Origin of the sequence: Laspinema sp. D2d, assembly GCF_025370755.1 — a bacterium.
Classification (GTDB): domain Bacteria; phylum Cyanobacteriota; class Cyanobacteriia; order Cyanobacteriales; family Laspinemataceae; genus Laspinema.
The window spans coordinates 173015-230685 of record NZ_JAMXFC010000005.1 but is presented as its reverse complement, the minus strand read 5'-3'; the positions used below and the strand labels follow the sequence as shown (position 1 = coordinate 230685).

Annotated in this window: 50 protein-coding genes (2 of these 50 running past the window's edge); 20 read left to right on the top strand and 30 right to left on the bottom strand. The window is 47.5% G+C overall.

Features of this window, described 5'->3' with window-relative positions; genetic code table 11:
* Both NG796_RS05575 and NG796_RS05570 read right to left on the bottom strand, forming a co-directional pair.
* A protein-coding gene (locus NG796_RS05575) for an AI-2E family transporter (RefSeq protein WP_261204920.1) crosses the window boundary here: on the bottom strand, positions 1-569 show its 5' portion. Its footprint begins 520 nt before the window's first position; only the first 569 of its 1089 coding nucleotides appear in the window; its start codon is at positions 567-569; its stop codon lies off the left edge, out of view.
* Positions 570-752: 183 nt separating this feature from the next.
* Complete coding sequence (locus tag NG796_RS05570; RefSeq protein WP_261204919.1) at positions 753-1577, bottom strand: hypothetical protein; 825 nt, start codon at positions 1575-1577, stop codon at positions 753-755.
* A gap of 1016 nt (positions 1578-2593) precedes the next feature.
* Here NG796_RS05570 and NG796_RS05565 point away from each other — a divergent pair.
* Positions 2594-6763: a PAS domain-containing protein gene (locus NG796_RS05565; RefSeq protein ID WP_261204918.1), complete on the top strand. Its 4170-nt coding sequence runs from the start codon at positions 2594-2596 to the stop codon at positions 6761-6763.
* A 94-nt stretch (positions 6764-6857) separates the two neighbouring features.
* Positions 6858-7082, top strand: coding sequence for a hypothetical protein (locus NG796_RS05560; RefSeq protein WP_261204917.1), 225 nt, complete (start codon positions 6858-6860; stop codon positions 7080-7082).
* Positions 7083-7308: 226 nt separating this feature from the next.
* Here NG796_RS05560 and NG796_RS05555 read toward each other — a convergent pair whose 3' ends face one another.
* Positions 7309-9738 carry a glycoside hydrolase family 31 protein gene (locus NG796_RS05555; protein WP_261204916.1) on the bottom strand — a complete coding sequence of 810 codons (2430 nt, stop codon included), beginning with the start codon at positions 9736-9738 and terminating at the stop codon, positions 7309-7311.
* A 24-nt stretch (positions 9739-9762) separates the two neighbouring features.
* Here NG796_RS05555 and NG796_RS05550 point away from each other — a divergent pair, with 24 nt between their 5' ends.
* On the top strand, positions 9763-9942 hold the full coding sequence (locus tag NG796_RS05550) for a hypothetical protein (protein WP_261204915.1): 180 nt from the start codon (positions 9763-9765) through the stop codon (positions 9940-9942).
* Between the two features lie 196 nt (positions 9943-10138).
* Here NG796_RS05550 and NG796_RS05545 read toward each other — a convergent pair whose 3' ends face one another.
* Positions 10139-10804 carry a L,D-transpeptidase gene (locus NG796_RS05545; RefSeq protein ID WP_261204914.1) on the bottom strand — a complete coding sequence of 222 codons (666 nt, stop codon included), beginning with the start codon at positions 10802-10804 and terminating at the stop codon, positions 10139-10141.
* 120 nt (positions 10805-10924) lie between these two features.
* Here NG796_RS05545 and NG796_RS05540 point away from each other — a divergent pair, with 120 nt between their 5' ends.
* Positions 10925-11080: a hypothetical protein gene (locus tag NG796_RS05540; RefSeq protein ID WP_261204913.1), complete on the top strand. Its 156-nt coding sequence runs from the start codon at positions 10925-10927 to the stop codon at positions 11078-11080.
* Between the two features lie 1009 nt (positions 11081-12089).
* On the opposite strand, the gene NG796_RS05535 is transcribed toward NG796_RS05540, so the two are convergent.
* The gene (locus NG796_RS05535) at positions 12090-12254 is read right to left on the bottom strand and encodes a hypothetical protein (protein ID WP_261204912.1); all 165 of its coding nucleotides are present in this window, start codon (positions 12252-12254) and stop codon (positions 12090-12092) included.
* Positions 12255-12429: 175 nt separating this feature from the next.
* Between NG796_RS05535 and NG796_RS05530 the strand changes: the two genes are divergently transcribed.
* On the top strand, positions 12430-12822 hold the full coding sequence (locus NG796_RS05530; RefSeq protein ID WP_261204911.1) for a metal-sensitive transcriptional regulator: 393 nt from the start codon (positions 12430-12432) through the stop codon (positions 12820-12822).
* Between the two features lie 25 nt (positions 12823-12847).
* On the opposite strand, the gene NG796_RS05525 is transcribed toward NG796_RS05530, so the two are convergent.
* From NG796_RS05525 to NG796_RS05515, 3 genes are all read right to left on the bottom strand, one after another.
* Positions 12848-13207, bottom strand: coding sequence for a phage holin family protein (locus NG796_RS05525; protein WP_261204910.1), 360 nt, complete (start codon positions 13205-13207; stop codon positions 12848-12850).
* 267 nt (positions 13208-13474) lie between these two features.
* A complete protein-coding gene (locus NG796_RS05520; RefSeq protein WP_261204909.1) occupies positions 13475-15784 on the bottom strand; it encodes an amylo-alpha-1,6-glucosidase in 2310 nt (769 codons plus the stop codon).
* Between the two features lie 303 nt (positions 15785-16087).
* Positions 16088-17164 carry a glycosyltransferase family 4 protein gene (locus NG796_RS05515; protein ID WP_261204908.1) on the bottom strand — a complete coding sequence of 359 codons (1077 nt, stop codon included), beginning with the start codon at positions 17162-17164 and terminating at the stop codon, positions 16088-16090.
* A gap of 409 nt (positions 17165-17573) precedes the next feature.
* On the opposite strand from NG796_RS05515, the gene NG796_RS05510 reads away from it, so the two are divergent.
* Positions 17574-17912 (top strand): DUF760 domain-containing protein, encoded by a 339-nt coding sequence (locus tag NG796_RS05510; protein ID WP_261204907.1) that lies wholly within the window; start codon positions 17574-17576, stop codon positions 17910-17912.
* Positions 17913-17948: 36 nt separating this feature from the next.
* On the opposite strand, the gene NG796_RS05505 is transcribed toward NG796_RS05510, so the two are convergent.
* The 4 genes from NG796_RS05505 to NG796_RS05490 all read right to left on the bottom strand — a co-directional run bounded on the left by NG796_RS05505 (position 17949) and on the right by NG796_RS05490 (position 20526).
* Positions 17949-18590 (bottom strand): hypothetical protein, encoded by a 642-nt coding sequence (locus tag NG796_RS05505; protein ID WP_261204906.1) that lies wholly within the window; start codon positions 18588-18590, stop codon positions 17949-17951.
* A gap of 214 nt (positions 18591-18804) precedes the next feature.
* Positions 18805-19125, bottom strand: coding sequence for a transcriptional regulator (locus tag NG796_RS05500; protein ID WP_261204905.1), 321 nt, complete (start codon positions 19123-19125; stop codon positions 18805-18807).
* Positions 19126-19237: 112 nt separating this feature from the next.
* The gene (locus NG796_RS05495) at positions 19238-19435 is read right to left on the bottom strand and encodes a hypothetical protein (protein ID WP_261204904.1); all 198 of its coding nucleotides are present in this window, start codon (positions 19433-19435) and stop codon (positions 19238-19240) included.
* A gap of 185 nt (positions 19436-19620) precedes the next feature.
* Positions 19621-20526, bottom strand: coding sequence for a type IV pilin-like G/H family protein (locus tag NG796_RS05490; protein WP_261204903.1), 906 nt, complete (start codon positions 20524-20526; stop codon positions 19621-19623).
* A 287-nt stretch (positions 20527-20813) separates the two neighbouring features.
* On the opposite strand from NG796_RS05490, the gene glyA reads away from it, so the two are divergent.
* The 7 genes from glyA to NG796_RS05455 all read left to right on the top strand — a co-directional run bounded on the left by glyA (position 20814) and on the right by NG796_RS05455 (position 29525).
* Positions 20814-22097: a serine hydroxymethyltransferase gene (gene glyA, locus NG796_RS05485; RefSeq protein WP_261204902.1), complete on the top strand. Its 1284-nt coding sequence runs from the start codon at positions 20814-20816 to the stop codon at positions 22095-22097.
* 173 nt (positions 22098-22270) lie between these two features.
* Positions 22271-22402 (top strand): hypothetical protein, encoded by a 132-nt coding sequence (locus NG796_RS05480; protein WP_261204901.1) that lies wholly within the window; start codon positions 22271-22273, stop codon positions 22400-22402.
* A gap of 166 nt (positions 22403-22568) precedes the next feature.
* Complete coding sequence (leuC, locus tag NG796_RS05475; RefSeq protein ID WP_261204900.1) at positions 22569-23972, top strand: 3-isopropylmalate dehydratase large subunit; 1404 nt, start codon at positions 22569-22571, stop codon at positions 23970-23972.
* A 145-nt stretch (positions 23973-24117) separates the two neighbouring features.
* Positions 24118-24711, top strand: coding sequence for a 3-isopropylmalate dehydratase small subunit (leuD, locus tag NG796_RS05470; protein WP_261204899.1), 594 nt, complete (start codon positions 24118-24120; stop codon positions 24709-24711).
* A 112-nt stretch (positions 24712-24823) separates the two neighbouring features.
* The gene (locus NG796_RS05465) at positions 24824-27019 is read left to right on the top strand and encodes a Tex family protein (RefSeq protein ID WP_261204951.1); all 2196 of its coding nucleotides are present in this window, start codon (positions 24824-24826) and stop codon (positions 27017-27019) included.
* Between the two features lie 182 nt (positions 27020-27201).
* Complete coding sequence (kaiC, locus tag NG796_RS05460; protein ID WP_261204898.1) at positions 27202-28926, top strand: circadian clock protein KaiC; 1725 nt, start codon at positions 27202-27204, stop codon at positions 28924-28926.
* A 242-nt stretch (positions 28927-29168) separates the two neighbouring features.
* Complete coding sequence (locus tag NG796_RS05455) at positions 29169-29525, top strand: circadian clock KaiB family protein (RefSeq protein WP_261204897.1); 357 nt, start codon at positions 29169-29171, stop codon at positions 29523-29525.
* Between the two features lie 128 nt (positions 29526-29653).
* On the opposite strand, the gene NG796_RS05450 is transcribed toward NG796_RS05455, so the two are convergent.
* The 7 genes from NG796_RS05450 to NG796_RS05420 all read right to left on the bottom strand — a co-directional run bounded on the left by NG796_RS05450 (position 29654) and on the right by NG796_RS05420 (position 34050).
* Complete coding sequence (locus tag NG796_RS05450) at positions 29654-30016, bottom strand: carbon dioxide-concentrating mechanism protein CcmK (protein ID WP_261201092.1); 363 nt, start codon at positions 30014-30016, stop codon at positions 29654-29656.
* 121 nt (positions 30017-30137) lie between these two features.
* The gene (locus NG796_RS05445) at positions 30138-30443 is read right to left on the bottom strand and encodes a BMC domain-containing protein (RefSeq protein WP_261204896.1); all 306 of its coding nucleotides are present in this window, start codon (positions 30441-30443) and stop codon (positions 30138-30140) included.
* 144 nt (positions 30444-30587) lie between these two features.
* A complete protein-coding gene (locus tag NG796_RS05440) occupies positions 30588-30932 on the bottom strand; it encodes a cupin domain-containing protein (RefSeq protein ID WP_261204895.1) in 345 nt (114 codons plus the stop codon).
* A gap of 178 nt (positions 30933-31110) precedes the next feature.
* Positions 31111-31887, bottom strand: a complete 777-nt coding sequence (locus NG796_RS05435) for an SAM-dependent methyltransferase (protein ID WP_261204894.1) — start codon at positions 31885-31887, stop codon at positions 31111-31113.
* A gap of 46 nt (positions 31888-31933) precedes the next feature.
* The gene (locus tag NG796_RS05430) at positions 31934-32236 is read right to left on the bottom strand and encodes a hypothetical protein (RefSeq protein WP_261204893.1); all 303 of its coding nucleotides are present in this window, start codon (positions 32234-32236) and stop codon (positions 31934-31936) included.
* A gap of 116 nt (positions 32237-32352) precedes the next feature.
* Entirely contained in the window at positions 32353-33414 is a 1062-nt protein-coding gene (locus NG796_RS05425) for an ABC transporter permease (protein ID WP_261204892.1), read from the bottom strand.
* A 123-nt stretch (positions 33415-33537) separates the two neighbouring features.
* Entirely contained in the window at positions 33538-34050 is a 513-nt protein-coding gene (locus NG796_RS05420; protein WP_261204891.1) for an adenine phosphoribosyltransferase, read from the bottom strand.
* A 546-nt stretch (positions 34051-34596) separates the two neighbouring features.
* On the opposite strand from NG796_RS05420, the gene NG796_RS05415 reads away from it, so the two are divergent.
* Positions 34597-35205, top strand: coding sequence for a DUF3038 domain-containing protein (locus NG796_RS05415; RefSeq protein ID WP_317619273.1), 609 nt, complete (start codon positions 34597-34599; stop codon positions 35203-35205).
* Complete coding sequence (locus tag NG796_RS05410; RefSeq protein WP_261204889.1) at positions 35202-36665, top strand: DUF4335 domain-containing protein; 1464 nt, start codon at positions 35202-35204, stop codon at positions 36663-36665. The genes NG796_RS05415 and NG796_RS05410 overlap by 4 nt, the downstream gene beginning before the upstream one ends.
* A 154-nt stretch (positions 36666-36819) precedes the next feature.
* Here the strand turns inward: NG796_RS05410 and NG796_RS05405 are convergent, their stop codons facing one another.
* Complete coding sequence (locus NG796_RS05405) at positions 36820-37029, bottom strand: hypothetical protein (RefSeq protein ID WP_261204888.1); 210 nt, start codon at positions 37027-37029, stop codon at positions 36820-36822.
* 80 nt (positions 37030-37109) lie between these two features.
* Between NG796_RS05405 and fmt the strand changes: the two genes are divergently transcribed.
* Positions 37110-38117, top strand: a complete 1008-nt coding sequence (fmt, locus tag NG796_RS05400; RefSeq protein WP_261204887.1) for a methionyl-tRNA formyltransferase — start codon at positions 37110-37112, stop codon at positions 38115-38117.
* 25 nt (positions 38118-38142) lie between these two features.
* Here fmt and NG796_RS05395 read toward each other — a convergent pair whose 3' ends face one another.
* Complete coding sequence (locus tag NG796_RS05395) at positions 38143-38535, bottom strand: DUF6464 family protein (RefSeq protein WP_261204886.1); 393 nt, start codon at positions 38533-38535, stop codon at positions 38143-38145.
* 433 nt (positions 38536-38968) lie between these two features.
* Here NG796_RS05395 and NG796_RS05390 point away from each other — a divergent pair, with 433 nt between their 5' ends.
* Complete coding sequence (locus tag NG796_RS05390; protein WP_261204885.1) at positions 38969-39205, top strand: acetyltransferase; 237 nt, start codon at positions 38969-38971, stop codon at positions 39203-39205.
* A 179-nt stretch (positions 39206-39384) separates the two neighbouring features.
* Here NG796_RS05390 and NG796_RS05385 read toward each other — a convergent pair whose 3' ends face one another.
* A complete protein-coding gene (locus tag NG796_RS05385; RefSeq protein WP_261204884.1) occupies positions 39385-45051 on the bottom strand; it encodes an ATP-binding sensor histidine kinase in 5667 nt (1888 codons plus the stop codon).
* Between the two features lie 297 nt (positions 45052-45348).
* Here NG796_RS05385 and NG796_RS05380 point away from each other — a divergent pair, with 297 nt between their 5' ends.
* Positions 45349-45759 (top strand): peptide chain release factor 1, encoded by a 411-nt coding sequence (locus NG796_RS05380; RefSeq protein ID WP_261204883.1) that lies wholly within the window; start codon positions 45349-45351, stop codon positions 45757-45759.
* A 740-nt stretch (positions 45760-46499) separates the two neighbouring features.
* Here NG796_RS05380 and NG796_RS05375 read toward each other — a convergent pair.
* The 5 genes from NG796_RS05375 to NG796_RS05355 form a co-directional block, all read right to left on the bottom strand.
* A complete protein-coding gene (locus tag NG796_RS05375; protein WP_261204882.1) occupies positions 46500-47009 on the bottom strand; it encodes a hypothetical protein in 510 nt (169 codons plus the stop codon).
* A gap of 64 nt (positions 47010-47073) precedes the next feature.
* Positions 47074-47274 (bottom strand): hypothetical protein, encoded by a 201-nt coding sequence (locus NG796_RS05370; protein ID WP_261204881.1) that lies wholly within the window; start codon positions 47272-47274, stop codon positions 47074-47076.
* Between the two features lie 482 nt (positions 47275-47756).
* Positions 47757-47954 (bottom strand): hypothetical protein, encoded by a 198-nt coding sequence (locus NG796_RS05365; RefSeq protein ID WP_261204880.1) that lies wholly within the window; start codon positions 47952-47954, stop codon positions 47757-47759.
* 101 nt (positions 47955-48055) lie between these two features.
* On the bottom strand, positions 48056-48580 hold the full coding sequence (locus NG796_RS05360; protein ID WP_261204879.1) for an SH3 domain-containing protein: 525 nt from the start codon (positions 48578-48580) through the stop codon (positions 48056-48058).
* 317 nt (positions 48581-48897) lie between these two features.
* Positions 48898-52347, bottom strand: a complete 3450-nt coding sequence (locus NG796_RS05355) for a S8 family serine peptidase (RefSeq protein ID WP_261204878.1) — start codon at positions 52345-52347, stop codon at positions 48898-48900.
* A 394-nt stretch (positions 52348-52741) separates the two neighbouring features.
* Here NG796_RS05355 and mutL point away from each other — a divergent pair, with 394 nt between their 5' ends.
* Both mutL and NG796_RS05345 read left to right on the top strand, forming a co-directional pair.
* Positions 52742-54412, top strand: coding sequence for a DNA mismatch repair endonuclease MutL (gene mutL / locus NG796_RS05350; RefSeq protein ID WP_261204950.1), 1671 nt, complete (start codon positions 52742-52744; stop codon positions 54410-54412).
* 100 nt (positions 54413-54512) lie between these two features.
* Positions 54513-55385 carry a hypothetical protein gene (locus NG796_RS05345; RefSeq protein WP_261204877.1) on the top strand — a complete coding sequence of 291 codons (873 nt, stop codon included), beginning with the start codon at positions 54513-54515 and terminating at the stop codon, positions 55383-55385.
* A gap of 181 nt (positions 55386-55566) precedes the next feature.
* On the opposite strand, the gene NG796_RS05340 is transcribed toward NG796_RS05345, so the two are convergent.
* The 3 genes from NG796_RS05340 to NG796_RS05330 form a co-directional block, all read right to left on the bottom strand.
* The gene (locus NG796_RS05340) at positions 55567-56148 is read right to left on the bottom strand and encodes a GNAT family N-acetyltransferase (protein ID WP_261204876.1); all 582 of its coding nucleotides are present in this window, start codon (positions 56146-56148) and stop codon (positions 55567-55569) included.
* A 4-nt stretch (positions 56149-56152) separates the two neighbouring features.
* A complete protein-coding gene (locus NG796_RS05335; protein ID WP_261204875.1) occupies positions 56153-56707 on the bottom strand; it encodes a 3'-5' exonuclease in 555 nt (184 codons plus the stop codon).
* Positions 56708-56913: 206 nt separating this feature from the next.
* Positions 56914-57671, bottom strand: the 3' portion of a protein-coding gene (locus NG796_RS05330) for a UDP-N-acetylmuramoyl-tripeptide--D-alanyl-D-alanine ligase (protein ID WP_261204874.1). The gene runs 616 nt beyond the window's last position; 758 of the gene's 1374 nt are visible here — the last part of the coding sequence; the start codon falls outside the window, past its right edge; its stop codon occupies positions 56914-56916.

The window sequence follows — 57671 nt, the reverse complement described above, 5'->3', positions numbered from 1 at the left end:
CCTTGGAGAATTTCATCCACCCGTCTCCGATAAAATGCTGGAAATATCAGCATAAAACTCTGTCGATAGAGGGTTGGATTGGCTAAAAGCATGACAATCAGCACGAGGACGAGGAGGAGGTTTAATACAAAATCTAACGAGTTGGAGAAAATACTAAAGAACCCGCCAAACCAACTTAAACTGATTTTAGAAATTCGTTCGGATAGAAATTCAACATTTTGAATATCTTCCATAAGCTGATTAGGAATAAATTTTTCCAACCATCGATACCACTCCCTTAACTGAGCTAGAGCTTTAGGGAGTAGCTCTAGCAACTCTTGAAATTGAGCAACAACCGTGGGAAAAATTAACAGAAAAAATAAACCCATGATGGCGAAAAGAAGGCCAATCGTCAGGGCAATGGCAAACCCGCGATTAAGCCGCGATCGCTGCAAGCGACGCACCATCCGATTGAGGACTGTAGCAAAGGCAACGGCGGCAAAAATCAGCAACAATACGGTTCTAATTTCCCAGATAATAATCAAGGAAACAATTAAAGCAATTGCCCCAATCAGGTTACCAAAATTCAAGTTACTACCCCCTTTGTGATCCATGTTCTTGATGTAAATGCTTTAAATACAGCGGATTGAAAGCTCTCTTTCCCTGGCGTGATCGCCGATGATCTGTACCCCATTCATATTGGATACAGAAAGGGTTAAATTAATCCTCACCCGGCTCAATCCTCTGGAAACCTGAATTCAATGCACCCCCAGTTACGGAGCGATCGCCTCAGAAGAATATATATGATCGACGATTAATACGGGTTTGTCTATATATTCGTCAGCCAACTGGTTTCTAACCTGTCCATCCCAAGTTAAAGAATGCTCTCGCTCAATTTCTGAGAGGACAAAAGGACGTAAAACTCCCGTGGCGAGAATAGTTTGACCCGGTTGCAGGGATTGCGGTGAGTTTGGGGCGATCGCCAGCAAATTGTTCCTTCCCATCCCACCGGATGCCTCCAAAGTAAACGAATTCGTAGCTACTTTAGTGGCTACTTCTCCGGGGACGGCCAACACATGATTATAGTAGCGCGTCGGATCATGGGTCACTTCAGCCGGTTCCGGCGAGAAGGTAATCGACTGAGCGATCATCGCCGGTTTGCCTTCATATTCAGCATAGAGGGTGGGATCAAGTTCAATGCCATACGCTCGTTCGATATCCATGGCGATCAACCGGACTACCGTCCCCGTAATATGCAGTGGGGTTTGAGGGTTGAGGGGGACAATCACCGGCACTCCCGAGGCATTAATCGTTAAAATCGGGTCGCTGCCGAATACCCCGTCATCCTGGATTATGAAGCTGTGGGGACTGATTTGAGCCACAGGTTTAGCCCGGAGGGTGATCAAGTTCCCAATCAGATGTTCCGTGCTTTCTATGGCTTCGGATGCAGCAACAAGGTCCGGCTTTTCTATCTCAGTCTTCATGGGTTTGTCCCTTTGACAAGCGACGAGGAACATTGCCATCAACCCCAAGGCGAGGGGGGTGCGCCGGATGGTTCCGCAATGGAGTAGGCGATCGCGACTCTGTAAATTGAACATGATCAAACGGATTTCTCCTTCTATGCGGGTCGTGAGGACTGAGGAACGTTGCCATAGGGACACCGTTCCCCCAGGGTAGTTTGAGCCACGATTTAGCTTTTTCCGCTTGCCTTTTGAGTGAAAGCAACCGGGTGAAGGCTTGCTCTGGAAGACCGTTTTTCCCCGGTTGGGGGCGTTCGGTGGTCATAGCTGCTCTAACGTCCCACCTTAAAAGAAAGAAAGAGAGTCTCACCTCTGTCTAAAGAAGGAAATGCTCCTAGAGGAGAGAAAATCTGTGCAATAATTCCCGAGGAATTGAGTGAGTTTTTACGTGAATTCTTCCCGGCGATAGATCCAAAATTTGGGGATCACCACTTATGCTAAAGGTTAAGAAACATAAATCTTGGGGCAAATATTCCCAATCGCTAGATCACCTCTAAGGGATGATGCGGTTGGGACTGATGCTTTGGAATTATGCTGTTAATTAATCCTAAACTATTTATTAAAGATAATTATGAAAAATACCCGGCCTAGTCACTCAATTTTCAATGTTTTATTTGCCATTGGTTTTGTGTTTATGCTGTTTATTATAGGGGGAATATTTCATGTAGCTTTCAGTCAAATTTGAGAACTCATTTATCCTGAACGAGCAACCCCCAACGGTTATAAAAATCAAGGGGTTTCCGTTGAGCAATTCCGCCCTCTTACCCGTCAATCGGCTGGGATCACAGGAATCTTCTGGATTCAACCGACCGTAGAATCTCATCCTCCCGTTCCCGGTCTTTCCGCTTGACATTTTCCGACGGCTCTAGTAGTATTCAAGGATAAAATTTACTGTTTTCATTCCGTTATCCAGCAGCGGATACTACCTCACCCGGACTTTAACCCGGGCGCTACAGAACTAGGTAACAGGGATGATCAAAGCGAATTCTGTTTACCCCGGAATTGAAAGGGAGAGGGGTCAGAGAGATGAAAAGCTGATTAACCGTTATTACAACAATTTGACTCATCAAACCTGTACTGTCCATTAAAAGATTATGCAAGACCAATTTCTCACGATTCTTGAGGGCATAACCGATGGTTTGGCCGCCTGCGATCGCCAAGGGTGCATCACCTATATCAATCAAAGGGGTGCTCAAATCGTGGGAAGGAGTCAAGAGCAATTGATCGGTACAATCTTGTGGGAGAGTTTTCCCAGGGCGATCGCCTCATCCTGGAAGCCCGAATTTGATCGGGCGATCGCCCAAGGCATTTCCGTGGAAATGGAACACTTTTACCCCCACCTGAATCGCGGGATCAAAGTCCAGGGCATTCCTTCCGCAACTGGCTTCGTGATTTATTATCAGAATATCCCCCATTCTTCTAATATTCAAAAAACCCAAGACGGTGAGAAAATAGGGGGAGAAAGCGGCGGATCTGGGGTAGCGATCGCCTCCGCTAACACGCACCGCTTAGAACAGGTAAATTCCACCTGGGCTAGAATCCAAGGGTACGAGGTGAAAGACCTGATAGGACGCTCAATTTTTGAGTTATTTTCCAGCGAGTGTCACAGCCAACTGATTAACACTATTCAGTTAGCCGATAGCGGAGGATTTCATACATTTGACTCTGTACAGTTAGGGAGAAAGGGTCGGAAAATTACTGGAGTCACTGAGGTAAATTCTATCAAAGATGCCGCAGGAATCTTGCTATATCGGGTATTTACATTTACAGAGACCGCCCCCGAAAAGCAACCGTCAGAACGGGTTGTCGGGAAACGGATTGAGATCACTCAGCTAGATCAGGCGATCGAAATGTTAGAAAGCATGACCGATGCCTTTATCTCCTTAGATCGGGAATGGCGAATCCTTGAAATCAAGGGAGAAACTTCGGGAATTAATCAAAAACAGCCGGAAGAATTAATCGGTAAAACCCCTTGGGAAGTATGGCCTTGGTCTGTGGGAACGGAAGTGGAACGGGAATATAGACGGGCGATGGAGGAACAAGTCCCGGTCCATTTGGAAGTGCTATATGAACCGTTAAAAATGCAGTTAGAGATTCAGGCTTGTCCTTCTAATCTAGGATTATTTATTTATTTGCGGGATATCAGCGATCGCAAGCAGTCTGAAGAAGCCTTGAAGCACAGCGAACGCCTCTACCAGGTGATCGGGGAAACGCTACAATATGGAATGTGGATTTGCGATCGCGAAGGTCGGGCAGTTTATGTGAGTGAATCCTTCCAGAACCTAGTCGGACTGACCCTCGCTGAATGTGCGGGGATGGGATGGACCCAAGCGATGCATCCGGAAGAACGTGAGGAGACCCTGGCTTTATGGGCAGAGTGCTTACGAACCGATGGAATTTGGGATCGAGAGCATCACTTTCGCGGTGTCGATGGGAAGTGGCATCCCATGTTATCCCGAGGCGTTCCGGTCAAAAATGAGCAAGGAGAGACGATCTGCTGGGCGGGAATCAACCTGGATATCAGCCGTCAAAAGCAGGTAGAACGCCAACTACGCGATCGCCAAGAGCGTTTGCAGGCGGCATTATTGGCCTCCGAAACCGGAACCTATCGCTGGAATATCCAAACGGATTCCGTCGAGTGGGATGAGACCATGAATCGGCTGTTTTGCTTATCAGAAGACCATTGCCTCACAACATTGCAGGAGTTTTTCTCCCTGATCCATCCCGACGACCAAGAAGCCGTGAAAAGTGAGGTAGAAAAGTGTGGCAAGGTGAGTAAGGATTTCGAGATGGAGTTCCGAATTCTCTGTCCCGATGGCAGCATCCGATGGATTTTTGATAAAGGAAAGACCTTTACCGATGAGGCAGGAACTCCCTTGTATATAACGGGCGCTTGTGTAGATATCACCAATCAGAAGCGGATGGAGGAAGCGGTCCAGATTGGACGGCAACGCCTGGATTTAGTCTTGGACTCGTCGGAGTTGGGCTTATGGTATTGTGATCTCCCTTTTGATAAACTAGAGTGGAATGCCAAGTGTAAAGAACATTTTGGACTCTCTCCAGAGATCCAAGTCACCATCGACGTCTTTTATAACAGCCTACATCCGGAAGACCGCGATCGCACTCAGGAAGCCATTACTCGGGCGATCGCCGAGGGTACGTCCTATCAAATTGACTATCGTACCGTTGATCCTACCGGCAAAATCCGCTGGATTCGTGCGATCGGACGAGCCTTTTACAGCGAAACAGGAGAACCCATCCGGTTTGATGGAATTACCGTTGATATTAGCGATCGCAAACGGGCTGAGGAAACCTTAGAAAGTAACCAAAAATGGTTAACCTTAGCCCAAAACATCGGCAAAATTGGGATATGTGATTGGAATTTAGAAACCGGAAAAATTCTCTTCACTGAAGAAATGCAGGCGATTTATGGACTGCTACCGGGTAGCTTTGATGGGACCTTACAAACCGTAATTGCACGGATTCATCCCAGTGACCGGGCCCGGATAGAACATCAAATTCGATGTTGTAGTCAGGATGGAGTCGATTTTGATAGCGAATTTCGCATTCAATGCCCCCAAGGTCAAACTCGTTGGATTGTCGCCAAAGCTAGAGCATTTCAGGATGAAACTGGCAAGCCTGTAAGGGTGATTGGCGTTAACATGGATGTGACCGATCGCAAGTTAGCAGAAGAAGCCTTGCGCGAGAGTGAAAAGCGCTTTCGCGTTGCCCAAGAGATCTCCCTGGACGCCTTCACCATTTTTCACGCCATCCGCAATTCTACAGGAGAAATTATTGATTTTTATTGGGATTATGCTAACCCCAAAGCTGCGGAAATATTAGGCTGTTCCCTTGATGAATTAATCGGTCACCGTTTAAGCGAGCGCCTGCCCGGAAACCCAACCAATAGTTACCTATTTAAACGCTACGTCCAGGTAATAGAAACCGGGATACCCCATGATATTGAAGTAGAATATCACGCCGAAGGGATTCACGGCTGGTTCCGGAATATGGCGGTTAAATTAGAGGATGGGATAGCGATTTCGTTTAGTAACATCACCGATCGCAAACTACAGGAACAAGAACGATTGCACCTGCTGGAACTGGAACGAGAAGCGCGATCACAAGCGGAAGTTGCTAACCGGATTAAAGATGAATTTCTCGCTATTTTATCCCACGAGTTGCGATCGCCTCTTAACCCCATTTTGGGCTGGACCCAACTCCTCAAAAAAGGTACACTTTCCCCGGAAAAAACCCAACAAGCCTTACACAGCATCGAACGAAATGCCAAATTACAAACCGAACTAATCGAAGACTTACTCGATGTTTCTCGGATTCTGCGCGGTAAGCTGATTCTCACTGAAACTCCTGTGAAACTGGCTGATGTTATTGACGCCGCGATCGAAACCGTTCGCCTAGCGGCCCAGGCCAAGTTTATACAAATTCACACCGAATTTTATGCGCAAATTGGACAAGTCTTAGGAGACGCCAACCGCTTACAGCAAGCGGTTTGGAATCTTTTGTCCAATGCCGTCAAGTTTACCCCCCTGGGAGGACAGGTCACCGTCTCACTCACTCAAGCGGAAGACTGCGCTCAAATTCAGGTACAAGATACCGGATCAGGAATTGACCCAGACTTTTTGCCTCATGTTTTTGAAAGCTTCCGACAAGCGGATAGTACCACCACTCGCACTTTTGGCGGACTTGGGTTAGGACTAGCGATCGCCCGTCACTTAGTAGAATTACATGGCGGCAGAATTTGGGCGGACAGTCCCGGAGTTGGACAGGGAGCCACTTTTACCGTGAGTCTCCCTTTGTTACCGGGGTCTGGAGAACCCTCTCCCCTGGAGTCCATCGCCCCAGAGTTGCCGAACTTACAGGGCATAAAAATACTGGTGGTCGATGATATACTAGATACCCGGGAGTTTTTAGTTTTTCTGCTAGAAATGGAAGGTGCAAGGGTACAGGCAGTCGAGTCAGCAGAGAAAGCGATTTCGATGATTAACGACTGGCAACCGGATATTTTGGTCAGTGACATTGGAATGCCCGAACTCGACGGCTACGCCCTAATTCACACCCTGCGATCGCGCCCACCGGAGGAAGGGGGAACCCTACCCGCCATCGCCGTCACCGCCTACGCCGGAGAGAGCGATCGCCAAGCCATTCTCGCTGCTGGATTTGATACTCACATTCCCAAACCCGTCGAACCCTTGGAATTAGCCCAGGCGATCGCTCAGTTGCTGCCGCGATCTGTCCAACTCTAGCAATTCCCCAACTCATGGAGTATAAAGCTTTCGAGGAGTGCGAGACAGTGCAATGCAATACATTTTAAAATAGAGTACCCTAAAAGTGCTCCTTTTGAACTTAATCTCATCCCTGAAAATTGTTTCCTTATCCGTGCATTTTGATGGACAGTCTATTCAACTCGATGAACCCTACCCAATTGAACCCAATACAAAACTGATTGTTACCCTCGTTTCCAAACAAATATCAGAACAAGAAACCTGGTTTTCTCTATCCAGTCATCACCTGAATAATGCCTACAGTGACGAAGATAAATACCCGGGGGATGCTTTAAAATAGCCAATCCTGACTATGCAGAAATCTGAGATTGTTTTCACTCCCATTCCTCAATTGGACAGAATTATCAAGAATAATCGTCCAGTTATTCTTTTGAATTTCCGAATTTTTGGAGAGCAAACCCTCCAAAAATGGAGAGACAATTCGCGAATAGCCTCTCCATTTTTTAGGGGTTAATGTTATAGATTGCGGAAGTTTTGGCCTATCGCAACTTTCCTCTTTTCAGCATTCAGCATAACCCTTTCACATACAATCGGCTAAATTGTTCGCCCTGAATCATCCTCCCCTGAATCTCGACCTCGCGATCGTCCATCCAGGCTTGCTGGGGCTGGAATCCGTGAACCTGAACTTGCACCTGAGTATAGGGGAACGGATAGGTTCCGTCTTCCTCCCATCTCACTTCTAATCCTTGGTCATCTCGGACCATATAAAAGCGATCGCTTCGCCCTGGGTCATAGCCGTCTCCTGCATCACTGTACATCCAGCCTTCTCCAGACCCTTGCACGGGGGGATAGAGGTGGAGGATTAGACTATTTCCTTCCTCCATCGGTAGAATGCTCCCCGCCTTGACAAACACTGGAATCTGTTCTAGGGGAGTTTCCACGGTTATCGATTGTCCGCCTGAGAACTGCCGTTCCTGCCAGAAATCATACCAAGTTCCCTGGGGTAATCGCACTGAGCGCGATCGCATCCCTTTTTCCGCAACGGCCCAAATCAGCAGCGCATCCCCGAGTAAAAAGCCATCCTCAATGTCCCACAGGTGCGAGTCTTGGGGGTCGGCCCAAAACAGCGGACGCACTAGGGGATATCCCTTCTGACTGGTTTCCTGGGCTAAGGTATAAAGATAGGGCATCAACCGATATCGCAACTCTAAAAACGCTTTGACTATACTAAACGTCGGTTCGCCATAGACCCAGGGCGGACGTGCTTCCACATTATTGGAGGAATGGGTGCGATAAAAGGGTAAAAAGGTTGCCATTTGGAACCAGCGCAAGTATAATTCTGGGGAGGGATTTCCCTGAAATCCGCCAATATCCGGCCCGCTGTAGGGAATTCCGGACAAGCCTAACCCGACTACAGTAGCGATGGTTTGATGGAGTGCACCCCAACTCGATTCGATATCCCCAGTCCAAGTCCAGGCATACCGTTGTAATCCCGCCCAACCGGACCGGGACACGATAAAGGGACGGAGATCGGGGTGATGATTGCACAAACTCTCATATCCTGCTTGAGCTTGTAGCAATCCATACAAATTGTGAGCTTCTCGATGGTCTCCGCCTCGACCTTCCATAAAATGCTTGGTCGATCGCGGGGGTAAAGTGCCATCACCCCAGGCGACAAAACAGGCCGGTTCATTCATATCATGCCAAAATCCGGTGACTCCCGCATCTAGTAAATAGCGATACTGGCGACTCCACCAGTGGCGCACCTTAGAGCTTGTAAAATCCGGAAAGACTGACCAACCGGGCCAAACTGGAGCCGAGACTAACGTGCCATCGGACCGGGTACAAAAGAGTCCAAGGGTCTCTCCTTCCAGAAACAGGTTACTCGCCCGACTATACTTAATTCCGGGGTTAAGAATGGCAATAAATCGCACCCCTTTTTCTAGCAAGTCTTCGGTAAATTTAGGAAGATTGGGAAAGCGCCGGGGGTCAATGGTGAAGGCGCGAAACCCTACCTGACAATCAATATCGAGATGGATGGCGCTCAAGGGCAGATCCCGCGCTTGAAATTCATCGACGACATCTTGTATAACTTTTTCCGTGCGATATCCCCACCGGGATTGATGATACCCCAGCGCCCACCGAGGGGGTAAGGGGGAGACTCCGGTTAGTTCTGTATAACGCTCTAGTAACTGCGCCGGTGGACCGGAGGTCAGGTAGTAACGCAGAGGACCGCCCTCAAAATCAGCGGTGGCTACCTCGGCAAAGGTAAAATGACCCTCATAAGAGTTTTCGTAGAAAATTAGGTAACTGCCGTTGTTGTGCAAGCCCATATAAATGGGAATAGAAATATACATGGGGTCAGAACCCGGGGTATATTTTCCGGCAGCATCAAAGTTCCAAATTCTAAAGGTTTTGGGGTTGCCCTCTTGATCTTCAGCTTGGCGCAAATTCAGGGAAGAGGCACGTTCTCCCAATCCATAAATCCGTTCTTCCTGTTCCAGGGGGGCGCGATGAATCCACCCTTCCGGTTTGCGTTGTGGGGGTCGTTCTTGGCGAAAGAGGGTGCCTGTGCGATCGCGCCATTGTAGCGAGCCATCCCAGGCGACTGCCATCTGTAACTCGCCACTGTCTAGGGTCCATCCGTCCCGGGTTTCTGCCAAAGTGGTGTTTACCTCGGGCCAATCCTGACGGGCGATCGCATAAGGAATGGGTTCAAGTCCTGGTTTCCAATCGACTCGCACTAAATCCCGGGTTAAAAAGGAAATATGTAGTTCAACTTGTTCAAAATAGAAAGTTGCGCCTCTCGGAGTTGCTTCGGCATTCAATAATTTTCCCGGACTATCAAAGGGTTCTGCCGTACCCAGCTTGGGTTCTGCTCGTTCTACGCGATCGCGTTCCCAAGAGTAAAGGATCGCGGGAATGGTATATTGAAAGTAGAACAGACCGATGATATAATATCGGAATTTGAGATAAAGTTGTTTGAACAGTGTCATAAATTTGCCAGTAGTGACCAGGGCTTGCTTCGATGGGGAGCAACAAGCGATCGCTCCTTTGATGGTTCTATCTTGGCAACTGAAATGGCGATCGCGATCAACCCTCAGAAGGATTTTGCAGCGAAGCGGCAAGGCGATCGGGTGAACAGTCCGGCCCTATTTTCTCCCCAAGCGTCTTGCCAAAATAGCCGCTGTCTCCGGTGAAGCAGGGGAGGCAACGGCTATTTTTTCTGATTCGGCGAGATTTTGATACCAAATCCGGTTAGAAAAAGTCGATTTTCTCTTGAGCCCGCGCCCGCTGGCTTTGTCCGCAAATTCCCCACCCGTGACAGGTGTGGGGTTTTATAGACCTTTGAAAACCGGATTTCGTATGACAAGACGTTTTGACAGTTCAGGAATATCAAGGAATCACGGTGACTGTTGTGCCAATTTGCACTTGATCATACAAGGCGATCGCATCGGCATCTAACATTCGGGCACATCCCCAGGATGCCGCCCGTCCAATGGACTCCGGAGAGTGTGTCCCATGAAACCCGATCGCATTATTGCCGTCGGACCAAAATGCAATCCATCTGGGTCCTAATGGATTTTGAGGCACACCAGCGGGAATAACTTCCCCGGTAAATGGACTTTCCCACACCGGATCTTTGACCATTTGAAAGACTTGAAATGTCCCCAGAGGCGTTTCAGAACCGGGTTTACCCACAGCAACAGGATAAGAGGACTGCAAGACCCGATTATGATAAACATACACCCGGCGATCGCTCAAAGATAAGATTAAATGAGTCTGAGTCGCTGTCGGAGTCCGATAGGCAGTCTCATGGGGATCTATCCTCTGGGGTTCAGGAACTCTAGGGGAACTCACGAAATCATTAAGCGTAGCGTGAGCGGGGGCATTACCTAAAGTCAGTATTAAAGTAACTAAGACAGAAACATGACGGAGGAACATAGCAATCCCTAACTTCGAGTAGTAATTGCAGTTTACTGAAGCTGTTGTTCCGCCTAGGGATAGCACTGTTCCACTATTGCGAGTGGATGTTATGAGTTTGGCGATCGCCCAATCCATACCCCAACTGGGAGGAGACAGTAACCCAACTGGTTCAAGTTCTCCCGGGACAGCTCAAAAACTGTCTGAATCTCTCTGCTAAAACTCACAAATAGTCCGGATACTCAGACTAGAACCCCGATGGACAAAACCCCGATTATGAATGCCCAATCCCCATCTCTCAATCCTCCGCAAACTCCGCCTCCCCAGACCGAATTAGAAAAAGCAGCCCAGGACTTCGGTCGGGCTTTAGTCGTGTACTTAGCCTGGAAATCTGCCGGTTTACTTGATCGGTAACTCACCTACTCTAGTCCCTCATAGTAGCAGCCTGCGATACATCAAAACCAGACTCATATCAAGTCCGTTGGATTAACGTAAAAAAATAGTTCTTCCTCTTCTCCCCCTTCCCTTGTAGGGAAGGGGGTTAGGGGGTTAGGTTAGTAGGGGCGATCGAACCAACATGATATAACCCATCACTTGTTGTAGAGGGTAGGAGTAATTCCTGAATTATTCATACAGATTTGCGCGATCGCCAGTCTCAATCATTCTGACCCTAAAATTAATCCTTTAGAGCATCTTGCCAGTTGGCTGTAATCGAGAGCAAGAGACTACCCCTCCCAAAATACACAGGAATACCTGGGGGAAACGCTCTCGACTTCTTACGGGTTGGGGGGATCTCTGATCCCCTGAAAGCCAGAAATCTACTGTACCGCCTTGCGAGAAACTATGCCCCAGGGGATCCCCAAAGGCGCTAACGCACCGGAGATTAAAGGTGCACTGTAGAAACCCAAACAAAAGCCCCCATCGATGGGGGCTTTTTCAACTTTGAAAGGATTAAATATCAGTAAATTCAAAGAATTAACGCCCTGGGACTGCCAGGGGAACAGAGTTTAAAGTTTAAAGCGTCCAACTTGCTTCGTGGAGGCGATGCTTCCGAAAACTGGCCCGGATGTGGCTGGAGTAGCTCAGTGCACGCAGGAACTGTTCGGCCAATTCTTTGATGGAGTTCGACAGGGGTCGAGATGTCGTTGTCGTTTGAGTGTCATTTTTCATGACTTGATCCTCTTTTTCTGGATAGGGGTTGGCAGAGTTGTCGAGTTCTAACCATCCTAGTTCTAGCTTACATCACCCTAGACCATTTATGAACAAAGAATTGATAACTACCTGAAAATGGGAAACAGGATAGGATTTCAGCTCAACAATTAAATTGTCCCATTTTTTTACAAAATAGCCGGTGATGATTTAGGGTAGAACTGGGTGATACTTTCGCTGATCCTTGGCGATCGCGGTCACAGGTTCAAGGGGTTTAGGCAACGCGCATCAAGAGCACGAGGTCACTTTCTACCGTAGGCTGAGGCGGGGGAGAGGGTTCCGAAGGAATGGAATTCGAGTCAGTAGATTTTTGAAAGAAGTAGGTAATAATTTCCATGATAGATGCCTTTTTTAGTTCGATGAATTCACTATGACCCATCCGAGAAACTACTGACGAGAGCTTGTGGCACTCTTTAAAGTGGTTGTTTCATTTTTCCGGTGTAACGGTTTCAAGTCTCCCCACCCCTTTGAAACAGTGGACAGCTAGAAAAGTGGCGATCGCACCCGAACTAGGATAAAATACTGAGTGTTACTGCCGCCTTGGACAATCCCTCATGGTTCTATCTGACCTCTCCACTGCTCATCCCGGGCCGGACCCAGATCACGATCACGATTCCGGCGGGTTCCACACCCACCCCAGTCACGATCATGACTCAGACAAGCACTCCCATGTTCATGTTCACAGCGAAGAATCCCTCCGTCGCCTCGTCAATCGCCTGTCTCGCATTGAAGGCCATATCCGAGGCATTAAAACAATGGTTCAGGAAAGCCGTCCCTGTCCGGAAGTTTTATTACAAGTGGCTGCGGTTCGCGGTGCCCTTGATCGCGTTGCCCGAATCGTTTTAGATGAACACCTTACCGAATGCCTCGCCCGCGCCGCCAAAGAGGGCCATATCGAAGACGAAATCGAAGAACTCAAGGCCGCCCTTGATCGCTTTCTGCCCTAGCCACCACCGAGCGTTAGTGTAGCTTTTAGAGTAAAATGGTTTCAATCGAGCTACTCACTAACGCTAAAGCCAGCGCCCCGAAAATAGCCGTGGTGAGACCTTTCTCCAACCGAAAACCGGGAACCACACGGGCAGCGATCGCAAAGATCGCCACGTTCATCACAAAGGCGAATACCCCGGATAACAAGCCCAAAGTCAGCACATTGGGGATGAAAAATACGGCTTTGAGCAGGGGTAAAATTAGCACATTTAATCCCCCCAAGGCTGCCGCCGCCATCAGCGCTTTTGGTGGACTATCAATCTGAATCCCCAAGGGCAATTGAGAAATCAACAGCAAGCTACTAAATGTAACTAACCAGGCAATCAAAATATCTACGAGTTGCATTGTTATATTTTCCTTTAAAGTAAGAGGGTTAAATGTTCACTCTTTCACTTTATCTCTTACTCCTGTGCTTTCCCCTCTGCTTTAAGATATAAATCTACCTCTGCCAAAAGATGATGCTTCCTCCCCGACTAGGATGGGGACAATCCCTAAATCCGTGGGAGGGGCTGGCTTCCTATATATAGTCGGTCCCCAGGTGTTCCCACAGATTCCGGGTCGGATCAGGGGGATGTAGACGGGCTTTATACTCCCGCTACATCGCGCCCGTGATTACGCTTCAATTACGACCCGGAGATTACCGCGTTTTTTAGTAACTCGGCAGGCGGTGGTCGTTCCGGACCGCTCAAATTCTAAATCCAGGAGGGTGGAACCCACGCGCAGATTCTGCATGGACAGACTTTCGATCGCCTCCGGTAGGGCGGGGTCAATAATCCGTAGATAATTTCCCGGCGCATCAGGGACGAGATTCGCCATTGTATGAATGAATTGGAAAATACTGCCACTGGCCCAAGCTTGGGGAGAACAGGCGACGGGATACTGGACAGGTTCATTCCCCTCACTGCGATCGTACCCGCAGAACAGTTCCGGCGGTCGTTGATAAGGCTGGGTAATCGTCATATCCAGGATACTTTCAGTCACTTCCAGGGCTTGATCAATGTACCCTTGCGATCGCAATCCCAAAGCAATCAAAGCATTATCATGAGGCCATACCGACCCCGTATGATATCCCATTGGATTATAGGCCGGAGATAAGCGGCTCAGGGTGCGAATTCCCCAGCCACTAAACAGATCCGGTGCTAAGAGTCGTTCCGCCACACTTTGGGCCTTTTCTGGGGTGAAAATGCCCAAGTTTAAACAATGGCCGGGATTGGAGGAAATCCCATCGATGGGTTTGCCTTCTCCATCCAAGGCTAAGGCGCAAAAATCCAGGTCGGAGACCCAAAAATCCCGGTTGAAGCGGGTTCTCAGGTTGCGGGCTTCTTCTTCCCAGCGTTCGGCTAAATCCAGGCGTTTTTTCAAGCGGGCGAGTTCGCTAAGACGCTGTTTGGCGGCATAGACATACCCTTGCACTTCACATAAGGCGATCGGGGGGTTGGCTAATTTGCCCTCGCGATCGACGATGCAATCATTGGAGTCTTTCCAGCCTTGGTTCGCCAAACCGCGATTGGATTTACAGGAATAAGTGAGATAGCCCGTCGCTTCCATTTCGCGGTCAATCCATTCCATCGCCGCGATCGCATTGGACCAGAGGCGATCAAGGGTATCGCGATCGTGAGTCCAAGCATAATATTCCGCATACAGCATCAACCAGAGGGGAGTTGCATCGACGGTTCCGTAATAGGGGGTATGGGGAACTTCATTACATCGTGCCATTTCCCCTAAGCGGATTTCATGCAAAATCTTGCCCGGTTGTTCATCCCGCCATTCATCCCAGGTTTTGCCTTGATAGTCCGCCAAAATTTCCAAGGTCGATCGCGCGATCGCTGGATCTAAAATCAGGGTTTGAGATGCCGCAATAATTGAGTCTCGTCCAAACAAGGTGGAAAACCAGGGAATTCCTGCGGATAGCGCTTTGCCTTTCCCCCAACTTTGTCGCAGCAAATAGATATCTTGTTCCGCTTGCTCGATCGCCTGGTTGATCGCTTTATTATTTGTGCGAATCCGCGTCGCCGAATTCCGCCATTCTTGCTCCTCCATCAAAATGGAGGCTTTCGCCTGCATCAGGCTTCCTGGGGTATTTCCAGCCGTTGTAGGCCGGTTGTCTGTGAGCAGTTGCAAACGATACCCGAAAACTTGGGTTTCGTGAGAGTCTAACTCTAAGTTCCAAACCGCAGTATATCCGTCCAGATAATCCGGGGGGCGATGGACAAAATTGATCCGGGATTCCATCAGCGAACCATCGAGTCCTTGGTAGGCTAACATGAGTTCCGGGGGCGGGTTTATGCCCGAGAAACTCAGCGATCGCCCAGGGGTATCTTCTTCTTTGATCAGTTCAGGACTCTCCCCGAATTCCCCTGAACCATTCCCATTGTGCGACCCATTCTCCGGTTGATCCGGTCGCAAAAGCTGGCCGCGTGCTTCCCGATTAAATCCCCGAATTTCAAACAAGTCTAAAAAATCCGCCCCAAAACTGAGGGTGAGTTGAAATTTAACCGGGTGAGTGTTATAGTTTGTTGCTTTGAGTTCTTCAAACAATCCGCCATTCAAGATAATATCTCGTTGAATGCCGATCGTTTCCGCCCGAATGCGATCGCCAATTCGGGGATTCGCACACAATACCGACATTGCGAATCCCTTGCGAGCATTACTACTGAGCAAAATGGGGGCATGACCCTCGATTTGCAGTTCTAACCGACTTAAAAAGCGGGTATCGTGACAGAACAAACCCATGCTGCCTTGACGTTCATCCGTCAGCAAACCCGCAATATTGCCAATGGTATCGGTAATTAAAAATAGATCGTCATCTTTGAGAGTGAGGGTCGGTTGGGGATGTTCACTCACCACACTCGGCCATTGAGCGATCGCTCCTGCTTCGGCGGGAACGAATAATTTCCCTTCGATTTCTACGGTATCTGACATAATCCTCAGACTTGCACGTACACATTAAAAAGGCAGTCGCAGAAAGTTAGGACAAAGCCCAATGTTTGACGACCGCCTGTTTTATTATAGCTTTCTATTTTAGGATGACAAAAGTTGGGTTGTAAACCGGGTTTCTGGAGACCATCTGGGGTCATTTTCCCTAAATTTAAGCGAGAAACCCGGTTTCTTGTCCGGGGGATTAGAAACCGGGTTTCTTGAGACAATCTGGAGTTATTTCCGCTGGAGTGCAGAAATTCTGATTTTTGTCTTATATCTTTGGGTAGATATTATACCCTTGCTAACTTAGGCCACACTCAGACGATTATTGAAAACCTTGCCATTTTTGGTGAAGCGTTCCGCCAGGATTTGCTGATATACCGCTTCATAGCCTTCTGTCATGCGGGTTACGCTGAAGTGGGACAGGACGCGATCTCGGCAGTCGTAACGGTTCAAGTCTACCGCTTTATCAATAGCCGCAATGCACTCTTCCACCGTTTGGCATAAAAAGCCCGTTTTCCCTTCGGCGATCACTTCCGGGGTTGACCCCATTTCCATTGCAATCACAGGGGTTCCCGTTGCCATTGATTCAATCATCACCAATCCAAACGGTTCGCGCCAGGTAATCGGGAATAACGTTGCGATCGCCCCTCCCATTAACTCACATTTCTGAGCGTGGTTAGCTTCCCCTAAATATTGGATCTGATCGCCGTCAATTTGGGGTGCAATCTCCCGCTCAAAAAACTCGCGATCGACCTGATCCACTTTCCCCGCCATCTTTAAGCGCCAACCTGAACGCTTGGCAATTTCGATCGCCAAATGAGGACCTTTTTCTGGGGACAATCTGCCTAAAAACGCCAGGTAGGGGGGAGTTTCCGGTTGCGATCGAAACTCATAAATCGCGGGATCAATGCCATTATAAACCGTGTCCACACAATTGAGTCCCAATCGTGGCTCTCTTTGTGCCTGAGAAATGCTCACATAATGTTGATTCCGAGCATAGGTAAACAGCTTTTCATTATCCGGAGTGAAAATCCCATGTAGCGTATGCACCGTCGGGGTTTTCACTAAATTAGCGTAAGGGAGTGCACTTGCGCCCATGTGTGAGTGAATAATATCAAATTCATCGGCTCGCTCGTACACCTGACTCAGTTGGAGCATTTCATAAATCCCATACTCCTTCACTGTTGGGTCTGTGCGAATGGCTCTGGGATGTACGGATTCGAGTTGGGCTAAAGTCACGGAATCCCCGCTGGCAAACAATGTGACCTCATGTCCTCGCCGAACTAATTCGTCCGTAAGTAAACCCACGACCAATTCTATACCACCATAAGCGGGAGGGGGGACGCGTTCCCATAATGGTGCGACTTGGGCGATCCGCATATAAATCTCTCCTGTTTTAGGGAAAAAAAATTAATGTTCAAAAAGCTGGTCAAGAAATTAAAACCAGCACAAATTATTCTTTAACAGCACTTTAAATAAAGTGCGATGAATTCGTCAATTGCCCGTCAGTACGGAAAACCGCCCGATGTCAAGTTCGGTAAGTTCGACTTATCAGAGTCATGCAGTTTAGCTTATCTATGATAAAAGCTCCCCACACTTATGAGGTTTGTTTCAATTCCTCGTCTCTTGTCAATGCCGGATAGAAGTTGATCGGCCAGGGAAAAGTTTGAGTTTGAGTCGCAGAATCCGTCACTGTAGTTCGGTTTTGCTCACTATAACTCTAGGTTTAAGCTTGCTATCTTAGAACTATAGAAACCGTAAAGATGGACTATCCAAGGGAAATAAAGCCATGAACAATTTATCGAATCGCGGGCATTCCTTCTTTAAAAACGATTCAGAAGACGAAAATAGCCTCTGGGAATATATGCAAGAACTGCATCCCGAGACGATCGCAAAACTGTCGCAACCCTCCAGCGCAGCGGCAGAAATCATGGAACGGAACCTCAAAGGAATGTTAGGTGCTCTGCCTGCGGAACATTTCGGCGTCACTATCACCACCAGTCGGGAAAATTTGGGTCGGATGTTAGCTTCAGCGATGATGAGTGGTTACTTTTTACATAATGCCGAACAGCGACAAGTGTTAGAACAGTCCCTCAAAGCCGGGGCGATCGACACCTCCGAATCCTAAAGGCGGTTAGGTAGGCGGCGAAGTTCATCCCGATGATCATTCCTTTCGTTTTTCCATCGGGTGTTCACGTCCCACAATATTTTCAATCGCTGCAACCGCCGCCGCCGAACCCGCTAAAATATCCCGTTCTTCTCCGCCGAGGTAGAGGCGACCAAAACTGCCCACCGCTTGAACTTGTAAGATATTAATCAAGGCCGCTTTTTCGGCCTCATTTGCCGCTAACGCAGCATAGGCAGCGGGTTCCACTTCTAAAACGTACAAGGTTTGACCTGCTAGCAGCATTTGGCCGCGTCGGTTGCGGTTGATCAGTTGAGTTTGATGGGGATCAACGTTGCGGATAATTTGACTCGACACAATGCGCGGTTTGAGGCGATCGCGTTCCTTCACCCCCAGGGCCTCCAAAATCGCTCCTCCTGCCGCCCGCGTTTCCCCTTGGGAACTGGAATGAATTTCCAGTAATCCATACAATCTTTCTACAAATTGCACCCCCGGACGCACCGATGTCGATTTCAGCGCGATGTCGGTAATCCGGTTAATTTCAATGCCGGGAGAAATTTCAATCCACAGGGAGGCATCTCCGGGTAGGGGTAAGAACCCCAGGGCCACAGTCCCGATATAGGCGGCGTGTTGGGATTGCAAGTTGTCTAAAAATACATAACTTCGTAGTTCTATCCCCAAGGTTTAAGTCTCCTGTGTTCGGGCAAACAGCCCACTGTGCTGCAACCTTTGAGTGTATCTTATTTTCGGGAACCGTTGGCACACAGAGGAGGGGAAACCTCAAGAGCAGGGGGGTCACCCACTCGGGAAAAAGGCCACCGGATGGAGTTCTCTTTCTCGCGATGGCTGAATCTGAGCGGGTCTTGAATTGTTCCAATTCTGTAAGGGCGATCGCTCAGGGGGAAAATTCTGGGGACGTATTGTCCTGAACCACCGATCGCACTTCACTGGGAGAGAGTGCCACGAGTTTTTCTGTGGCGCGCACTTGGGTGGGTTGATTTTCCAATTGTTGACGTTCTAGCAGTCCCCAATCCATCGCCATTTTCGTATAGCGCCGAGACGCCGCGCGATCGATTCCTAGGGACTCTGCCACCTCGTTGAGACTTAACCATTCGGGTTGATTGCGGAGCCGATGTAAATAGCGCGTGAGAATATCCTGATTGACTTTCATCTTGGGGTCACGATAAAAACTGCCTCGCGGATTTGCACCCTTCATGATAAAGCATCCGCAATCCTCAACTCAACCGGATCCCTAGAAGAAACAACAACCTCGGGGATGAAAGTCCCTACCCCAGCGATCGGGGAGGGAATCAATGGAATCCCCTAATCTAATCAATATTGGCGATCGTGAATCCCATCTGGCACTGATAGCGTTCGGGTTGAGCCTCCGAGCATTTTGTCTTCACGTATCCACAACTGAGTTGACCCCCCCGCCACCGGGGTTGACCACTAGCATCCGCAAGTAAACAGCTTTGACAGACTTGCCGGGGAGCAAGCACTTGATTTTCCATTACAATAACCAGCATTCGACACCTCCTGGCGATCGCCGATGCCACTGCATCTATCTTAAGTCAACACTTTTGAAATCCAGGGAAATTTGGGCTAAAGCTTAACGTTTCTTGATATTGGAAACCGTATCTTGGGTTGCATTTTTCTAAATTTTTGGACCCGGATCAGCAAGAAAGTCCAAAAATGTCAGCAATTCTAATGATTAGCGAGGTACTTCCCAAAAACCTCTAGGACACTGAGGGGTTTGCTCGATCAATTGAGGCGGACTCGGCGGATTTGTAGAAGGCTGTTCACTTTCACACACAATCGCAACAGTTAGATTTCCACTTTCGTCCGCATTATCAAGACGAAAGACACCTCCGGTATAACTGTTCAATTGATTTTGTTTGGGGATTGCCAGAATTTGAACTCCTCTATCACCAATGGAGTTGATCTGGTAAGAAAAACTTTCAGTTTCTGAGGGAATACCCACCCCCAATTCTGATAAATTCAGGGTAAATCGGTTGTTTCCTCTAAAATAGGCTTGTTGCGATCGAATCATCGAATAGATATTTTTTGCGGTCTCGACTTCAATCGTTTCAAGCGATCGCTCCCGAACCTCATTATCCGTCCACCGGCGGAATAATACCGTTATATCTTCGGCGGTTATTTCTCCCGGAAAACTTTGAGTAAACTCCTGGGGAAGCGAATATTCCTCAACCTCAGTCATTAGTAACACTAATTTCAAATTTTGATTATTGTCAATTAATTCCACCTTTACAGGAATTATAATTACATTATTGGTCAATCCCATGATATAGAGATTTCCTTCCAGCTTGTTTCCATTTTGCCGGTTAGGGATGATTTCCAAAAACCCTCCAAAGGGTCCAGATAAACGGGCAGAACCCGTGAGTTGATTATAAAGACGCTCTAACTGAATAGACCCTGAAATAAACTCGGTTTGATCATCGCGACTCTGGGGCAATGTAATCCAAGTTCCTACATAATTCTGGAGAGTAGCGGCTGGGTTGCCTTGGGCATAATTGCTTCCCACAGGGAGGGTTAATCCGGCTACAACCGAGCTAACTAGCAGGGTGGAAACTACTTTGCCAAGATTTAGAAAGCTCATAAATTTCTGTAAAAAACTTAAAAATTGAACCCTTGATTTCCCTAAACCCAAATAACCCGTCTAAATCAGTCTGACCCTCAAATTTAGAGTGGGCCTATCAAGTTTGGAAAAACAATCATGAATACTGTACTATAATCAATAGTCTCAAATCCTGGAATTTTCCCGATCGCCCTCTGGTGGCCCCTGTGATTCTGGCTTCTGGACTCGCGCATCAAAACAGCCCAGTTGATCTAGCCAGTTCCCCAAGATTTGTGATAGTTTTGTTTTCTTCTGATAGAGGTTCAGCCGTGACTCAGACCAACTTAGACTTTCTAGCAACCACCGATCCAGAGCTTACAGGTTACATCCAGCAAGAATTACAGCGCCAACGGGATGGCATCGAACTGATTGCCAGCGAAAACTTTACCTCTGCCGCAGTTTTAGCCGCCCAAGGGTCAGTTCTGACCAACAAATATGCCGAAGGATTGCCCGGTAAGCGCTATTATGGCGGGTGCGAATTTGTTGATAAAATTGAACAACTCGCCATCGATCGCGCCAAACAGTTATTCGGTGCCGCCCATGCCAATGTGCAACCCCATTCCGGCGCACAGGCCAATTTTGCCGTATTTCTAGCCCTGTTGCAACCGGGGGATACCATCATGGGGATGGACCTCTCGCATGGAGGACATTTAACCCACGGGTCGCCGGTGAACGTCTCCGGCAAATGGTTTAAAGTCGAACATTACGGCGTCAGTCGCGAAACCGAACGCCTCGATTATGACCAAATTCGGGACTTGGCGAAGCAACATCAGCCGAAAATGATAATTTGCGGCTATTCTGCCTATCCCAGAATCATTGATTTCGAGAAATTCCGGGCGATCGCCGATGAAGTTGGGGCCTATCTCATGGCGGATATTGCCCACATCGCCGGATTAGTCGCTACGGGACATCATCCCAATCCCCTCTCCCACTGCCACGTTGTCACCACCACCACCCACAAAACCCTACGCGGTCCTCGGGGTGGGTTAATCCTCACCAACGACGAGGAACTGGGTAAAAAATTCGATAAAGCCGTCTTCCCGGGTACTCAAGGCGGTCCCTTAGAGCACGTCATCGCCGGAAAAGCCGTCGCCTTCGGAGAAGCCCTCAAACCTGAGTTTAAAGCCTATTCGGGCCAAGTGATTGCTAATGCTCAAGCAATGGCAGCGCAATTGCAAAGCCGAGGACTGAAATTGGTGAGCGATGGGACAGATAATCATTTGATGCTGCTGGACCTGCGATCGGTTGATATGACGGGTAAACTAGCCGATAAACTGGTTAGCGAAGTGCATATCACCGCGAACAAAAACACGGTTCCGTTTGATCCCCAATCGCCGTTCGTCACCAGTGGACTGCGCCTAGGGTCCCCTGCCATGACCACACGCGGCATGGGAACGAAGGAATTTACCGAAATTGCCAACATCATCAGCGATCGCCTGTTAAACCCCGAGGATGATTCCGTAGCAGCCGACTGTCGCCAACGAGTCGCCAGTCTATGCGATCGCTTCCCCCTCTATCCCCACTTGACTATTCCCGTTCCTGCCTTAGCGTAGAAGATAGCTCAGTTTGTAGTAACAACTTCAGTCGTTGCCGCGTGACTTGGCTGACGCCAAGTCACGCAGATCCATCTCCTCAATCTCCGCTAACGGTACTTCCGGTCCCCTCCCCTTGGCAAGGGGAGGGCTAGGGTGGGGTCCTCTTGACCTGCGTAAGCAGGTCAAGAGGAATGGTTCGTTGGAGGGTGTCGGCGGTGACGCGCTTACGCCATGTCATGAAGAAAGAGGTTTCCTTAGTCTCCAGGCGCGATCGCTGCAAAGAGTGCGTGAGGTGCGATCGCCCAAGAGGGACCCCACCCTAACCCTCCCCTTGCCAAGGGGAGGGGACCCGAGGTGCACTTCAGAATAATGACCAATGACCAATGACCAATGACCTCAATCTTTAACAAAACCTGCAAATTCCAACACCTTGCCGACGATTCGCTCTAAGATAAAAGATTGCACCCATCAACGAAGCCCGATCAAGTTATGAGTAAGGGGACACTTTTCGATAAGGTTTGGAATTTACATACCGTCGGTACTCTAACCTCCGGACAAACCCAGTTGTTTATTGGACTGCACCTCATCCACGAAGTCACCAGTCCCCAAGCCTTCGCCATGTTGCGCGAACGGGAACTGAAGGTGTTGTTTCCAGAACGGACGGTGGCAACGGTAGACCATATTGTACCCACGGAAAATCAAGCGCGTCCCTTTGCCGATGTCCTGGCAGAAGAGATGATTGTTGCGTTAGAGGACAATTGTAAGGCGCATAATATTCGCTTTTATAATGTGGGGTCAGGACGGCAGGGAATTGTCCATGTGATTGCACCGGAACAGGGACTCACCCAGCCGGGAATGACGATCGCCTGTGGGGATTCACACACCTCAACTCATGGCGCATTTGGGGCGATCGCCTTTGGAATTGGTACCAGTCAAGTGCGTGATGTTCTTGCCTCCCAAACATTAGCTTTATCTAAGCTCAAAGTTAGGAAAATTGAGGTTAATGGCACTCTGAATCCCGGGGTTTATGCTAAAGATGTTGTCCTGCACCTAATCCGTAAATTAGGGGTGAATGGCGGCGTGGGATATGCTTACGAATATGCCGGAACCACCTTTGAGCAAATGTCGATGGAAGAACGGATGACCGTTTGTAACATGGCGATTGAAGGCGGTGCGCGATGTGGATATATTAATCCAGATCAGGTGACGTTTGACTATCTCAAAGGGAGAGAATTTGCACCGAAAGGGGAAGAGTGGGATAAGGCGGTAGAGTGGTGGACGAGTATCCGCAGTGATGCGGATGCGGAATATGATGATGTGGTCGTTTTTGATGCGGCAGACATTGCGCCGACGGTGACTTGGGGAATTACACCGGGACAAGGAATTGGCATCAATGAAACGATTCCCACTCCCGAGGAATTATCGGAGAGCGATCGGGCGATCGCGCAAGAAGCGTATCGCTATATGAAACTAAATCCAGGCGATCGCATTGCGGGAACAAAAGTAGATGTTTGCTTTGTTGGAAGCTGCACCAATGGGCGAATTAGTGACTTGCGAGAAGCAGCAAAATTCGCCAAAGGTCATCACGTTGCACCAGGAATTAAAGCCTTTATTGTCCCCGGTTCTGAAGATGTGAAAAAGCAAGCAGAAGCGGAAGGATTAGATAAAGTTTTCCTAGAAGCGGGCTTTGAATGGCGTGAGTCGGGCTGTTCTATGTGTTTGGCAATGAATCCCGATAAGTTGCAAGGCAGTCAAATTAGTGCCTCTTCTTCTAATCGGAATTTTAAAGGTCGTCAAGGATCTTCGGAGGGTCGCACGTTATTAATGAGTCCGGCAATGGTTGTTGCGGCTGCTATTAAGGGCGCGGTTTCTGATGTTCGGGATTTGTTGTAAGAATTAACGACTGAAGTCATTACTACGAACGTCGGAGAAATCACGAAATTATGGCAGTCGGTTTTAACAGACTTTAGCTATTACCTGGGGGTTTAAACCCCCAGCAATTGTCGCTATTAAGAGCAAATCAAGGAGAAAAATATCGATGAGTAGTGAAGTAAAAATCATTCAGGGCCGGGGAATTCCCCTGGTAGGGAATGATATTGATACCGATCGCATTATTCCGGCGCGGTTTTTGCGCTGTGTGACGTTTGATGGGTTGGGGGAAGAAGTTTTTAAGGACGATCGCGCCCAATCTAATGGCACTCATCCCTTTGACCAATCCCAATATCAAGAGGCGAAATTGTTAGTGGTGAATGCGAATTTTGGCTGTGGTTCCAGTCGGGAACACGCACCCCAAGCGATCGCCCGCTGGGGAATAGATGGCATTATTGGGGAAAGTTTTGCTGAGATTTTCTTTGGCAATTGTGTAGCGATGGGGGTTGCCTGTGTCACCGCTGACCCTGCCACAGTGAAAACTTTGCAAGAGGCGATCGCCGATAATCCTAACCTGGAAATCACCTTAGATGTAGAGGCGAAACAAGTACAGTTTCCAGGATTTAGTGCATCGGTTAATATGGCAGCAGGTCCCCACCAAATGCTCACTACGGGCACCTGGGATACTTGTGGACAATTAGTCGGTAATCGCGATTCCATCCGGGATACCGCTGCTCAATTGCCTTATCTCGCCTGGAAATAGCGATCGCAACTATGCCTTGTAACCGGGGGTAATTTACCCCCTCAATCCTTTTAAATTTTTAGCGAGTTTAGCGATTAAGTAGGGATTGAACGCCTTACTGGATAAAAAAGCCATGCTCAACATTCCCCATCTTATCAGTCAAGAACTTTCTGTGAATCTGTGGCAAGTAGAAAATGCCTTAGAATTGTTACAGGAAGGGGCAACGATTCCCTTTATTGCCCGGTATCGGAAAGAACGTACCGGGTCTTTAGACGAGGTTCAGTTACGCGATATTGCGGAACGGTTTGCTTATATTACGGAAATTGAAGACCGTAAAAAAGTAATTTTAGAAGCAATTTCTCAAGCGGGAAAACTCACCGATGAACTGAAGCAAAAAATTGAATCTTGTCAGCAAAAAACTGAACTGGAAGACCTCTATCTTCCCTATCGCGCCAAGCGCAGAACTCGCGCCACTGTTGCCCGAGAAAAAGGTTTAGAACCCTTATCAGAGTGGATTGCTGCCCTCAATTTGAGCAAAGCAACCGCCAGTTTAGCAGCAGAAGCAGCGAAATATCTCTCCCCAGAACAGGGAATTAATACAGTAGAAGAGGCTCTCCAAGGTGCTTCGGATATTTTAGCAGAAGCGGTCTCGGAACGAGCAGAATCTCGCGCCTATTTGCGGGATTATTTTTTACAGGAAGGGCGATTTGTCTCCCAGATTAAAGATGAGCATCCCGAAGGAAGTACCAAATATGAAATGTACCGGGATTATCAGGCCAAAGTCAAGGATATTGCACCGCACAATTTGTTAGCTTTGTTCCGGGGAGAAAAGGAGGAAATTCTCACCCTAGATTTAGATTTTGATGAATCTCAGGTGTTGGGATATTTGGAGTCGCAGGAGATTAAAACCAAGGTTCCAGAGATTAAAAACTTTTATCGAGAGATGATAAAAGATGCGTTTAATCGGTTGATGAAGAATTCTCTAACGACTGAGGTGCGATCGCTCAAAAAACTAGAGGCGGATCTCGCTTCTATTAGCACCTTTGAATCTAATTTACGGGAGTTATTACTTTCTGCACCTGCGGGGATGAAACCCACGATCGCCATTGACCCCGGATTTAGAACCGGATGCAAAGTCACGGTTCTTGATGGCACTGGGCAGTTTTTAGAATATCACACCATTTTCCCCCACACTGGCGATCGGCAGCGCCCAGAAGCAGCAAAAACCATTAAAACCCTAATTGCTAAGTATCAAATCGAATTGATTGCCATTGGTAATGGAACTGCGGGACGAGAAACTGATGCCTTTATTGGAGACGTGATTAAAACCTGTACTCCCCCACCAATTAAGGTGATGGTGAATGAATCCGGTGCTTCTATCTATTCTGCCAGTGATGTGGCGCGGGAGGAGTTTCCCGATTTAGATTTAACGGTTCGGGGTGCGATTAGTATTGGGAGACGGTTGCAAGATCCGTTAGCAGAATTGGTGAAAATTGACCCAAAATCCATTGGAGTGGGTCAATATCAACATGATGTAGACCAAAAGTTATTGCGGAAAAAATTAGAGGAAACCGTAGAAAGTTGCGTCAACTATGTTGGCGTAGATTTGAATACTGCCTCTAAGGAATTACTGACGTTTGTTTCCGGATTAACCCCCACAATTGCTAAAAATATTGTCGCCTATCGCAATGAAAATGGGGCGTTTAAAAATCGCCGTCAATTGCTGAAAGTGGCAAAATTAGGACCGAAAACATACGAACAAGCGGCGGGATTTTTACGAATTCGCGGGGGAGAGAATCCCTTAGATAATACCGCAGTGCATCCGGAGAGTTATCCGGTGGTGAAGGCAATCGCCGCTGATTTGAATGTCCCGTTAACAGAGATTGCCAAAGCATCGGACCAACTCAAATCGGTGAAACTGGATAAATATGTCACTGATTTAGTGGGAATTCCCACCTTAAGGGATATCATTGCCGAGTTAGAAAAACCGGGACGAGACCCTCGTGCTCAGTTTAAATCCGCTACCTTTAAAGAAGGAGTGAATGAACTGACGGATTTGCAACCAGGAATGGAATTAGAAGGAGTAGTCACCAATGTTGCCAACTTTGGCGCATTTGTGGATATTGGGGTGCATCAGGATGGATTGGTGCATATTTCTCAACTCGCCGATCGCTTTGTGGATAATCCGAATCAAGTGGTTAAAGTAGGACAAGTGGTGAAAGTGCGTGTCCTTTCCGTGGATGAAAAATTAAAGCGGATTAGTCTCACCATGCGATCGCAGCAGGAAAAACCCAATCCCAGCAGCGGAGTCAACCGTAGACCTCGTTAAACAGGGAGAAAAAAACCACTGAAGTCGTTACTACGAACTGGGGAAATGACTAAATCACCCCGTTTGTAGTAACGACTTCAGTCGTTATCTGGGTTGATGCAGACTGAGAGAGAACCGAGGGCGCGATATAATAATGACAGTGTAATCATTGTCTAATCTTTCAAAAATACAGTTGTAAAATTATGATTCAACAAAATTTTAAGGGAAAAAATGAACCCCAGGAGTTAACAAAATGTCCCTCGGGTATTCGAGGTTTGGATGAAATAACCGGCGGTGGATTACCCCAAGGACGACCGACGTTAGTCTGTGGAACAGCCGGTTGTGGGAAAACTTTGATGGCGATGCAGTTTTTAATCAAAGGAGTTGAGGACTATGATGAACCGGGGGTATTTCTGTCTTTTGAAGAAACCGCCGAAGAATTAAGACAAAATGTCATTTCCCTAGGGTGGGATGTTAAAGCCTTACAAGACCAAAAAAAATTAGGGATTGATTATGTGCATATCGATCGCAGCGAGTTTCAAGAAACGGGAGAATATAATTTAGAAGGATTATTTCTGCGATTGGCGATCGCCATTGATCGCGTCCAAGCCAAGCGCGTTGCCTTGGATACCCTAGAAGTGCTCTTTGGCGGATTGGACAATGAGGCGATCGTGCGATCCGAACTGCGGCGGTTGTTTCGGTGGCTGAAAGAGAAAGGGGTTACGGCGATTATTACTGCTGAAAGTGGGGAAAATTCCCTCACCCGCCAAGGATTAGAGGAATATGTTTCCGATTGTGTCATCCGTTTGCAACAGCAAGTTAGCGATCGCATTGCCACTCGGACTTTACACATCGTCAAATATCGGGGGTCCAAACATGGCAGTAATGAGTATCCCTTTTTAATTGAAAAGGACGGAATTTCTGTTGTCCCCATTACCTCGATTGGACTGAATCATAAAGTTTCTACGGAACGAATTTCTACGGGAATTGACCGCCTGGATGCCATGTTGGGAGGTCAGGGATATTATCGCGGCAGTAGCGTTTTAATTAGTGGCACTGCCGGTACAGGAAAAAGCACAGTAGCGGCACATTTTGCTCACGCCACTTGTAGCCGGGGAGAACGATGTTTGTACATTGCATTTGAAGAATCTCCTAACCAAATTATTCGGAATATGCGATCAATTGGGTTAGACTTAGAAAGTTGCGTTCAAGATGGTCTGCTGGTCTTCCAATCGGTCCGCCCGACCCTGTATGGGTTAGAAATGCACCTGGTTAAATTTTATCATGCGATCGAGACCTTAAAACCCCAGGTGGTGATTGTCGATCCGATTTCTAACCTGCATTATGTCGGCAATGATATCGAGGTCAAATCTTTTCTGATGCGCCTCATAGACTTTCTGAAAACCCACATTATCACCAGTTTGATGACGAGTCTCACCATCAGCAGCAGTACCTCCTTAGAACGCACTGATATCGGTGTTTCTTCATTAATGGATACCTGGCTGATGCTGCGAGATATGGAAACCAATGGTGAACGGAATCGATTACTTTACCTGCTCAAATCTCGTGGCATGGAACACTCCAATCAAGTCCGGGAATTTCGGCTCAGTTCATCCGGGGTAGAATTAATCAAAGCGTATCTTGGACCCGGAGGGGTCCTGACGGGTTCAGCGCGCGCCGTCCAGGAATCTCGCGAACAAGCAGATACATTACTGCGGCAAAAAGAAATTGAAACCAAACAACGAAACATCGAACGAAAACGAGCGGTGATTGAAGCCAAAATCCAGGCCCTACAAGCTGATTTTGAATTAGAAAAAGCGGAAATAGAACGGATGATCCATAAAGAAGAGTTGGAGGAAAAAATTCACCGAGAAACAGAAATCAAAATGGGGGAAATGCGACGGGTTGAGGGGAATGCTGGCTTATAGTGGGTTTAAATTATTCCGTGATGGGTGAAAGAGCGAGTCACCCTTCTGTTGTGGGTCAGAAGAGATTATCCCTCGTAAAAACTGGTCTACAGCCTCCAATTTGAATATTCCCCCGCCAAGTCTGGAAGGACTAACGAACCCTCTTCCCCGGACTTACCAAAATTCGTATCAATGTTGAAACTTTTGCTATTTCTCTGTTAGGAGTAGCCCATGCTATCAGTGACTCATTCAAGGAAAAAAACATGGAAAACAATTCAGAAAAAATCTCTAAACCCGAGGTCGATGTATTTGAAGAGTTTTTGTCGCGACCCCCGCAGGAAAAATACTTACTTAGATTATTTATTGCTGGAAATACGCCCAATTCTAATCGGGCTTTCAACAAAATTAAAAATATTTGTGAAGAATATTTACCGGGACGATATGAATTAGAAGTTATTGATATTTATGAACAGCCAGAAATGATGGAGCAAGAACAAATTATTGCCATTCCCACTTTAGTCAAGAAACTGCCGCCCCCGCTACAGAAGTTTATTGGGGATTTGGCGAATACGGAAAAGGTCTTGCTGGGGTTAGATATTAACTATTATCGCTCCAATTAATCGGGGCAAATGATGGAGAGTTCAAGGCGGTTTGAGGCTTCACAGCACTCCTGTGATCCAGCCGATGCAAGAGAAGGAGCGCACGATGGTGTGCGCCCCAATTCTGGGGACTCCTCCCTCATCTGTGCTTAGAGCGGCGGTGCACCATTTCCCCGAGGCAGTCTCATCCCTTCTGTTGCTTGCCGGTATTCTTCCACACTATCGGAGTAGTCAATCGGTAGCACCGATGCCACGTTTTCATGGGGACGCGGAATAATCACCCACGTTTCTAAGGTCGCCCCAAATGTATGCTCTACGGCATCGATTCCAGCCGCCATTGCCGTTTTGACTTCCGAGACATCCCCCCGAATCATCACGGTGAAGCGTGCGCTTCCGGCTCTAATATATCCCACTAAGGTGACGCGACCTGCTTTCACCATCGCGTCTGCTGCTGCTAAAATTCCTGGAAACCCCTTGGTTTCAAGTGCTCCAACTGCTTGCTGTGATGGCATCCTCTATTTCCTCAATCAAAACGGTAAAACTCCCAAACCCAATTTTACGCAGCTTGTTGACACATTTAGTCTTCAGATGCGGATTATTTTAGAATTGCTGGGTTCTGGGTAGGGGCAGGAATCATCGCCACTGTTCCACTGCATCGGTGTAGCCGATCGACATGACATCGACCACATTTTCGGTGGGATTGGCAATAATATAATGGGTCACGACTACACCCCCAGGGGTGTTCTCTCCGGCGGCAATTCCTGCCGCCATCGCTGTTTCCACCTCAGAAACAGGTCCGCGAATCACCACCATAAACTCGGCTCGTTCCGCTAAATCATAATGCACGAGGGTGACTCGGGCGGCTTTAACCATCGCATCAGCAGCGGCAAGCACAGCCGGAAACCCTAATGTTTGAATTACTCCAACAGCAGCAGGCATTCTCGCTCTGTCTCCTCGAACGATAAAAGATATCCCTTAATTGTATGGGGTTTTTCGCCCGTTTTTACCGCTAAGTACCGATCGCCCGATGGGAGAATTAAGCTCAGGGTTGCGGGGACTGCCTCGCCTACTCTCCCTCGGGTTTTAGTTGGCTTTAGGATTTTCAGAAAAAGTCAGCAAAAAGGCTAAATTTTCTTGGGCTTTTAAAGCATGAGGGGCACTACCGGGCATGAATACAAAAACACCGGGTTCTAGGATGATTTCTTTCCCCTCTAAGGTGAGGATGCCTCGCCCTTCAATCACATGGACTGTGGCATTACGAGGGGCAGTATGTTCAGAAATATCCGTATCGGCAGCTAGGCAAAATAAGGTATATTGACAGGCTTTATCTTGCAAGACGACTTTGCTTAAAACCCCAGCGGTGGGATATTCAATCAGGGTTTTTAATTGGGTTGTAAACGATGCGTTATTAGGGGCGATCGCAGTCATGGTTATCTTTACTCCTATTATTCTTGCAGCCCCTTGAATTCAAGGGGTTGTCCCTAAATTTTACCAAGCAATCTATAAACTTGGGGCGGTTTCCTTGAATTGTCCTAGTTTGGCGGGAATATTCCCCCGCCTAGGACTGAAAGAATCAGGGTTTTTAAGTTAAATTAGACCTCAATTTTTATTGAGCGATCGCGCAAAAGGTGACGTAGCCTAATTCTTTTTGATAGTTAAGATAAGTCTGGCGCATTTCTAACACCCGTTCTCGTAAGGGCGGATTGGTTAAGATATTTTTGGCAATGCGGATAGTTCCCCCCAATCCTTCATCGCGAATCAGTTGTTTCAAGCTTAATAATTCCATGCCTCCGCTATCGGTTTGCTGCACTTGTAACCCAGCTTCTGCATAAAGTGCTTGCCAATGGGTGAGGGAAAGGGGAGAGGAATTGACCCGAATCACTTGAGCTAAGACTTTATGAATTTCTGCTTCTTTGTCCCGAATGAGCATTTCTTGGGAGAGAAATTTGCCGCCCGGTTTGAGTTTTTGGCGAATGGATTTGACCAATTTAGTTTTTCCCGGGAGGGATTGCAGGGTTAAAATTGCCTCGGCTAAAACATAATCAAATTCTCCGGGAATCTCCTCTAAATGAAAAATATCTCCTTCGATAATTTCGATTTGAGATTCTAATCCGGCATCGCGAATATTTTGGCGCGATCGCTCAACACTTTGGGGATTTTTTTCTACTCCCACTACTCGCACTCCAAACCGTTTGGCAATGGCGATCGCACTCTCACCAAAACTGGAGGCTAACTCCAATACCGTTTCTCCCCCTTGAAAATTAGCCCATTCCAATAACTGCTCAGTTGCCGCCCGTCCTCCGGGTCTGAGAACGGTTTTCCCCGCAGCGGCTAAAATTTGATGTCCTGGGGCTGTTTTAAAATTTAAAGGGACAGTTGTCATGATATTAACTTCCTGATTTTTGATGCCAACAAGGGGTTAAAATCCCTTAACTTTTTGTTAAAAATTCTACCCGGGGTAGCAGGGGGTCTTGAACGAGACCCACTCCTATAAACCCCCACCGATTTAGTATAGCACCGAGCTGAGAACCTGGTAGGGATTCGATCGCCACTCGATCTTTCAAGTCCGGGGCATATTTATTCATATAGGTTAAGGCATCAAAATGTTCGCGAAAGAGCAGCAAATAGCCGGAGTCTGTGGGTTTGTCTGGGTTATTTCTGCGATCGGGATGGGCTACAATATAGCTGCCATCAATGTTGGACCGAATTAAATAATGAATTTGGGAGTACATAATTATCTAAAAGGTTTCGATTAAGGGTGATAAAACAGCCCGAAATATTGTTGAGAACAATTGAAAATCAGGGGAAGTTCGGATAAAATTTTATCGGAATTTCCCCTGATTTTCGACTATTTGAGATTCGCTAACTTAATGCGCGGGTCAATGGATTTGAGGAGTAAGTCAGCTAATAAGTTGCCGACAATTAACATGACTGCTCCCATCATCAAACTGACCATGACTAGATAAATATCTTGACTTCGGACTGCATCTAAAATCAACCGTCCCAAACCGGGCCAATTAAAGAAAAATTCGGCAATAAATGCCCCACTTAGTAAACTAGCAAATTCAAAGCCTAAAATGGTAATTAAGGGATTGATAGCATTTCTGAGGGCATGAACGTAAACGACGCGATTTTCCGGCAATCCTTTAGCACGGGCAGTTTGAATGTAGTCTTGACGAAGAACATCTAATAATTCCCCCCGAGTAATCCGTTGCAACCCAGCAAAACTGGTAATCGAGAGAGCGAGGGTGGGTAAAATCATGTGCCATGCAATATCCACAACTTTGCCGAAGGGAGTCAGTTCATTGTAGTAAATACTGGTCATGCCGCCAACGGGAAAGAGGGGAGAGAGTCTTTGGGCTAAAAACAGGAATAACAAGGCAGTAATAAAGCTGGGAAATCCTTGTCCCATGTAACTGAGGGTGCGTAAGAATTTGTCAAGGGTGGTATTTTGTTGAACGGCACTGATAATCCCCAAAGGAATGGCGATCGCCCAAGTTAGGATTAAAGAAGAAAAAGACAAGAGCAGGGTATTGGGAATCCGTTCCCATAGTAATTCAGTCACGGGGCGAAGATATTTGAAACTATACCCAAAATCCCCACGAGTGATAATTTGAATTAGCCAGCGGAAATACTGTTCAATGGGAGGGAGATCCAGACCAAATCTTTTGGTCAAAGCATCTAAGGTTTCTGGGGCAATTTGGGGATTTTGCCGCCAGGTATCTAAGTAATCTCCCGGGGCAAGTTGAATAATGGCAAAACTCAAAGCAGAGGCTAGTAATAGGGTTAATAAGGCTTGTAATAAGCGCTTAACCACATATAAAAAGGTTTCGCTACGGAAGGCGTTAGTTAAGCGGTCTTTTGCCGGATCTAGGGGTTGGGGACCCGAGGGGTCTTTAGTAATAGCCATAGGTTTTATTTGTATTGGGTAACAACCTCTATGATTGTTGGGTGAATTAGGTGGTAAAGGTTGGCGCTTTTAGGCAGTCACAAAGCCGGGGAGAGAGGGTGGGAGAATCCAGCCCCGTTAGTTCTAATACTCTATCAAAGTTAGAATGGGGACATTGGGGAGTCTTTGTCGTCCCTTCAAATTCTGCAATTCAATTAAAAAGCAAAAGCCAACCAATTCAGCTTGGGCGAGTTCTAAAAGTTGGACGGTGGCAACGGCAGTTCCTCCAGTGGCAATCAAGTCATCTACAATTAAGACCCGAGTCCCCGGTTGGATGGCGTCCTGGTGCATGGAAAGGCGATCGCTACCATATTCCAACTCGTACTCAATTTCGTGACAAGGGGCGGGTAATTTACCGGGTTTGCGGACGGGGATAAACCCGATGCCGAGTTGATACGCGAGGGGGACCCCAAACAGGAACCCCCGAGACTCCATGCCGACGATACAATCGGGTTGGAGAGGGGCACATTTTTCTGTCATGGTATCCACCGCATACCGTAAACCCTGGGGGTCTCGCAGGAGGGTGGTAATATCCCGAAACAGAATGCCCGGTTTGGGAAAGTCGGAAATGTCACGAACTAGAGATTTTATATCCATAGAAGTAAAGTTTAGAAGATGAAAGAGTGCCTAGGAGGTGGGTTCAGTCTTCAATCAGGGGTAAATCACGGGCCCAGACTTGGGTTTTTGGGACCGGATTGATGACGAATGGGGACAGAATTTGCACCGCAATCCAAGGGTCTGCCCTCTACTGTACCGATCGCCGACCGAGGCGGTCGCTAGAATAAAACCGGCAAGGGTGCGATCGCGCTTTAAATCCTACCATTACCCAGGAGGACTCAGCCCGGAGGTTCCTCATCCCCGTCGCCCTCTTCAAGCGACATCCCTCCCCAAATCCGGTAAAACCTGGGATCTTTTTTGGGGTAAGGCGCTGGATTGGTAGAATAAAACATTTGGGCGTTCCCTGGTGGCAGTTGCTCTGACCAGAAAGGTGAGGCAACAGGATCGTTTGGATCGCTAGATCAAAGATCAACGCTTTAGGTCAATACTAAAATCAAAGTTAGAGAAGGAAACCTTGCGGTCAATTGCACTCAAGTCAGTCATCCATCAAGGCTAATTACTACAATGAATGCTCCGGTAAGCGTAATGCAAACAACCCATCCACCCGAAACAACCACTCCCATCATTTTAGGGCATCTGCCGGAACCCCCAGGGTTTTCCGGGCGGGGATGCCCCAGACGCGCCCGGTTGCAAATTGACTTGCTGCTGTTGGCGATCGAAGCCTTGGATCTGAATGCAGCTCAATCGATCTTAGCCGTCGCCAAAGAAGAACAACTGCAAGATATCATTAAAAATCGGGTCTTCCTCTGGATGCTGCGAAGCACTAATCCCCTGCGGCGCTATAGTCAACGTCGCCCCCTGAGTTTAGAGGAAGCCAAGGCGTTGGTCGCGATCGCTTGTAAATTAGCTCGAAGGATGACCGTCACAATTCGGCAGTTACTCACGGACTATCAGCAATTGCAACACAAACAAATTCCCCTGGAGCATCATTTGCGATTATCTCATTACCTAGAGCGTTTCCGGGCGCATTTCCGGAGTCGGATGAATCCGCGCCGTGCGGGGGTGGCGATTTATAATACCAATGAAAAGTTAAATGACCTGGCAATGGAACTGCTCGGGGAATTGCTGTTTTGTACCGGGACAGCAGGGATGCAACGGTTGTGGTTCAGTTTGTTTGATGGAGAGGTTGAATGAGCATTCAACGTCAATATAGTTTACCGACTTGCAAGCTGGTGTTAGAGGGATTAACCGACGAGAATCCCTCGGGCGATCGCCAGGATGGTGCCCGACCTCTGATGTCGATTTTGGTCAGTGCTGAGTGCTATTTACCCCCCCGTAAAGAACCCATTGCTGGGGGACAGGAGTTCTTTCAAAGTTTAGTGACCGTAGTCAGCCACTATGCCCAAGAATTTTTGAGTGGGGTCAAGCGCTTCTCGTTCTATACGATTCCGGTGGAACGCCCAGATGGGGCCCCCACGCCGGTACAGTTGCACAAAATTAATCCCAATTTGCACCGCTTGATTGTCCAACCCCAGGAGTCTTATAACAGTGCGCCGATTGAGATTGATTTGAGCGCAGTGCAATTGTTTGACTTGGTGGAGGCAGTGGATCAATTTTGTGCGGATACCCAGACATTACCCCAGATCCACGGTAATTTAAGACCCCTGAGCCGACAAGAAGCGAAGGTTCATGAACCCGTCGCCAAACGCGCATTACCGGCAACGGTGGGCCTATCGAGTTTAGCGATCGCGGCCCTGGCCTTTTTCTTTATGCCCATTCCGGAATATCAACGTCCCCTCGAACCCGTCCCAGAAGAGAGTTCCGAGGAGTCGAGCCAGGGAACAGCGGCGATCGCCAGTGGCAATGGTCCCGGCAGCAGTCCAGCAGGTTCCCCCCCTGGTGCTGCCGGGTTCGGCATCACCCCGATGAGCAATCAACAGATTACTGATGTCGCGGAATTGCAGCGTCTGAAACAGGAGGTTTATAACCAAATTGAGGGGGCCTGGAGAACCACTCCAACTTTTAGCGAGGCGTTAATCTATCAAGTCACCGCTGGGAGTGATGGGGCGATTCTGGGCTATAAACCGGAAAACCAAGCGGCACAAGATTATCAAGATGAAACCCCCCTCTTGGATTTGGTCTATATTCCTGTGGATGGGGGGACGGCAACAGCGGAAGAAGTAGCTGTATTTAAAGTAGTGTTTGAACCCCCAAACACGCTTCAGGTAAGCCCTTGGGAAAGCGATCGCTCTGAGGAAGAAGAGGAAAGCGATCGCTCTGAAGAAGAGGAAAGCGATCGCTCTGAGGTCCCGGAAGTCACTCCCGTGGCAGATATTCAAGATCCCGTCGTTCTGGAATCGTTACAACAGCAGGTTTACGAGACGATTGACCGAGCCTGGACCCAAAATCCCGACTTTGAGCGGGACCTGATCTATCGGATTTGGGTGAATGCAGAAGGGGCGATCGTGGACTACGAAGCAACAGATGCACTCGCCACGACGAGCCTAGATCAAACTCCCCTAACGGAGTTGCATCAACCCTCCGCCGATTATGTCCGCAACACCACCGGCAGTAATTCCTCTTTGGCTGAATTCCGAGTGGTTTTTACCTCCGGGGGCATTTTGCAGGTTAGCCCTTGGAAAGGTTTTCGGTAGGCGGAATCTGGGGCAAGCGCCCCGCCCTTCCTTGATACTCCCTCACGGATAGGGTGCTTCAGTCCAGTCCTCACACCGTTCCCTAACCCGGTTCGCTCCTTCCATACAATCGGGAATTTTGCCCCGGGGTCCCCTGAGTGATCCCGCCTTGGAGTTAGTCCGAATCGCCAACAAAAACAGACTGGGATAGGACTTGGGCTGCTTGCTGATGATCAAAGCGAACGTGAGCTTTTGATTTCGACCCAGACTGAGGGGAAACAACCCAGGGGTTTAGGTGGGTGGGGTCAGACTGACTCCAGCAAGGGGAAACTCCCAATTGCCAAGGGAGGGCGATCGCTGCTAAATGTAATCTGTTGATTGGCAATAGTCCATTCTTATCCACTCCGGAGCCTTCCATTCTGATCAGTCCCCCCTTAACCACCTACCACTGAGCGCTGACGCACCATGAAAGTTGTCTTCTTCGGTACTCCCCATTTTGCTGTTCCCACCTTGCAAATTCTGTTAGCCACTCCCGAGGTTGACGTATTAGCAGTGGTCACTCAGCCCGATAAACGTCGCAGTCGCGGCAGTCAATTGGACCCGTCCCCGGTCAAAAGTTTAGCTTTAGCTCATAATCTGCCCATCTGGCAGCCCGAACGAGTCAAAAAAGATGCTGATACCCTGGCGTTTTTGAGACAAGCTCAGGCAGATTTATTCGTGGTGGTGGCTTATGGACAGATTTTATCTCAGGAAATTTTGGATATGCCTGCCCTCGGCTGTGTGAATGTCCATGCCTCTCTCTTACCTCAATATCGGGGGGCTGCTCCGATTCAATGGTCTCTGTACAATGGGGACGCGGTTACCGGCGTCACGACGATGCAAATGGAGGCCGGATTAGATACCGGACCGATGTTGCTCAAGGCGGAAGTGCCCATCGAACTGTTAGACAATGCCGATCGCTTGGCGCGTACGCTCTCGACAGTAGGGGCGGAGTTGTTGCTGAAAACCGTGGTGAAGTTAGGGCGTCAGCAAATTCAAGCGGTCCCCCAAAATGATGCGGAATCGACTTATGCGCCGTTAATTCAGAAGGAGGATTATGTGCTGGACTGGTCCCGCAGTGCGATCGCCCTCCATAACCAAATTCGCGGCTTTTTTCCCAACTGCATGGCGCAATTTCGCGGCCAAGACCTCAAAATTATCGCGACTGCGCCGGTGGGCGATCGCTACTGGGACCAGCTTCCCCCGTCTTTTACCGTTCTTGAACATAATTGGCCTGCCCTCTATCCGGGAGAGGGCAAACCTGGTGAAATTGTCAGTATTGCCAAACATATCGGGCCTATTATTCAAACCGGCGACGGTTTTTTACTCTTACAACAAGTCCAGCTTTCGGGTAAACGCGCTCAATCAGGTTGGGATTTTGCCAATGGGATGCATCTACTCGCGGGGGAAATGTTGGGTAACGGGAATGCCTAAGTGCCAATAGAAACGCGATCGATGCCTAAGTCGGAAGCGATCGCGTCTCTGGAGATTCGGATTCGGTTAAGGGTTCAAAAAAACGACATCCTGCACAGGGTCCCTCGGGATTCACGGCACAGCGAATCAGTTCAGATTTAGCATTGAAGCGGCAGTTGGCCTCTCCAATCACCCAGCGCCCCTCTACAAGGCTTTTTTCAATCGGTCGCTGCGCTGACTGAACGTACAGAGCAATATTTTGCAACCGATAACGACCCGATTTCAGTTGATATCGATGACGGCGTTCTAAAACGGCATAAGTTTTTCCTTCAAGATCCAGATAGTGCCCCGGTTGCGGATTCCAATCTAAATGCACTTTCCCCAAGGATTGCGAGGGTTTGGTCAATATCACCTCTGTCGGTAAAGAATCTGGTTCCATGATTCCTCTGTAATGTTCTTTACCTTTTTACGTTACCTTACACCACCCCTGGATGCAGAGACTTCTCCAGATCCCTTTATCTTTGACTCTTCTGTGAGTCCCGTGAGCGATCGCCTGTTATCCCCCCGTTTCCCAACGCCCTCTTTTCAGGTTAACCCTTCTCCCCTGGGCTTGCTCTGGAGCACTTCCACCCCGAACCGGCTAAGGGTTTTTCTAAATTACCCCTTTTTCAGAATGATCACGAACCTGTCTAACCCCCCTAAAATTCGGTATAATTTAAACTAGAAAAGCTGTCCAAAATTTTTATTTCTCAATCTATAACATCAAGTCGGCAGCTAAAACCAAAGCAGCGTAATCCAAGCGCCTTGCACAAGCACTCACAATCAAAGCATAAAAAATCACAATTCCCTAGATCTAAACCGGAGAAATTGATATGTTTTTAGAACAAAAATCCACGGGCAATTTGATTGAAATTGTCAAAACAGAGGATTTGTCTGACCCCAGTTGCGGTGAAGTTGAGGGCCGCTCTCATGCAGGAGAAGAAATGCAAGAGGTGGAGGCTTTTGCGAAAGAAGATTTGAAATTCCCCTCGGGGGAAACCCTACCCATCTGCTGGCTCGATCCGAACTATCGGGCTTCTGCACCAACCGTGTCATCGTCAGCAGGATAACGCAGAAATGACCCTATAGGCGCTAGGGACGAGAGTCCTCAGATGAACGGCTGCGAGGGGGTACTTGCGTATTCCCTCGCGGTAATGGCGCTGCTTATTAGATCTCTTACAAAATTCTTTAAAGCCGATTGGCGTTTTTAAGGGGGTTTGGGGGGATTAATCCTTTTTTTGCAAGCGGTCTATTCTCTGACGCGATCGCACGGTTTTTTTCCCTCGATTTCACCGGGCGATCGCGGCGTAATGGGTAAACTGATGATAAACTCTGTCCCCTCTCCCGGGGTGGAAATACAGCGTAGTTTTCCCCCATGTTTTTCCACCACAATGGAGTAAGCAATTGAGAGTCCTAAACCCGTCCCTTTGCCGACGGGTTTTGTTGTAAAAAAGGGGTCGAAAATTTTCAACCGGACCTGTTCACTGATCCCCGGACCATTATCCGCAATCCGCACCTGAACCCAATCGCGATCGCTCACTTCGGTGCGCAGGATAATTCTCGGTACGCGGGTTTTCTCTGGGTATAAATCCGCTGGAATCATTTGACTAGAAGTTGCCGCAGAAGTTACGGAGGATCTAGAATAACCGGGTCCTTCTTCGTTGTTCTGAACCCAGAATCCCTCACACTCATCCATTGCATCGATCGCATTATTTAAAATATTCATCACCACCTGATTCACTTGGGAGGCATAGCAGGTAATTTTCGGGAGGTTGCCATATTCTTTGATCACTTCAATTCCCGAATGTCGATCATTATTTGTAAGACGAGACTGCAAAATTAACAGGGTAGAATCAATCCCTTCATGAAGATCAACCTCTTTCATCGCTGATTCATCCAGACGAGAGAAATTTCGCAATCCTAGAACAATCTGGCGAATGCGATCGGCCCCGGTTTTCATGGAAGAGAGCAACCGAGGTAAATCTTCCAATAAAAACTCCAGATCCATCTCCTTGATCGCTGCTTGAATTTCAGGTTTTGAATCCGGATAATGCTGTTGATAAAGATAAACTAAATTAAACAAGTCATCCAGATACTCTTCGGCATGATTAAGATTTCCATAGATAAAACTCACGGGATTATTAATTTCATGAGCAATTCCCGCCACCATTTGCCCCAGACTGGACATTTTTTCCGTTTGAATGAGTTGAGTTTGGGTCTGTTTGAGGGTTTCTAAGGTTTGGGATAAGCGCAGATTTTTTTCATTTAAGGCATCATTGGCCTGATTTAAAGCCTGAGTACGCTCTTGTACTTTGGCTTCCAAGTTGGCATAAAGCAGAGCATTTTCCAACGCGATCGCTGCTTGGGAGGAGAGAATTTTCAAAATTTCTAGGCGGTCCCGGGTAAAAGCTCCCCGGGTTAAATTATTTTCTAAATATAAGATTCCTAATGTTTTTCCCCCGTTCACAATTGGGGTACATAACAAGGATTTTAACTGATGAGCCACCACATAAGGCTCCTTGGTAAATGCTCCTTCATAAGCGGCATCACTTAAAACTAAATTAGAGCCAGTTCGCGCCACATATTTGACGATCGCCACGGGTAAATCGGCGCAAGTTTCCAGATCCAGAGATTGTTCGACCGTTACTGCCTCAGCCGCCGTAGAAGCGGAAGCTGATATCAACAGTTTGCCCTCAACATCTAAAATTAAAAATGCTTTTTCGGCTCCGGCATTTTCAATGGCAGTTTTCATCAGGGTTGCCAGCAATTTATCGAGGACAATTTCACTGGCGATCGCTTGTGAAGCTTTCAAAACTGTAGTCAAATCCAGGCGATCGCTACTCTCCCGAGAAACGGAGACTCCCCTCGGGGTTAGTTTCTGTGCATTCGTGGGAGGAAATTGCTCCGGAGTGACGGGTAACAAGTGGGAATAGGTAGACTCCAACTGCTGCACTTTTGCGGTTGCTCCCCATTTTTTATATCCCTCCCGCGCTTCCTGCATATAGGCTTTCGCATGGGTGATTTTTCCTAATCCTAAATAAAATTTCCCGGCCAATTCGTTGGCGAGGGCTGCTTCTTGCACATACTCCTGTTCGGTGGCGAGTTGAATAGCCAGATCATATCCCTCCATTGCCTGCAATTTGTGACCCAGAACCCGGTCTCTTTCGGCCTGAACGAGATAAGATTTATGCAAATAATTCATCGGGGCATGATCGGCCCATTTTTTCAGCCTTTTTTGATTCGTGGCGACTTTTTTGAGGAGAAGTTTTCGGTCTTCTTCCGGTGCGCGATCGCATAGAGCCATTCTCGTCAGAGAATCATACCAATAAAACAGCCCCACCACCGGCAAGGCGATCGCTCCATCTAAATAGTTCTGAGCTTCTTCGGCATTCATCAGCGCTTCGTCGTAATTTTCAAACCAATAACACAGCATTAATTGATTCACAAAGTAATCATGCAGTCCGTTCCGATCATTGGCAGTGAGCATCAACGAAAGCGCTTGTTCTCGATTATAGGCTTCTCCCACTAACTGATATGAACTCTCACTTCTTCCCAACAAATTCAGCACTGCTTGCCGATAGATTTCATTCCATTGCACGACGTTCATCTGTTGCCAGTCGGTGAGGGAATGCCTCAAAGACAACATTTCCCGTTCTACTTCATTGAGGTCTTTTCCAATAAAGTATAAATTTTGACAACGGTTTTTGGCTGCATAAGAAGCCCATTCTAAATCTCCATTTTCAACCCCACTCCGTTCGGCATTTTGTAATGGAATTAAGGTGTCTTTGAGATGTACGGCCCAAGGATTGATTAGCCCTTCTACCATCGTTAAAATTTTAGCATTGGCTTGACCTGCACCGAACTGGGATAACAGGTTTAAGGCTAATTGTCCAAATTTATACCCGAGTTCAATTTCCCAAAATAAGCCCGATAAAAGCACCCCATAAGTGGCATAAGCAAAGGCGGACCAGGGTGAATTTCCCGATGCAATGGATAAGTTGACCTGTTCAAATACAATCAGCGGCAGTAAGGAAGGGGCGGCTTGATAGGCTGCGGATATCAAGCTAGAGAGAATTCTCATGGCGGCGAGTTTCTGGGGTTCCATCATGACAGGTAATGCCAGTAAGTCAGTTGGCTCTTTGTCCCCCATTGCCGCTTGGTTTTTTTCTCGTTGCCTTTGGATATCTGCTCGGGTGGGATTAGATATTAAATTAATCCCCAGTTGTTGGGCAATTTGTACGCCAATTTGTACAGCTTCCAAGGGTTGAGCCTGGGCCATACAAGCTTGAATTTTGAATTCATAAATTTTGACGGCATCTAGCAGGGTTTTGCTGGCTTCAATGACGGGATGAGCTAAGGTCGTCATTTGCTGGAAATCCGCGCATAAATAAGCCGCTTCGGTGGCTTCTTGATACAGGGTAAAGGTTAAGTCATAGTGGGTTTGCCAGCGATCGCTCCCTAAGAGTTGAATGCCTTGATTGAGATAGTTGAGCGCCGTTTGGTAGGCGGACGATCGCTTGGCTTTTTGTCCGGCTTGTAGGTTTAATTCAGCAATTTGTGTTCGCTCCCCGGGAGAAGCACTTAGTGAGATACCTTTATTGAGTTGATTGATGATATCAAATAGAATCTCCTCCCGGCGATCGCTCTGAGTCTGGTTGAGCCAGTATTGTCCGATGCTCAAATGCACCGCCGACTTGGCGGTATCGGAAATCAGAGAGTAAGCAGCGGCATGAATGCGATCGTGTACAAATTTGTAGTGTGCGATCAAGCAATCCAAATTGGCTTCTTCATGAGTGTTGGCTTTCCATTCCGCGATCGTCACGGACCAGTCGGCACTTTCCGTTGCCGGTAACACAAACCCTTGGGTGACTCCTGCTCGCAAATTCGCCGCCGTTTCTTTCACAGACTGCTTGGAAATAGCCGCCAAAGTTTGCAGATCGAAGCGTTTACCAATACAAGCCGCCAACTTGAGTACGGATTGCTCTCGTTCCCCCAGCTTGCGGATTTTCGCCGCCAGCAGTTGCACGACATTATCTGTAATCCCTCGTCTTTTTATTTTCTCAATGGACCACTGCCATGCTAAACTTTTATTATCAAATTCAATTAACCCATCCTCATACAACGCTCTCAAAAACTCTTGAATAAAAAAGGGATTTCCTCCGGTTTTATCTACCACTAATCCCGCCAAAGGTCCGGCTTGTCGTAAAGAGCATTGAAAGGTATCGGCTAATAGCTGATTGATACTCGCTAAGTTTAACGGTTCTAACTCAATACGATTGACAATTCCTCCGGTTTGCTCGATGTGGGCCAACCTTTCTAAAACTAGGGGAACCGTATCTCTGCCGGGGAGGGGCGCTTCTATCTCCCGATAGGATAAAATTAAAAAGAGTCCCGGATCGGCTACCGTCATCAGCCGTTCAATTAATTGCAAAGACCCGGCATCTGCCCATTGAATATCATCTAAAAATAGGGTTAAGGGATGGTGGGGAGTGGCGACGACTTTGAGGAAATTTTGAAACGTCAGATGAAAGCGATTTTCGGCTTCGGCTGGGCATAAACTTGTGATGGGTGGTTGCTTGCCCAAAATTAGCTCCATTTCGGGAATTACTTCCACAATGACTTGTCCATTGTTTCCCAATGCTATCTTCAGTTGCTCTTGCCAGCATTTGAGGCGATCGTCGGGTTCCATGAGCAGGTTAGCCACTAATTCATCAAAGGCTTTAATCCAGCCTAGATAGGGAATATCCTGCTTATTTTTGTCAAACTTTCCAGAAAGAAAATAGCCATTTTTTTTAGCAATCGGGGATTCGAGTTGCTGCACCAAGGCAGTTTTCCCGATGCCGCTTTCCCCGATGACTACCATCACTTCTCGTTGGGAGTTCAAGGTGCGCTCAAAAGCATTCCATAAGGTTTTAATTTGAGTTAGTCGTCCATAAAATTTAGGAGAAATATTAAATTTTCGGCAAATATCATTTTCCCCTAAGATAAACTCTTCGATTTCTCCAGTTGCCTCTAATTGCATCAAGCAGACGACCAAATCGGCTTGGAGTCCCCACGCACTTTGATAGCGGTCTTCTGCGGTTTTAGACAGCAATTTCATTACGAGGTCGGAAATAACTTTTGGAATGGAGGGGTCAATTTGATGGGGGGGAATTGCCTGTTTTGCCAGATGGGAATGGACCAGTTCCATCGGTTCGGGACTGGTAAAGGGAAGTTGGTTGACCAGGAGTTCGTAGAGGGTGACGCCGAGGGAATAAAAATCGGTCCGATAATCCAGGGTGCGGTTCATCCTGCCGGTTTGTTCCGGGGACATATAGGCCAGTGTACCTTCTAAGAGGTTAGGATTTTTTAAGGGGGGATTTTCTTGGGAAACAATGGTGGCAATGCTAAATCCAATCAGCTTGACTTCTTCGGTTTCGGGGTTGAAGAGGATATGCTCGGGATTGATATCTTTGTGGATGATGTTGGCACTATGTATGGAACCCAGGGCTTCGGCAATTTGAATGGCAAGGGTTAAAAATTCCGCCTGAGTCAAGGTGCGATTTTTGATGAATTGTTTGAGGGATTCTGCGCCAAAGTCTTCTAAGATTAAGGCGATCGCCTGGTTATACTTTTGGAGGCCATAAGTCTGCACTACTCCATCTAAATTGAGCCGATAAATTTCATACTCTTGCTTGTATCGGCTAAAATCTCCGGCATTGGTTCCCTCTGAGTGCAAGATTTTCACGATCGCCGGTAAGTTATCCCGTGATCGGATGGTGCGATAGACGCTGGACCGAGCATTTTGGCTCAGTTGATCAATGATTCTAAAACCGTTGAGGGCTTGGGTCGGTATTTGGCTTTCTATCATAGGTCCAGTGGGTAGATTGGTCCAGTCAGAATAGGGAAAAGTTAAAATACCCCCAGAACGGTTCAAACAAGTCTTCTCGGGGTGGGTTCAAACGGGTTTTAGGGTGGCGATCGCTCAGTCGGCACATTCTGTTACGAACCGGGCTTGCCTTTGTTTTCTCAGTTTAACTTAAGCCCTTGTCCTTGTCTGTAAAAATAATCAGCAAATCTCTACTAAATATCACGCCACTGATGGGGGAATCTATTCCCCGATGCCTTGCTCTCGTGATTTATCCTTGTTCTCTCACTGGATCACCCCGGATCAATCTGGGATTTGCATCGATTTCTTTTAAAATTAAGAGATAATTTAGCGGCCTTTTTCCCCATGAGCAATCCCTTAGATCGCTTAAAATATTTGCCCTGGACTTCCCTTCTGCCGGTTGCGGGCCTCACTACCCAACTTGTGGCTGCAGTCGAGGTCTGGGTGGCTTATGGTGCGAGCCAATCCAGCGCCCTTGGGAATGCCTTGACGTTACTCTATGCACCTCCCCTGGGAATCTTGGTGATGTTTGCATGGGGGATCGGAATGGGGGCGATCGCCGTCTATGGATGCGAACTTTGGAATCGGTCCATGCTCAACACCCCTAGTCTGTGGGCCTTAGCCTTTTGCATACTCCTCGGGCTTTTCATTAAGTCCCTTCTCCCCATCCCGGGGTTACTCGTGGATCTTTCCGAACGGTCTTTTATCGCCGTAGTGGTGGGCATTTTCTGGAAGGGCCGACCTTATATCCGCTAACTCCCCTTGGAGGCACTCGGTTAAGCTTCATCACCATCCCAGGATTGAGTCTTGAGCTTTGAAGATTGCAGATGGATTGTCCCTGCGCCCTTCTCAATCCTGGAGCTTTTATTTCCCTGGACAAAAAAAAATCCCGCTCAAGTTGAACGGGAAGCCATCAGGGTGCATCTACTAATGCACCTTATCTTAAACCATGAGGGGTGTAACCCCACAGTTCTTTAACAAAAATTTATAAAATCGCCGAAAAGCTCGAAATCTCGTTAACTGCCCCGGGAAACTTAACCCAAATCAGGTTAAAAACACCGATGAATGAGCACTAAACCTTTATTCCTTTGGCATCCCCCTTTCCAAGGGGGACGGGAGGGGGATCTCCTTACAAGAGTAGATTTTTTACGCTTAACTACATCTCCGGTCCCCTCCCCTTGGCAAGGGGAGGGTTAGGGTGGGGTCCTCTCTGACGTGGCTTGCGCCCCTTGCGCGTCACTCATAAGGAGGCGATCGCACCTGTATGGAGCCGGGTGCCAACCTCTTTCTTCGTGACGTGGCGATCGCCAGATGAAGAGGACCCCACCCTAACCCTCCCCTTGCCAAGGGGAGGGGACCGGATGTGCAGTTAATCTAAGGCAATCTCCCTGAGCGTAAAAAACCTACTCTTGTAAGAGGGGGATCGACCGGAGACAAAGAGGGATCAATCTGTTATTTTGCGAGCAGTCTAATCATTTAACGGATTAGCGAGAAAGTTAGTCCGGGGGTACAGTAGAGGAGGAAAAGAGGTCAGAAAACTCCAAAGCAGCTAATTGAGCGCGACGCTGAGAGAGTTGAAACTCCAAGGATTCGATTTCTGAAAGCAGTTGCTGTCGTCGTTGTTCTACCCCATCGGTTTGCAAGGCCAGAAAGGCTTCAATATCCGGCCATAATTCCACTGCCCAATCTTTACTCGAACTCCGGTATTCTTTGATAATTTGGACTGTGCCATTGGGTTCGAGTACAAATAAACTGTACAACCGCTTCTGAGTCGCTTTTTTGCTGCCTTTTTTCTCGCAATGGAGATAGAGTCCGGGTTGTTGAAAGGTTTGGACGCTGAGGTTACTGACAAAATCACCCAGAATCGAATACCCATCCGTCACTGTGGTATCGACTCCCTCAATTCGCTTGCACCAGTTACCTGATTTTTCGGAAAGACTGCCTTCCCAAAACCCCGGTGCATTCAGGAAGGCTTCTTTAAGATTAACCAGAAAGGATTCACTCATGGATTTAAGGTTGAATTTGGGGATGGGCCGATCGCCCTGGGTGGATAGGGCTAAGTCGCAGGCGTTACTTGGTGGAAACTGAACCCCATTGAGCTTCCCCAGACATCGGCTGAGTGTTCACCTGTTTGCTCTGATTGCGCACGGATTTTTTTTCCAAAGGTGGTGCGCTGGGGGTGACCAACTCGGATCCCGTGGATTCTTGATGGGGAATGACGGATTCAGGCGATCGCCACTCCGAGACTTGCGGCATCAGTTCGGCAGTCATTTTTTTAGGTTCAACATAGGAGGGCCCTGAAGAAACCAATGGGGTACGTCGAAGGGAGGGCATTTTTTTCGGACGACGCATCACAGGTTTGGGCTTGTTCGGATCCGCAATGAACCAGAGAACGGCAAGAATAACGAAGATATCTAATAGGAGCATTTCCAACATAATCAAACCTTAAATCGTGCGGCAGAAAAACCCGAGAGTGGGGTCAGGTCGCGATCGCCTGCCCTACAAGGAACGGTGAGCCACTGTCCTCGTAGCTGGGAGCGCGATTCCTTTCTTGATTGTAGAGTTTAAGAGCACCCAGAGCCAACTGTTTGCTCCAAAGGACCTCCTCTTTGAACCGGGTATTCCACCGCCAGATAGGGATTCAGGGATTCAAGCATGAGAAAACTGAGTCAGAAACCCCCTAGCTGGCGATCGCTGAGTCACCCCGGAACTTTCACCCACCCGATAACTCCACTCTTCATCCAAAGGGGAGGCTACAATCTGGGGTTTTGTGCTTTGGGCTCCATTTGGGATTCCGGGATATCCGGTGCAGGGATCATTTGTTTCAAGTGATAACCCTGATGGTCCATTTCTCGCACAAAATTAGTCGGTTCCTCGGGTTGAACCGGGGGTGCTGCGTCTGAGGGTGGCGCTTCCCGTCTGATTTTTTTAAGTTTAGCGTTTCGTCCCATTGTATCCGTCTCCATTGAGGTTTTTACCTGAATTTTAGTGCAATTTGGTCGGGAGGAATTCAGGGTTTCACCGTTTTGAGATCCGGTGTCTGGAGGACTGGCTAATTGCAGATTAAAAATTGAGTCACGATTTGACCCCGGCGACCCTCGGGAGTGATGACATTGGCAAAATAGCCTACGGTATGATTCTCGGCAGTTACAAGGGTTCCGTTCGGGACACGACCCATCACTTCTCCACTGGGCGATCGCAAGTTAACGGGTCCCCCTTCTAAGGTTTTGACCTGCATTGTCCCTGTAAACTGCGTGTTCCCGTAATGATGGTAGGTGAGAAAGCGATCGGCGACCCACCCTGTCAACCCGCCTGGTACAGTTATTTCCGACCAATTTCCCGTGCGATCGCCTGTATTAAATAATACCACCGTACCATTCGGAACTGTTCCCCGGATTTTTGAAGTCCGATCGGTATTCTCTCGCACATTGAGTACACCCCCTTCCGTCGTCACCCGACGATACCAGGTCCGGCAGCGCGGATCAATATTCTGATCCGATTGTGCCCAACTCAACGGCACAAGCGCCAAAATTGTCAAGAAGCTCAAGACAGAAAAAACCACAACATTGCGTTTCATTTCTACACTCCTATAGAATTCGGTGAGAGCACAGAATCTGATGTTGTTTGATGAAACTGGGCAGATTCTGTGAGCCAGAGATAGCCCGTGTCAATCAAGATTGTCAGAAAATTCATAAGTATAAGCATCTTGCTTCCTAGTCTAATAAGGGAGCAAGATGCTCCCCCTCCTGCCCGATTCGCTATCTTACCGCGTGATTTAGCTTTTTTTTACTCTTCCTAGTTTTTAGAGGAATTGAAAGTTCAACCGGATGAGAGGAAGTTTTCTATCTCAATTATGACATGGCTGTGCCATGTCCCTATCCGGTTGATTTTAAATTAACCCAAGATATCGAAGACCCCATCTTCAATAATACCATTAGGATTGGCAGTTCCGGTAATAATTTGCTCAACTTGTTCGGGAGTTAAATTGGGATTAGCACTCAGCATGAGTGCCGCTACACCGCTGACAACGGGAGCCGCCATTGAGGTTCCTTTCCAGAAATCATAGGTATTAATGGGCACCGAGGAATAGACATCTTCGCCCGGTGCAACCACATAATTAAGGAGGTCAGTACCTGCACGGTTGGTAAAGTCAGCAATCTGGCGATCGCGATTCACTGCACCCACGGCAATCCCGAATTCTGATGCATAAGCGGCGGGATATCGGACTGAACTAAACCGTTGATCTCCTCCAAGCGAGTTAAGTCCATCATTTCCCGAGGCGGAGACAATAACGGCTCCTTTTTCTCGCGCATAAATGAGGGCATCTTTCAGGATATTATTCACAGTCCCACCGCCCAAACTCAAGTTAATCACCCTCGCGCCATTATCCACAGCATAGCGAACTCCATCAGCAATTTGTTCTTCTTTTCCCGTAAATGCCCCAATGACAGGGACGGGCATAATCACGGCATTCGGAGCAATTCCCGTATTCCCAATGCCATTGTTATTACCCGCAATAATTCCCGCAACATGACTGGCATGACCCTCTAAAGGATCGATGCGATTAATCTGATTACTGCCTTCCAAGAAATTCCAGCCGATGATATCATCAACAAATCCATTGCCCTCATCATCAATCCCATTGCCGTTGATTTCATTGGGGTTGGTCCAAATCCGGCCTGCTAACTGAGGGTGAGTATAGTCTAAATAACCATCAATAACGGCAACAATCACCCCTTCACCTGTATAACCTTGATTCCAGACAGCCGGTGCATTCACCATATCGGGAACCCAATTCGACCCCACCTGTGTCGGTGCGGCAACGAAGGGTTCAGTCCCGATCGCTGCTGCCACTGCGGCTGCTGCATTCACCATTCCATAGCCCGATGAGCGATTAAAAAGCTGTGGAGAAATACTCAAATCATAGGCCGTTGGACCCCCCACTTGGGAGACTAAAATTTGATAGTTTCCTGGATCGAGGGTGAGGTGAATTTGTTCTAATGTAGAACCTTTTTGAGTGGAAAGGGCAACCACTTCTTCGGGTTCAATAACTTGATTAAAATTCCGGTCTTGCACTAAATACAAATCGGCATTATCACTTAACCCATCTACAAATAGGCTGATGGTTTTAGGGCGATCAAGTTGGAATTGGTAAAAATCATTGGGATTTTCGGTGCCAATAATTCCTGATGTGCGCTGCACGCGATCGAGCAACCCAAAATTAAAGGCTTCCGCGACATTACTCCCCCCTCCATTGGGGAAAAGTTCTGGAACTTTAGCTTCTAACCAAAGATTATAAGTGCTATCTCCTTGAATAGTATTGGCCCGGACAAAATAGGTTCCCGGATTCAAAATCCGTTCAATTTTTTCTTGAGAGGCACCCTGAGATTCCGAGGAAACAATGACTTCATCGGGGTCAATGACCCCATTTACATTGATATCTTCAATCAAAGAAAGTTGAGCATTTCCACTGAGTTCATACAGAGAAATTTGGACTTCTTTAAAAGAATCCAGCGTAAATTTATAGTAGTCTTCGGGGTTCGTGCTTTCCAAAAAATCACTGGGGATTTGCACCTCGGATAATAGTCCTATATCGGCGGCAGTCCCCAAGGTATTTCCCGCGCCGGAAGAGGGTAGGTTGGGAGCCGTTTGATCGATGGTGAGGAAATAGGGTGTATTTCCGCCAACTTTAACCACCCCCAGGAAATAAGTTCCTTGTCCCAGTACCCGATTAATTTGTGGGCTGAATGTGGGTTCTTGTTGGGGATAAGCGATAAATTCCTGGAAGGTAAAAACACCATCATTATTGATATCCTGCATCAAGAACAAATCCGCAGGCTGTTCTAAACTTTGCAATTTGATATCAATATTTCGAGTCTGATTGACCTCGAATTGATAAAAGTCGTAAGGGTTAGCTTCGCCAATAAAATCAGCCACTTCAAAGCGATCGCGTAATACCCCAATCTGTCCGAAACTAATGGGTTCGGTATTTCTTGCACCGGATGCGGGTACTCCCGATGGAATAGACTCGATCATCAAATCGTAAGGTGTCTCATTATCAACCTGAACAACTCGGGCAAAGTAGGTTCCTGGTAGTAACCCAGAGAGGTAAACTGTGGCCGGATAGGGTTCGGGTTCTTCTACGGGTCGGAAGGAATTGAGATACTCCATGAAGTCAATTTCTCCATCCCCGTTTAAATCAATCAGGTTGCGAGTATTATTAGTTTGGGTTGAAACAATTTCTCCATTATCAATAATACCATTCGCATTGCGGTCTTGAATTACTTGAATTTGGAGATTAGCGCTTAAATTCTCCAAAGAGAGCCGTAAATCGCTGGTAGAATTAACGGTAAATTGATAAAAATCATGGTAATTTTGAGTGCCAATAAACCCTTTATGGGCTTGAGGACGAGTTAAATCTCCAATCCATAATGCCTCATTTAAAGTATTATCAGGATTGGCCTGCAAGAGGCGACTTGAGGGAATGGCAGAGACGTTAATTTGGTAAGCCGTATCTCCCTCAGATTCAGACACTTTTACAAAATAGGTTCCCGGTGCTGTGGCAAAGCGATCAAGTTGTGAGACAGGAGCTTTTTCCGCAGCGATCGCCGCTTGTACTTCAGCGTCATCCGGAATCCCATTATTATTCAGGTCCCGAATTAAGTCAATGTTCGCTGAGGCATCGTTGCCGTCCAATTTGACGCTGATATCACTAAAAGTATCGAGACGAAACTTATAGTAGTCTTCCGTATCCAGGGACGTGACAACAGGACGGGTGTTCGGATCAGACCCCACAGTGTGAGACGAATTGATGACCCCGATATCTCCCGGCAAGTATCGGCGTCCTTCGGCAATCCCGGTATTCACCAAATGGTAAAATGCCGCACGGCGATCGCCTCCTAACGCTTGCTCTAAATCCGGATTAACCGCTAAGTAGTAGTCCAAATCAACAAATTGGGAAAATCGGCGATTTTCAGCAAATCCTCGGGTTAAAAAGTGTTGAAATGCTCCTTCCAGGTTGCCTGCAAATACTGAGGCAAGGCCCGGATTTGCATTCACATAATACTTGAGATCAAACAAAGGGGAGAAACTCCGCCCCTCCGCAATCCCCCACCCTTCCAGATGTTTTAAAATTTGGCTGTTAGAGGTAAGTCCTGCAAAGGCTAATTCAGGATTTTGTTCTCGATAATAATTTAGATTTACAAACGGTGAAAAAGGCCGTCCTTCCTCTAAACCCGAGGTTTGAAAATGTCGGTACAGTCGGTCTGGGCTGACAATTCCAACAGCAGCCAAATCCGGATTGGCAGCAAGGTAATAACTAGCATCAAATAATTCTAAAGACATCGGTGATGGGTCCAGAAGTGTTTTATATTCGCTAGGATGACTTCTATTAAAGCACTGAGTTCCAGAAACCGTTGAATTTAGCAACAATAGTTTATGCTTGTGGCTACGATTAAGGTAAAATTTACGAGTTTACAAGGTTACCTACTCGTTCGTGAAGTCAGAATCCCGTTTCTGGAAGTCCCCATTGTGAATAGAGCGGTTCCCTAGTGATCCTGTACATTTTTTTTGCCCCCGCCAACCCCTTCTTCATCGCATCTGTACCCGATGAGTCCAGGAAAGGCTATCCCCCTCATTGTCCCCGATTTCTGATACCATAGGAACCGATTAGTCGGCTTGAGGAGTGACCCCAACGGAAGTGAACGAAGTTCTGTTACCACCCAATTCTAGGAACGAAATGCCAAACGGGTTACGGATTATTCAAACCCTACCCCCAGATGTCGTACATCTGATCGCCGCTGGAGAAGTGATCGACTCTCTGGCGGCAGTTTTGCGGGAATTGGTAGAAAATGCCCTAGATGCCGGTGCAACGAGGATTTCGGTATCAGTGTGGCCCCAACTCTGGCGGGTGCGGGTGGCGGACAATGGATGTGGGATGGATGTGCAGAATTTGCAACAGGCGGCAACTGCCCACAGTACCAGCAAAATTCACAATGTTTACGACTTATGGAACATTACCAGTTTAGGATTTAGAGGTGAGGCCCTGCATAGTTTGGCACAGTTGTCCCAGTTAGAAATTAGGAGTCGAGTCGCAGAAGGTGAGGGATGGTGTGCGAAATATAATTCTCAAGGTGAAGCAGTACAAGTCCAACCCACGGCGATCGCCCCGGGAACAATTGTAACCGTCTGTGATCTATTTGAACGCTGGAAACCCCGGCGTCAGGGGTTGCCCAATGTTTCCCAACAAGTTAAAAATATCCAGCAGATGATTCAGCACATCGCCTTATGCCATCCTCATGTGCTGTGGCAGGTGGAACAAGACGATCGCCCTTGGTTTAAAATTACCCCCGGACAAAGTGCGCAGCAAATTTTGCCCCAAATTTTGCGCGGGGTCAAAGGTGGGGATTTAGAAGCGTTAACCCTATCGGTGAGTGAGGCAGAATCCATCTCCCTGGTGTTGGGATTACCCGATCGCTGTCATCGCCAACGTCCTGATTGGATCAAGGTGGCGGTAAACGGACGCTGTGTGCGATCGCCGGAATTGGAACAAACCATAATTGCTGGATTTGCCCGAACCTTACCGCGCGATCGATACCCCGTTTGCTTGCTGCATCTGCGAATTTCCCCGGAACAAATCGACTGGAACCGGCATCCGGCGAAAGCTGAAATTTATCTCAAGAATATCAACCAATGGCAAGAACGAATTAAGGAGGCGATCGCCCAAGGGTTGCAGTTAAATCCAGAAACCACCCCCGACGCCGCACAACACCGCGTCACCCAACTCTTGAAAGCGTCCGAAGAAAAAGGCGCATATCACGTCAACCCGAACCCCGAGGAGAATTCCCAATCAGGCAGTCGGGCGCAACCCCTGCACTTACGCGCTGTCGCCCAAGTCAGCCAAATGTATATCGTTGCGGAACATCCTAACGGATTATGGTTAGTGGAACAACATATCGCTCATGAGCGCATTTTATACGAACAACTCTGCGATCGTTGGCAACTTGTCCCTATCGAACCCGCGATCGTCCTCAATCAACTCACCCCCGCCCAACTCGAACAACTCAACCGCCTCGGACTTGATATCCAACCCTTTGGCAGCGAATTATGGGCCGTTCGCACCCTCCCCGAACTGTTAGCAGAACGGGACGATTGTGCCGACGCCCTCATAGAACTGAGCTTAGGAGGAGACTTACAACAAGCACAAGTCGCCACCGCCTGCCGTAGCGCCATCCGTAACGGAACCCCTCTCACTTTACCCCAAATGCAGGATATTTTAGACCGCTGGCAACGCACCCGTAACCCCCGCACCTGTCCCCACGGCCGACCTATCTATTTATCCTTAGAAGAGTCCTCCCTAGCGCGCTTTTTCCGCCGTCACTGGGTCATCGGAAAAAGTCATGGTATTTAACACAATAATTTTTTTAGTTTGTAGTAACAATTTCTGTCGTTGAATTTATCAATAAATTAGTGCTAAATTTGGGCATAATCACTACCATTTGGAGCAGACAATGGGACGTTATGATAATCTGAATAAAATCCAGGCAATGGACCCAATAAAAGACCATGCAGAAATCGTTAAAATCATGGTGAGCTATGAGTTTCCTTGGGATTTCCAACGCAGTCAAATAGAAATGGCATTTGCTCGGTTCTTTGCCGGTCCCCGAATAGCGGGTCTGGTTGCGAAACGAGGTTATGCGAAGACACATCCCCAAAAGCGGTATGATGACACCTCTATTCTTTTGTATGAAATGATTAAGCATGGCTATGATAGCGAACAGGGTCGTGCTTGTATTGAGCGCATGAATTATATTCACAGTCACTTTCCCATTCATAACGATGACTTTTTATACGTCACCACTGTTTTAATTGTGGAGCCTGTGGAATGGAATGCCCGTTTTGGCTGGCGGCTGATGTGTGGAAATGAAATACAGGCATGGGTACAATTTTGGTGGGAAATTAGTCAGCGAATGCACATGAAAAACCTTCCCAATACCCTCGAAGGAATAAAAGCATTTAAAACCGATTATGAAAATAAATATGTTTACAATTCCCCCTGGACTAAAGATTTGGTTCAAGTTTTTGTAGATTTGATTTCTAGCTGGTTCCCCCTAGTTCCCAAATCCCTAATTAACGTAGCCTTTCGCTGCCTGTTAGATGACAAATCACTCCAGGCTTTTGAAATGCAGGCTCCCCCAATTCCGGTCAAGAAATTGGTAGAATTTAGCCTGCGATCGCGGGGGATACTTCTGAGTTTCCTACCCCCACGCACCACCTCGGGTCTCTTTGTTGATCACCCTTCTCGCTCTTATCCCAATAAGGACTATAATATTGCTAAACTTGGCCCATCGGATGAAAACTTAAAACAAAAAATTGGTTTATGAAGTCGAAAATAATTGATAGAAAATTCTGGTTTTAAAAGTCAAAAAACCGAATTTTTTATCATATATAGTCTATGATTTAAAGATTTTATAGCAATTTCAAAACACGAAAGAGAGGGAACATCTTTCTGTATTCTACTCATCAGCCGCCAGATGTTCCCACTTGTTGATATTACTATTCAGGTTATTCAGACTGATGAGATGAGGAAGGAACACCCACAGATTTTGCCATGAAAATATCTGGTTTCCCTTTACCATTAGCATCGGGCATCACTCCAACAATTTCAAATCCACATTTTTGATAAAATTGATAGGGATGACCGCGTAAATTTTGAATATCCCGAATTTTTTCCCACAGATTAGAATAAAGATTGACTCCAGAAAGACTGGTCATATTCATTTCATCATCACTTCCCAACCAAAGGGTTAATGCACCGCGTTGTCTGACTTGTTTTTCTAAATCTTGCAGGAGGGTTCTGCCAATTCCTTGGCGGCGATAATTCGCGGCAACGACAAGGGGATGAACTTCCCAAACATGGCCGTTATATTGAGAGATTCCGCCAACCCATCCCAAAACTTTGCCTACTTCATTGATGGCAACTCGATTAATTCTATCATCGGTCAGTGAATCTAAAACTTCTTGTCGGGCGGCATCGAGGGTGGGCCATGCTTCCGGCCAGTTTTCGCGAAACCCTTCTAGGAGTAATTGACTCAAGGGTTCGATTAAGGCATCCTGGCGATCGCTCAAGTTAATGATATTAAGCATGAGTTTATTTGCGGTGATGGGTAATTAATGCAGACAAAATTCGAGCAATATTCCAAGCATCATCATGACCTCGGTGGTGGGTTCCCTCTAAGGGTAAATTGAGCCGTTCTAATGCCCCAGCCATTCCCACTTCTTTTTCTAACGCATACATAACAGAAAACAAAGTTTTTACATTAATATGACGATTACTAAAGGGATAGCGAACCCCTTTTTTCTCGCACTCGACTTCAAATTGTCGTTTATCAAATTCGCCATAACTGGCCCAAATTCTTTGATGTGAAATATATTTATTTCTGAGGATTGAGCAAGCTTGTCCCAAGGATACCCCTTGGTTCACTTGTGCTTGAGTTAAGGTGGTGAGTTGGGTACAAAATTCACTCACTTGGGACTGTTTTGGTTTGACTAAGATACTCTCTTTTTCGAGTAATTCCCCGGAGGTGATATCCAGGGGACAAATGCCAATTTCAATAATTTCTCGTTCTTGATTGGGGGGCGGTTCTTTTTCCCAGCAGGTTGCTTCAATGTCAATGACTATAATCCGATCTAGTCTGATTGCCATATTTGACTACTTTGATGGAGGTGATAGGATATTAGTACAGTAGAGAGAAACCCCCGGGATTTTTGACAAAATTCCTGCCAATTTCTAATAAATTTTGTTAAAAATCCCGGGGTTTGGGGTCTGAGTTTGATAACTGGACTGGGGCTATAACGACTCGATGAGTTTTAATTTTAGACCAAAGCAACGGCTTAGTGCTTACTTGAAATTTAACCTGCCCGTAGTTTTTCGACGACGCGCTCAAGTTGGACGGAATGAGAGGCTTTAAAGAGAATGCGATCGCCTTTTTTCATCCAATCTTTGACACGCTGACAGAGGTAATCATGGGCATTCGGCTGTTCGATATCGATAATTTCTACTACGGGTAAACCTGTAGCACCTTTTGCCATTGCTTCGGCTTCTGCGGAGTCGGCAAAGATAAACAATGCATCCAAATTTAAGGATTGGGCAACGCTGCCGATGCGCTCATGAAATTCTAGCGATCGCTCCCCCAATTCTTTCATGGTTCCCAGGACCGCTATTTGCCGTTCTCCTGGGGTTTTTGCCAGCATTTGGAGGGCAGCGGTCATGGATTCTAAACCGGCATTATAGGTTTCATCTAAAAGCACAATATCATCGGCTAATTCATACCGTCTCGCCCTGCCATCGGGGAGTTCCACGGTTAAACCGGATTTGAGGGGTTCCCAACTCACATTGAGCAGTTTTGCCACGGCTAATGCGGCTAAATAGTTTAAAGCATTATGTTCCCCAGGAAGGGGAACTGGGAAAGTTACGCCTTCGACTTCTAGGAAATCCCCCTCTTTTAAGGTTCCCTGCAAGTCTCCCCCAGTTAACCCATAAGTGAGAGTTTTGCCGGACCAGACTTTTGCTGCGGTTTCCATGAGGCGGGAATTGTCGTAATTGAGGACGGCAATCCCTTCTGGGGACATTTTTTCTAATAACTCACATTTGGCGGAGGCGATCGCCG

What these genes read in the sequence shown, in the direction of transcription:
- NG796_RS05345 (WP_261204877.1), top strand. Translation starts at nt 54,513, where the DNA reads ATGGGACGTTATGATAATCTGAATAAAATCCAGGCAATGGACCCAATA.
- NG796_RS05340 (WP_261204876.1), bottom strand. Translation starts at nt 56,148, where the DNA reads ATGCTTAATATCATTAACTTGAGCGATCGCCAGGATGCCTTAATCGAA.
- NG796_RS05370 (WP_261204881.1), bottom strand. Translation starts at nt 47,274, where the DNA reads ATGACTGCCGAACTGATGCCGCAAGTCTCGGAGTGGCGATCGCCTGAA.
- NG796_RS05355 (WP_261204878.1), bottom strand. Translation starts at nt 52,347, where the DNA reads ATGTCTTTAGAATTATTTGATGCTAGTTATTACCTTGCTGCCAATCCG.
- NG796_RS05410 (WP_261204889.1), top strand. Translation starts at nt 35,202, where the DNA reads ATGAGCATTCAACGTCAATATAGTTTACCGACTTGCAAGCTGGTGTTA.
- NG796_RS05480 (WP_261204901.1), top strand. Translation starts at nt 22,271, where the DNA reads ATGGTTCGTTGGAGGGTGTCGGCGGTGACGCGCTTACGCCATGTCATG.
- NG796_RS05535 (WP_261204912.1), bottom strand. Translation starts at nt 12,254, where the DNA reads ATGGGTCATAGTGAATTCATCGAACTAAAAAAGGCATCTATCATGGAA.
- fmt (WP_261204887.1), top strand. Translation starts at nt 37,110, where the DNA reads ATGAAAGTTGTCTTCTTCGGTACTCCCCATTTTGCTGTTCCCACCTTG.
- NG796_RS05500 (WP_261204905.1), bottom strand. Translation starts at nt 19,125, where the DNA reads ATGAAGGGTGCAAATCCGCGAGGCAGTTTTTATCGTGACCCCAAGATG.
- NG796_RS05445 (WP_261204896.1), bottom strand. Translation starts at nt 30,443, where the DNA reads ATGCCTGCTGCTGTTGGAGTAATTCAAACATTAGGGTTTCCGGCTGTG.
- NG796_RS05540 (WP_261204913.1), top strand. Translation starts at nt 10,925, where the DNA reads ATGGACAAAACCCCGATTATGAATGCCCAATCCCCATCTCTCAATCCT.
- NG796_RS05415 (WP_317619273.1), top strand. Translation starts at nt 34,597, where the DNA reads ATGCAAACAACCCATCCACCCGAAACAACCACTCCCATCATTTTAGGG.
- NG796_RS05435 (WP_261204894.1), bottom strand. Translation starts at nt 31,887, where the DNA reads ATGACAACTGTCCCTTTAAATTTTAAAACAGCCCCAGGACATCAAATT.
- NG796_RS05390 (WP_261204885.1), top strand. Translation starts at nt 38,969, where the DNA reads ATGTTTTTAGAACAAAAATCCACGGGCAATTTGATTGAAATTGTCAAA.
- NG796_RS05545 (WP_261204914.1), bottom strand. Translation starts at nt 10,804, where the DNA reads ATGGATTGGGCGATCGCCAAACTCATAACATCCACTCGCAATAGTGGA.
- NG796_RS05380 (WP_261204883.1), top strand. Translation starts at nt 45,349, where the DNA reads ATGAGCAATCCCTTAGATCGCTTAAAATATTTGCCCTGGACTTCCCTT.
- NG796_RS05450 (WP_261201092.1), bottom strand. Translation starts at nt 30,016, where the DNA reads ATGCCATCACAGCAAGCAGTTGGAGCACTTGAAACCAAGGGGTTTCCA.
- NG796_RS05525 (WP_261204910.1), bottom strand. Translation starts at nt 13,207, where the DNA reads ATGCAACTCGTAGATATTTTGATTGCCTGGTTAGTTACATTTAGTAGC.
- NG796_RS05335 (WP_261204875.1), bottom strand. Translation starts at nt 56,707, where the DNA reads ATGGCAATCAGACTAGATCGGATTATAGTCATTGACATTGAAGCAACC.
- NG796_RS05490 (WP_261204903.1), bottom strand. Translation starts at nt 20,526, where the DNA reads ATGAGCTTTCTAAATCTTGGCAAAGTAGTTTCCACCCTGCTAGTTAGC.
- NG796_RS05455 (WP_261204897.1), top strand. Translation starts at nt 29,169, where the DNA reads ATGGAAAACAATTCAGAAAAAATCTCTAAACCCGAGGTCGATGTATTT.
- NG796_RS05495 (WP_261204904.1), bottom strand. Translation starts at nt 19,435, where the DNA reads ATGCTGGTTATTGTAATGGAAAATCAAGTGCTTGCTCCCCGGCAAGTC.
- leuD (WP_261204899.1), top strand. Translation starts at nt 24,118, where the DNA reads ATGAGTAGTGAAGTAAAAATCATTCAGGGCCGGGGAATTCCCCTGGTA.
- NG796_RS05365 (WP_261204880.1), bottom strand. Translation starts at nt 47,954, where the DNA reads ATGGGACGAAACGCTAAACTTAAAAAAATCAGACGGGAAGCGCCACCC.
- NG796_RS05430 (WP_261204893.1), bottom strand. Translation starts at nt 32,236, where the DNA reads ATGTACTCCCAAATTCATTATTTAATTCGGTCCAACATTGATGGCAGC.
- NG796_RS05425 (WP_261204892.1), bottom strand. Translation starts at nt 33,414, where the DNA reads ATGGCTATTACTAAAGACCCCTCGGGTCCCCAACCCCTAGATCCGGCA.
- NG796_RS05395 (WP_261204886.1), bottom strand. Translation starts at nt 38,535, where the DNA reads ATGGAACCAGATTCTTTACCGACAGAGGTGATATTGACCAAACCCTCG.
- NG796_RS05530 (WP_261204911.1), top strand. Translation starts at nt 12,430, where the DNA reads ATGGTTCTATCTGACCTCTCCACTGCTCATCCCGGGCCGGACCCAGAT.
- leuC (WP_261204900.1), top strand. Translation starts at nt 22,569, where the DNA reads ATGAGTAAGGGGACACTTTTCGATAAGGTTTGGAATTTACATACCGTC.
- NG796_RS05440 (WP_261204895.1), bottom strand. Translation starts at nt 30,932, where the DNA reads ATGACTGCGATCGCCCCTAATAACGCATCGTTTACAACCCAATTAAAA.
- NG796_RS05420 (WP_261204891.1), bottom strand. Translation starts at nt 34,050, where the DNA reads ATGGATATAAAATCTCTAGTTCGTGACATTTCCGACTTTCCCAAACCG.
- NG796_RS05510 (WP_261204907.1), top strand. Translation starts at nt 17,574, where the DNA reads ATGAACAATTTATCGAATCGCGGGCATTCCTTCTTTAAAAACGATTCA.
- NG796_RS05360 (WP_261204879.1), bottom strand. Translation starts at nt 48,580, where the DNA reads ATGAAACGCAATGTTGTGGTTTTTTCTGTCTTGAGCTTCTTGACAATT.
- NG796_RS05520 (WP_261204909.1), bottom strand. Translation starts at nt 15,784, where the DNA reads ATGTCAGATACCGTAGAAATCGAAGGGAAATTATTCGTTCCCGCCGAA.
- NG796_RS05570 (WP_261204919.1), bottom strand. Translation starts at nt 1,577, where the DNA reads ATGTTCAATTTACAGAGTCGCGATCGCCTACTCCATTGCGGAACCATC.
- NG796_RS05565 (WP_261204918.1), top strand. Translation starts at nt 2,594, where the DNA reads ATGCAAGACCAATTTCTCACGATTCTTGAGGGCATAACCGATGGTTTG.
- NG796_RS05515 (WP_261204908.1), bottom strand. Translation starts at nt 17,164, where the DNA reads ATGCGGATCGCCCAAGTCGCACCATTATGGGAACGCGTCCCCCCTCCC.
- NG796_RS05465 (WP_261204951.1), top strand. Translation starts at nt 24,824, where the DNA reads ATGCTCAACATTCCCCATCTTATCAGTCAAGAACTTTCTGTGAATCTG.
- NG796_RS05375 (WP_261204882.1), bottom strand. Translation starts at nt 47,009, where the DNA reads ATGAGTGAATCCTTTCTGGTTAATCTTAAAGAAGCCTTCCTGAATGCA.
- kaiC (WP_261204898.1), top strand. Translation starts at nt 27,202, where the DNA reads ATGATTCAACAAAATTTTAAGGGAAAAAATGAACCCCAGGAGTTAACA.
- mutL (WP_261204950.1), top strand. Translation starts at nt 52,742, where the DNA reads ATGCCAAACGGGTTACGGATTATTCAAACCCTACCCCCAGATGTCGTA.
- NG796_RS05555 (WP_261204916.1), bottom strand. Translation starts at nt 9,738, where the DNA reads ATGACACTGTTCAAACAACTTTATCTCAAATTCCGATATTATATCATC.